The organism is Saccharopolyspora sp. NPDC050389, from assembly GCF_040655595.1.
GTDB lineage: Bacteria > Actinomycetota > Actinomycetes > Mycobacteriales > Pseudonocardiaceae > Saccharopolyspora.
The window spans coordinates 1-57,671 of the sequence record NZ_JBFAKG010000010.1; the positions used below are offsets into that span (position 1 = coordinate 1).

35 protein-coding genes (1 of these 35 running past the window's edge) are annotated in these 57,671 nt (G+C 69.1%); 14 read left to right on the forward strand and 21 right to left on the reverse strand.

What is annotated here, in order from left to right; translation table 11 throughout:
- Window positions 1–407: 407 nt before the first annotated feature.
- The 3 genes from AB0I53_RS08755 to AB0I53_RS08765 are packed head-to-tail and all read right to left on the reverse strand — an operon-like array spanning window position 408 to window position 3,128.
- The gene (locus AB0I53_RS08755) at window positions 408–995 is read right to left on the reverse strand and encodes an isochorismatase family protein (RefSeq protein ID WP_358598968.1); all 588 of its coding nucleotides are present in this window, start codon (window positions 993–995) and stop codon (window positions 408–410) included.
- 2 nt (window positions 996–997) lie between these two features.
- Window positions 998–1,792, reverse strand: coding sequence for an MBL fold metallo-hydrolase (locus AB0I53_RS08760; protein WP_358598683.1), 795 nt, complete (start codon window positions 1,790–1,792; stop codon window positions 998–1,000).
- A 4-nt stretch (window positions 1,793–1,796) separates the two neighbouring features.
- Entirely contained in the window at window positions 1,797–3,128 is a 1,332-nt protein-coding gene (locus AB0I53_RS08765; protein ID WP_358598971.1) for an MFS transporter, read from the reverse strand.
- 202 nt (window positions 3,129–3,330) lie between these two features.
- On the opposite strand from AB0I53_RS08765, the gene AB0I53_RS08770 reads away from it, so the two are divergent.
- Window positions 3,331–3,948: a TetR family transcriptional regulator gene (locus AB0I53_RS08770; protein WP_358598686.1), complete on the forward strand. Its 618-nt coding sequence runs from the start codon at window positions 3,331–3,333 to the stop codon at window positions 3,946–3,948.
- Between the two features lie 94 nt (window positions 3,949–4,042).
- Here the strand turns inward: AB0I53_RS08770 and AB0I53_RS08775 are convergent, their stop codons facing one another.
- The gene (locus tag AB0I53_RS08775; protein WP_358598688.1) at window positions 4,043–4,948 is read right to left on the reverse strand and encodes a LysR family transcriptional regulator; all 906 of its coding nucleotides are present in this window, start codon (window positions 4,946–4,948) and stop codon (window positions 4,043–4,045) included.
- Between the two features lie 133 nt (window positions 4,949–5,081).
- Between AB0I53_RS08775 and AB0I53_RS08780 the strand changes: the two genes are divergently transcribed.
- Both AB0I53_RS08780 and AB0I53_RS08785 read left to right on the forward strand, forming a co-directional pair.
- A complete protein-coding gene (locus AB0I53_RS08780; RefSeq protein WP_358598691.1) occupies window positions 5,082–6,038 on the forward strand; it encodes a nitronate monooxygenase in 957 nt (318 codons plus the stop codon).
- A 59-nt stretch (window positions 6,039–6,097) separates the two neighbouring features.
- A complete protein-coding gene (locus AB0I53_RS08785; protein ID WP_358598694.1) occupies window positions 6,098–7,141 on the forward strand; it encodes a nitronate monooxygenase in 1,044 nt (347 codons plus the stop codon).
- 91 nt (window positions 7,142–7,232) lie between these two features.
- Here the strand turns inward: AB0I53_RS08785 and AB0I53_RS08790 are convergent, their stop codons facing one another.
- Window positions 7,233–8,498: an alpha/beta hydrolase gene (locus AB0I53_RS08790; protein WP_358598697.1), complete on the reverse strand. Its 1,266-nt coding sequence runs from the start codon at window positions 8,496–8,498 to the stop codon at window positions 7,233–7,235.
- A gap of 392 nt (window positions 8,499–8,890) precedes the next feature.
- Between AB0I53_RS08790 and AB0I53_RS08795 the strand changes: the two genes are divergently transcribed.
- The 6 genes from AB0I53_RS08795 (at window position 8,891) to AB0I53_RS08820 (ending at window position 15,673) form a co-directional block, all read left to right on the forward strand.
- Entirely contained in the window at window positions 8,891–10,372 is a 1,482-nt protein-coding gene (locus tag AB0I53_RS08795) for an aldehyde dehydrogenase (RefSeq protein WP_358598700.1), read from the forward strand.
- A gap of 27 nt (window positions 10,373–10,399) precedes the next feature.
- On the forward strand, window positions 10,400–11,758 hold the full coding sequence (locus tag AB0I53_RS08800; RefSeq protein ID WP_358598703.1) for an MFS transporter: 1,359 nt from the start codon (window positions 10,400–10,402) through the stop codon (window positions 11,756–11,758).
- The gene (locus AB0I53_RS08805; protein ID WP_358598706.1) at window positions 11,751–12,662 is read left to right on the forward strand and encodes an NAD(P)-dependent oxidoreductase; all 912 of its coding nucleotides are present in this window, start codon (window positions 11,751–11,753) and stop codon (window positions 12,660–12,662) included. The genes AB0I53_RS08800 and AB0I53_RS08805 overlap by 8 nt, the downstream gene beginning before the upstream one ends.
- Window positions 12,659–14,152 (forward strand): FAD-dependent tricarballylate dehydrogenase TcuA, encoded by a 1,494-nt coding sequence (gene tcuA, locus AB0I53_RS08810; protein WP_358598709.1) that lies wholly within the window; start codon window positions 12,659–12,661, stop codon window positions 14,150–14,152. Before AB0I53_RS08805 ends, tcuA begins: the two co-directional genes overlap by 4 nt.
- Entirely contained in the window at window positions 14,145–14,930 is a 786-nt protein-coding gene (locus AB0I53_RS08815) for an N-acyl homoserine lactonase family protein (protein ID WP_358598712.1), read from the forward strand. Before tcuA ends, AB0I53_RS08815 begins: the two co-directional genes overlap by 8 nt.
- Window positions 14,931–15,010: 80 nt before the next feature.
- A complete protein-coding gene (locus AB0I53_RS08820; RefSeq protein ID WP_358598715.1) occupies window positions 15,011–15,673 on the forward strand; it encodes a GntR family transcriptional regulator in 663 nt (220 codons plus the stop codon).
- 139 nt (window positions 15,674–15,812) lie between these two features.
- On the opposite strand, the gene AB0I53_RS08825 is transcribed toward AB0I53_RS08820, so the two are convergent.
- The 3 genes from AB0I53_RS08825 to AB0I53_RS08835 form a co-directional block, all read right to left on the reverse strand.
- Window positions 15,813–16,469: a DUF4190 domain-containing protein gene (locus AB0I53_RS08825; protein WP_358598718.1), complete on the reverse strand. Its 657-nt coding sequence runs from the start codon at window positions 16,467–16,469 to the stop codon at window positions 15,813–15,815.
- A gap of 270 nt (window positions 16,470–16,739) precedes the next feature.
- Entirely contained in the window at window positions 16,740–17,885 is a 1,146-nt protein-coding gene (locus AB0I53_RS08830; protein ID WP_358598721.1) for a DUF6596 domain-containing protein, read from the reverse strand.
- 8 nt (window positions 17,886–17,893) lie between these two features.
- Entirely contained in the window at window positions 17,894–18,301 is a 408-nt protein-coding gene (locus AB0I53_RS08835; RefSeq protein WP_358598724.1) for a YciI family protein, read from the reverse strand.
- Window positions 18,302–18,721: 420 nt separating this feature from the next.
- Here AB0I53_RS08835 and AB0I53_RS08840 point away from each other — a divergent pair, with 420 nt between their 5' ends.
- Both AB0I53_RS08840 and AB0I53_RS08845 read left to right on the forward strand, forming a co-directional pair.
- On the forward strand, window positions 18,722–19,264 hold the full coding sequence (locus tag AB0I53_RS08840; protein WP_358598726.1) for a histidine kinase: 543 nt from the start codon (window positions 18,722–18,724) through the stop codon (window positions 19,262–19,264).
- Window positions 19,265–19,694: 430 nt separating this feature from the next.
- Window positions 19,695–20,102 carry a CAP domain-containing protein gene (locus AB0I53_RS08845; RefSeq protein ID WP_358598729.1) on the forward strand — a complete coding sequence of 136 codons (408 nt, stop codon included), beginning with the start codon at window positions 19,695–19,697 and terminating at the stop codon, window positions 20,100–20,102.
- Window positions 20,103–20,213: 111 nt separating this feature from the next.
- Here AB0I53_RS08845 and AB0I53_RS08850 read toward each other — a convergent pair whose 3' ends face one another.
- The 5 genes from AB0I53_RS08850 to AB0I53_RS08870 form a co-directional block, all read right to left on the reverse strand.
- A complete protein-coding gene (locus AB0I53_RS08850; RefSeq protein WP_358598732.1) occupies window positions 20,214–21,326 on the reverse strand; it encodes a HAMP domain-containing sensor histidine kinase in 1,113 nt (370 codons plus the stop codon).
- Window positions 21,323–22,072, reverse strand: a complete 750-nt coding sequence (locus AB0I53_RS08855; protein WP_358598735.1) for a response regulator transcription factor — start codon at window positions 22,070–22,072, stop codon at window positions 21,323–21,325. Before AB0I53_RS08855 ends, AB0I53_RS08850 begins: the two co-directional genes overlap by 4 nt.
- A 251-nt stretch (window positions 22,073–22,323) precedes the next feature.
- On the reverse strand, window positions 22,324–22,995 hold the full coding sequence (locus tag AB0I53_RS08860) for a response regulator transcription factor (RefSeq protein ID WP_358598738.1): 672 nt from the start codon (window positions 22,993–22,995) through the stop codon (window positions 22,324–22,326).
- A 182-nt stretch (window positions 22,996–23,177) separates the two neighbouring features.
- Window positions 23,178–23,534, reverse strand: coding sequence for a hypothetical protein (locus AB0I53_RS08865; RefSeq protein ID WP_358598740.1), 357 nt, complete (start codon window positions 23,532–23,534; stop codon window positions 23,178–23,180).
- 40 nt (window positions 23,535–23,574) lie between these two features.
- Window positions 23,575–24,999, reverse strand: a complete 1,425-nt coding sequence (locus AB0I53_RS08870; RefSeq protein WP_358598743.1) for a LuxR family transcriptional regulator — start codon at window positions 24,997–24,999, stop codon at window positions 23,575–23,577.
- A gap of 206 nt (window positions 25,000–25,205) precedes the next feature.
- Between AB0I53_RS08870 and AB0I53_RS08875 the strand changes: the two genes are divergently transcribed.
- The gene (locus AB0I53_RS08875; protein WP_358598746.1) at window positions 25,206–27,902 is read left to right on the forward strand and encodes an AAA family ATPase; all 2,697 of its coding nucleotides are present in this window, start codon (window positions 25,206–25,208) and stop codon (window positions 27,900–27,902) included.
- 119 nt (window positions 27,903–28,021) lie between these two features.
- Here AB0I53_RS08875 and AB0I53_RS08880 read toward each other — a convergent pair whose 3' ends face one another.
- Together AB0I53_RS08880 and AB0I53_RS08885 are read right to left on the reverse strand one after the other, a co-directional pair.
- Window positions 28,022–29,131, reverse strand: a complete 1,110-nt coding sequence (locus tag AB0I53_RS08880) for a HAMP domain-containing sensor histidine kinase (protein WP_358598749.1) — start codon at window positions 29,129–29,131, stop codon at window positions 28,022–28,024.
- Window positions 29,132–29,492: 361 nt separating this feature from the next.
- Window positions 29,493–30,812 carry an aspartate aminotransferase family protein gene (locus tag AB0I53_RS08885; protein WP_358598752.1) on the reverse strand — a complete coding sequence of 440 codons (1,320 nt, stop codon included), beginning with the start codon at window positions 30,810–30,812 and terminating at the stop codon, window positions 29,493–29,495.
- A gap of 84 nt (window positions 30,813–30,896) precedes the next feature.
- Between AB0I53_RS08885 and AB0I53_RS08890 the strand changes: the two genes are divergently transcribed.
- A complete protein-coding gene (locus AB0I53_RS08890) occupies window positions 30,897–31,823 on the forward strand; it encodes a LysR substrate-binding domain-containing protein (protein WP_358598974.1) in 927 nt (308 codons plus the stop codon).
- Between the two features lie 203 nt (window positions 31,824–32,026).
- Here the strand turns inward: AB0I53_RS08890 and AB0I53_RS08895 are convergent, their stop codons facing one another.
- Window positions 32,027–32,752, reverse strand: a complete 726-nt coding sequence (locus tag AB0I53_RS08895; RefSeq protein WP_358598755.1) for a MerR family transcriptional regulator — start codon at window positions 32,750–32,752, stop codon at window positions 32,027–32,029.
- 108 nt (window positions 32,753–32,860) lie between these two features.
- Between AB0I53_RS08895 and AB0I53_RS08900 the strand changes: the two genes are divergently transcribed.
- The gene (locus AB0I53_RS08900; RefSeq protein ID WP_358598757.1) at window positions 32,861–33,769 is read left to right on the forward strand and encodes a CPBP family intramembrane glutamic endopeptidase; all 909 of its coding nucleotides are present in this window, start codon (window positions 32,861–32,863) and stop codon (window positions 33,767–33,769) included.
- A gap of 81 nt (window positions 33,770–33,850) precedes the next feature.
- Here the strand turns inward: AB0I53_RS08900 and AB0I53_RS08905 are convergent, their stop codons facing one another.
- The 5 genes from AB0I53_RS08905 to AB0I53_RS08925 form a co-directional block, all read right to left on the reverse strand.
- Entirely contained in the window at window positions 33,851–34,318 is a 468-nt protein-coding gene (locus tag AB0I53_RS08905; RefSeq protein WP_358598760.1) for a DUF6314 family protein, read from the reverse strand.
- A 153-nt stretch (window positions 34,319–34,471) separates the two neighbouring features.
- Window positions 34,472–35,761 carry a YrhB domain-containing protein gene (locus AB0I53_RS08910; RefSeq protein WP_358598763.1) on the reverse strand — a complete coding sequence of 430 codons (1,290 nt, stop codon included), beginning with the start codon at window positions 35,759–35,761 and terminating at the stop codon, window positions 34,472–34,474.
- A 174-nt stretch (window positions 35,762–35,935) separates the two neighbouring features.
- On the reverse strand, window positions 35,936–36,628 hold the full coding sequence (locus tag AB0I53_RS08915; protein WP_358598766.1) for a type VII secretion system-associated protein: 693 nt from the start codon (window positions 36,626–36,628) through the stop codon (window positions 35,936–35,938).
- Window positions 36,629–36,657: 29 nt separating this feature from the next.
- Complete coding sequence (locus AB0I53_RS08920) at window positions 36,658–37,296, reverse strand: type VII secretion system-associated protein (protein ID WP_358598769.1); 639 nt, start codon at window positions 37,294–37,296, stop codon at window positions 36,658–36,660.
- 54 nt (window positions 37,297–37,350) lie between these two features.
- A protein-coding gene (locus AB0I53_RS08925) for a DnaJ domain-containing protein (RefSeq protein WP_358598772.1) crosses the window boundary here: on the reverse strand, window positions 37,351–57,671 show its 3' portion. Its footprint extends 13,138 nt past the window's final position; only the last 20,321 of its 33,459 coding nucleotides appear in the window; its start codon lies beyond the right edge, outside the window; its stop codon occupies window positions 37,351–37,353.

Below are 57,671 nucleotides of genomic sequence, written 5' to 3' on the forward strand. Positions count from 1 at the left end.
CCAACACGGCATCGACCGCGTCCGCGCAACCGAGCACCTGCCCTACTCATTCCTTCAACACACCGGACTGTCACTCTAAAACACGAAGCTCAGTAGGACCGATTAGCTGCTCCCGAAAAACACGAGGCTGGAGGATAGTGTGCAAGCCCCCCTCGCGCGGGCACAGCTGATCATCGCCAACATGCGCTGAGCTAGTCCAAGACCAGCGCCCGGCTGTCGTGCGAGCGCTCTCAGCTTCTTGAAGTAACTCAATCCGCCACCCAGATGCATTCGGCGACTCATCCGGCCGGAACCCGATGAGAACCTCTCGTTGCGGTGCAGACCATCCTCTGCACCGCAACGAGAGGGCTTCCTGATGTTCAGGCCGATGCTCGCGTGACCACTGCCGAGTCCACGGCCGGCTGACGCTAGAGGCTGAAGTGGGCCGGGTACGAGAGTTGGGGCTGCTCCTTCCTGAACTCCCGGATCTGCCCGAGCGTGGGTAGCCAGTCGTAGAGGAGCTGCTTGGCCGACATCAATTCCACTCCTGCCGCCTGCATCCGTTGCAGGCCGTTGTCGTGCGCGGCCTTGGGTGAGTACACGCAGTCGTGGACGACGACGACACGTTTACCGGCCTCTTGCAGGCCCAAGGCCGAGTGGCAGACGCAGATGTCGGTCTCCGTCCCGACGAGAACGGTGGTCGACCGGTCGATGGAGTCGAGTGCCTCCATGATCCGCAGGTCACCGGCGACTCCGAATGACGTCTTCGGATAGATTTTTCTTGGTTCGACAAGGGATTCCGCGATAGCGTGGTGGGTTGGCCCGTTCTTTTCCGGGTCTTCTTCGGCCACGACGACGGGGATGCCGAGCCTTCGTGCGACTTCGACGACCCATGCGGCGTTTTCGAACACGACGTTGAGGGCGCTGCGGTCGACATCGCGTCGCCCGGGAGGGTAGAAGCCGGGTTGCATGTCGATGACGAGCAGGACCGTGTCTTGGATATCGAGGAGTTTCATGGTCAAGCGCGCTCCGAGGTTGTGGACTCTTCTTGGTTTCTCGCTAGATAGTTCCGGCAGATCGTGCGGGCTTTGCGAGGCGAGACTGGAGGACCGTGGCCCGGATAGGCGCCAGCGAACTCCGACGAGAGGAGACGCGTCATCGTCACGCGGTAGTCCGTCGCGCTGGAGTGGGCCAAGTCATCCAGGAGCGTGCCGTCGTACAGCGCGTCTCCGGTGAACAGCGCCCCGGATTCGCTGTCGATGAAACCGAGACTTCCGGGAGAATGCCCCGGCAGCTCCAGGACGGTCAGCCGCCGCGAACCGAGGTCGATGATGTCGGTTTCAACGAGCGCCTGCGTTGGGGTTGCCGCACGAACGTGGAAACTGTCGATGTCGAAGTGTTCGTCGGGCACCGCGTCGAGCAGAACCTGCGGCAGCCGACTGCCAAGGACATTGAGAGTCGTCCCGAGATGCTCGCACAGCGCATCGGCGTAGAGGCTCGCCGCGCCCGGCCGGCGCACCTCGTCGGCCTCGGACTCATGAACGCCTATGTCGTCGAACTCGTAGGCTCCTCCTGCGTGGTCGAGGTGCGCGTGCGTGAGCAGCAGGAGCGGCGAGCGCTCGAACAGGTGCGGGAAGTTGTTGCGCAGCGATGCGATACCGAGGCCGGCGTCGATGAAGGCATCGCGGTCAGATCCCTGAACGTGCCAGGTATTGGCCCTCAACAAGGGATGCGCGTACGGCTCTGTGATTCGTGTGATCCCGGCTTGGTGCTTGGTCTCGACGAACCACGTGGGTGCCAAATCCAACGTCATGGGTTCACTCCGTTGCGGTCACGCCTGGCTTCGGTTGGGCGGTTGCCGGGTCGGCGATCGTCTCGTCACTCAGCTGAGGCGCGAACAGCGCGCAGCAGACCGCCAAAGCGCATAGCGCGAGCAGCAACCCAATGACCGGCCAGACGGATCCGGTGGCGCTGTAGAGCAGCGTGGCCGCGAGCGGAGACAGCCCACCGAAGATCGCCGCGGAGCCCTGGTATGCAAGCGACATGCTCGTGTAGCGGGACTCCGTCGGAAACATCTGCGCCAACAGGGTGGCCAGGGCGGCGTAGGCGCCGCTGCTGGCGAACCGCATTGCCGAGAACACGACGAAGATCAGGATGTGGGAAGGACCCGAGAGCACGACGAACTCCGCGAGTCCCAGCAGCCCCATAGCGACGACCCCGGCGATGAAGACGCGCACCCTGCCGAAGCGGTCACCGAGCCAAGCGCTGGGCAGGGTCGCGATCAGTTCAAAAAACGAACCGACCGTGAGAACGTTCAGGATGAACGTCGCCGATAGGCCGACAGAATCGCCGGTGGCGTAGGCGGTGGCATAGGTCGTGACGATGTAGTAGCCACCAGACGGCACGGCGACCATGCCGGTGGCCAGCAGAATGGATTTCCAGTTGTTGACCACCGCGTACTTGAGCGGTAGCTCCGTCTGTGCGCGACTCTTCGTCTTGCCTTCGTCGAAGACGGGAGACTCCTCGACTCTCGCCCGGACGTAGATCCCCACCGCGATCAGCGCGGCGGAGATGAGGAAGGGGCCCCGCCATCCCCACTCCACGAGATCGTCCTGCCCGAGACTGGCGAAGATGCTGAAGACACCGGTGGCGAGCAGTCCCCCGGCGGGATTGCCCAACTGAGGAAAGCCTCCGTAGAAGGTCTTGGACTTCTCGGGGGCGTGTTCAACAGCGAGGAGCACGGCCCCACCCCACTCGCCGCCGACCGCGACGCCCTGCACGATGCGGAGTGCGACCAGCAAGATGGGCGCCCATGACCCGATGGTCGCGTAAGCGGGCAAGAGGCCGGTGAGGAACGTCGCCGCGCCCATCAGGATCAGCGTCGCGACCAGCGCGGGGCGCCGCCCGATCCGGTCGCCGATGTGCCCGAAGATGATCGCACCCAAAGGGCGGGCGACGAACCCCACAGCGTATGTCGCGAACGAGGCCGCAAGTCCGGTGATCGCATTGCTCGAAGGGAAGAACACGGGCCCGAACACGAGGGCGGCCGCGGTCGAGAAGACGTAGAAGTCGTACCACTCGACCGTCGTGCCAACAAAGGCCGCAAGCCCAGCCCTGCGGTGCTGGCGAGACCCATCCGATGTCCTCATCGTGCGCTCCTGGCCGCATGGCACACGGCGGCACGGCCATGTTCCGTTCCTGACGTCCGCGGCGGCGGCGAGGTGCGCTCCCGCCTGGCAGTGACTGCTCCCCGGGTGCCGCGAGGCGGTGTTCTGCCTGGTGAACTCATGCCCGACCACCTATTAGCCAAGTGTCCAATAGAACTATTGGACAGGGAGTTAATATGATGGGGTGCATGACGTCAAGCCCACCGCCAAGAGGACCCGCAAGACGCCGGCCGAACGACGCGCGGAGATCACCGACGCCGCGACGCGACTCGCCCACCGCCACGGGTTGGACCGACTGACCGTCCGCGACGTGGCCTCCGACGTTGGCGTGACTCCCGGACTGCTCCACCACTACTTCCCGCAGATCGATGACCTCATCGCAGAAGTCTTCGCCACTGCGGTCGGCCGCGACCTCGACGAGTTGCACGCAGGACTCGACGACATGGAACCTCTAGACGCCGCAAAGACCTTCCTCGCGCGGTCGATGTCCAACGAACGAACGCCGACACTGACGTTGTGGCTCAGTGCCTGGGTGACCGCCCCGCGTCGCGAGCCGCTCGAGCGGGAGGTCGAACTGCGCATGGCGGAAGGCGTCAGCAAACTCGCGGTCTTGATCGAAAGGGGTTACCGCGCCGGTGTTTTCAACACACCCGAACCGAAGCTCGCAGCGTGGCGAATCCTGGTCGTCATGGACGGAATCCTCATCCAACGCTCCGTGCGCACTGCCGAGTTCCCAGGCCAAAGCATCGAAGGCATTCTCACTGCGGCGATGGAGAACGAACTTGGAGTCTCACTTTCCTGAAGCCCGCCCGCAATGACCAAGTGTTGGCGACTCAGATGGGAGACCAAGCCACCGCGTCACAGCCGGGAGGGCGCGTCGGGCGACCTCGTTGAGGTCATTCTCGTGTAGCGACCAGCGGCGACTCCAGTGCACTGTGGTCGGCCGCGGCGTGAAGGTGCCGGTGGAATTCCTTCAGCGCCATGGTGATGTGCACGTCGCGACGACGCACGAATACGGTCGCAACTGTCGCATCGGCAGGCGCTGTTCGGTGCAGGCGCAGTCGGTCGCGCAGTCCAGAACGCTCCACCAGCGCCTGGGGCAGCATCGTGATCCCGAGGCCCGCGGCGACGCAACCGAGGATGCCTTCGATGGTGCCGTAATCGAGGATCTTCGGTTCCACGCCGCGTGACCGGACGACGGATTCGAGCTTGCGCCGGTAGGAGCACCCCGCCCGGAACACGAGCAGTCGGGGGCCGTTGGGACCGCGTAGTGCGTCATCGAGGTCGCGGTGTCTCAGCGCGGTGATGACTACCAGTTCCTCGGTGAAGACCTCTTCTTCGTGCAGATCCGCGTCGTTGACGGGGCCGGCGACGAGCGCTCCGTCGAGCGCGTGGTCTTTGACCAGCGTCACCAACGACTCGGTGGGGCCGGTGAGCACTGAAAGATCGACGTCTGGCCAGGCCGCGGTGTAAGCCTCGAGGACGGGTGGCAGCCGAATCCCGGCCGTCGTCTCCATCGCTCCGATCCGCAAAGGCCCGCAGGGCCTTTCATCCCGAACGGCGCGGCGGGCCTCGTCCGCGAGCGAGGTGATCCGCTGGGCGTAGCCGAAGAATTGTTCCCCGGCTGCGGTCAAGGCCACTCCGCGAGCATGACGGCGGAGGAGGATCGCTCCGAGTTCTCGTTCCAACCCTGCCACTCGCGCGCTGATGCTGGACTGCACGGTGTGCAGTTCCGCCGCCGCGCGCGTGATGCCACCGGCGCGTGCCACGGCGACGAATATCCGCAGGTCCGACAACTCCATGTGTTCGCTCCCGACCTTGAGGGTTCGTCAATTGCGATGGCAGCGTTCGCCACTCATCGTTAGACACGATGCCATGGAGAGCTTAGCGTCCTCCCTGCACCGAAAACGCAGGTCGACAGCGGGGAGAGCTGCGGTGATCTCGACCAGACTGACGGCGGCGCTCGGCATCGAGCAGCCGGTCGTGCTTGCGCCGATGGACCAGGTCGCCGATGCCCGACTCGCTTCGGCTGTGTCCGCGGCCGGTGGATTGGGCTTGCTCGGTGGCGGTTACGGCGATCGCGAATGGCTGGACGAACAGCTGGCGTCGGTGCGGGCGCGGGTCGGGTGCGGGTTCATCACTTGGAGCCTGGCTCGGCGTCCCGAGCTGCTCGACGTGGCGCTCGAACACGACCTGGCAGCAGTGTTCCTGTCGTTCGGCGATCCCATGCCGTTCGCCAACCGAGTCCACGAGGCGGGAGTGCCGCTGCTGTGCCAGGTCTGCACGGTCGAGGAAGCACGACGCGCGTTGGATGCCGGAGCGCGCGTCCTGGTGGCCCAGGGAGGAGAGGCGGGCGGGCATGGCACCGGAACCCGTTCGACTCTCACCTTCGTTCCTGAACTGGCCGACCTGCTCGCCGCACGTTCTCCTGGCACACTGCTCGTGGCCTCGGGCGGTGTGGCGGACGGCCGCGGACTGGCCGCCGCCTTGTGCTTGGGAGCCGACGGGGTGGTGATGGGGAGCCGGCTGTGGGCGAGCACGGAGGCGGCCGTGTCCGCCGACGCGCAGCGCCACGCACTCGCCGCCAGCGGTGACGACACCGTGCGGCAGAGCGTGTACGACATCGTCCGCGCAGTCGACTGGCCCTCCCGCTACACCGGACGCGTGCTGCGCAACGACTTCGTTCGACGGTGGCACGGGCACGAGCAGAAGATGCGCGAAGACCTGCCCCGTCTGCAAGAAGTCTTCAAGAACGCCAAGGACAACGACGACTACAGCATCGGGAACGTCATCGTCGGCGAAGCGATCGGCCTCATCGACGAACTCGAGCCCGTCAAAGCGATCATCGACCGCGTCGCGCGGGAAGCCTCGTCCATCCTCGTCTCGACCTGAGCTCGTCGACAGCGCGCCGATCGCTCGTCCACCACGCAACACCACGGGAGGAACTGCACATGCAGCAACGAGTTCGGGATTTCTGCGCGCGCTTCGGCCTGCGCGTGCCGATCGTGGAGGCGCCGATGGCCGGTTCCTGCCCGCCCCAGCTGGCGATCGCGGTGGCCGAAGCCGGCGGGATGGGTGCGAACGGGGTGGTGCTCGACCGGCCCGAACTCATCGGCAACTGGATGGAGCGGTTCCGCGCGGGAACGAGTGGCCCATGTCAGCTGAACATCTGGATTCCGGACGCGCCGGTCGATGCCGCCGGGCGGCAGCAGGCGGCGGAGCAGTTCCTGACCCGGTTCGGTGAAGCGGGCGAGCCCGGGCCCCTGGGCCCGGTCTTCGCCGAACAGTGCGAGGCCATGCTGGAGGCCCGGCCGACGGTCATCTCGTCGATCATGGGGCTCTTCTCCCATGACTACGTCGAGCGGCTGCACCAGGAGGGCATCGCGTGGTTCGCCTGCGCGACCAACCTCGCCGACGCACTGGCCGCCCAGGAAGCCGGCGCCGACGCCGTCGTCGCCCAGGGGATGGAGGCGGGCGGACACCGGGGCAGTTTCGACCCGCAGGCGGCCGAGCACACCGAAGTCGGCTTGTTCGCTCTGCTCCCGCACCTGGTCGACCGGCTGCGGATCCCGGTCATCGCGGCAGGCGGAATCGCCGACGGACGTGGCGTGGCCGCCGCGCTGACCCTCGGCGCGAGCGCGGTCCAGGTGGGGACCGCGTTGCTGCGCTCCCCCGAGGCGGGCATCGACGACGGCTGGTCGGCCGCCCTGGAAGGGCTGTCACCGGAGCGGACGGTCACCACCCGCGCTTACACCGGCCGACTCGGACGGGCGGTGCCAACGCCATTCGTGACGGCATGGGCAAGCGGCGAGGCTCCCCCGCCTGCGCCCTATCCCGTTCAGCGGCGGCTGGTGGGCCAGTGGCGCCGGGGCGGTGCGGCCGGGGTCGACCGGGTCAACCACTGGGCGGGTCAGGGCGCGGCCCTGGCCGCCGCGGCACCGGCGGGCGAAATCGTCGCTCGCATGTGGGAAGACGCGCGCGAACTACTCGCCTGATCGACGAATGGCGCAGATGACCTTCCGGAGCGTGAGCACGGAAATACTTACACCACAAGAACTTCCGCAAACAACATCCCGTCCGGGCCGATCAGCCTTCGGCCGTTGACGAGCGTCGCGGGACTCCCAGGTGATCGAGCGCCTTGGTGAAGTGCTCGGCGAACAGCGGTGGGTTCTCCGCCATCGGGAAGTGCCCGAGGCGGGCCATCGGCCAGAAGACGGCGCCGGGGATCTTCCGCGCCGTCGCCTGCGACATCGCGGGCGTGCACGAGTAGTCGTACTCGCCGGTCATCATGATCACCGGGCACCGGGACGTGTCGATCTCGCCGACCCGGTCGCGGCCGTCCCAGTCGCCGCTGTAGAAGTCGATGTCGCCGGCGAAGGTGCCGAACCCGCCCTGGGAGTAGCCCCACCAAACCTTGCGGCGGTAGTGCTCCGGGCTCTGCGGGGCCATGAGTCCGTAGACCCATTCGGGCACGAAGACGGACTCGTTGACCAAGGGGTGCTTCGCCCACGACACCTTCCGGCCGGGAACCTGGTCGCTGGCCTCGCACGCGATCACACCGCCGAGGATGCCGGGCGCGCGATGGGCAAGTTCCAGGCAGATCTCACCGCCCATCGAGGAACCGCTGACGATGGGCGATGCCAGCCCGAGCGCGTCGACGACGGCGAGGACGCTCGTGGCGTACTGGTCGGTGGTCAAGGCGTAGCCGCCGGGCCGAACTCCGGGCAGCAGGTCGGAGCGCCCGTGACCGGGTAGGTCGAAGGCGATGAGCCGGCAGCGCGACGTCAACGCGGTGTCGGCCATGAGGTCGTGGTACTGACGGCTGTCGGCGCCGGCCGTGTGGAGGAGCAGGACATCCTGCCCCTCCCCTGCCTCCTCGTATAAGACCTCCATCGGCTCGCCGTGAACGTCGATGCGCGCATAGCCCGACTTCAGGTGCACTTTGCTCCGGACCGGATGCGCAGCGTTGGCGGCCGGGCGACCCGAGACCGCCGCCCTGCCGAGCTCCAGTACCCGGCGGACGATGTGAGCGTGCTGGGCCATCGCCAGTTCGCTGCCCTCGACCCGCGCGCTGGGAACGCGCATGCGCATGCCGAAGAAGTTCTGGTACGCCGGCGGCGGCACGGACTGGAAGAACTTGCTCCAGTCCGCCGGTGCCGCGACCAGGACGAAGTCCGGGTCGCCGGTGGGCGCGGCGAGCCGTCCGTCGATGAAGGCGAACAGCGCATGCAGCTCCCCGCACCGGATCCCGAAGGTGACCGTCGCCGCGGCCGCGAGGGAGGACAGCTCCTCGTCGCTCCGGCAGATGTCTGCCCACTGCTCGAGATCGGTGTCGCGCCAGGTGGTGGTCAACTCGATGGTCCCTTTCTGCGCTGGACGTGGTTCCGAGCCGTTTCGGCTGAACGCCTGCGGCGCGGCTGGGCGGAGATGACCGGAGGTCAAGGCGCTCACGCCGATCAGGACGGAAGCGGGGCGGTCGCGGCGCCGGTGGCCGACAGGCAGCACCTCCGCGAGGTGCGGGACGGCTACCGGACGCACGTCGGAAGCCAGCCGGATGCAGTCGTACGGAAATGTATGCAGAAGAATACGCAGGCTCCGCGAGAGGTCAAGACCGATCAGCCGATGATGATTTCCAGGCTTGACATCCCGAACATCCCGAGAAGTATGCTTCTGTATACAACGGCGTACCGAGGTGGGCTCCCGGTCGCACCGCGACGCCGACGACTCACTACGGAGTGCGCCTCATGACCAACCCCAGTTACCGGATGCTCATCGGTGGGCAGCGGGTGCGGGCGTCCACCGGGCAGGAACTGCCCGCGGTCAACCCCTTCACGGCGGCGGAGTTCGCCACCATCCCGGACGCCGGCGCGCAGGACGTCGACGCCGCCGTGGCCGCCGCCCGCGCCGCGTTCGACGGCGGCTGGTCGACCACCCCCGGAATCCGCCGAGCCGAACTGATGAACCGGCTCGCCGGGCTGATGGAGGAGCACGCCGACGAACTGGGGCGCCTGGAGTCCACCGACAACGGCAAGCTGGTCCGCGAGACCACCAGCCAGGCGCGCTTCGCCGCCCGCAACTACCGGTTCTTCGCCGGCTACGCCGACAAGCTCTACGGGCGCACCATCCCGCTGGACAACCCGGACACCCTGGACTACACGGTGGCCGAGCCGGTCGGCGTCGCCGCGCTAATCACCGCGTGGAACTCCCCCATGCAGCTGCTCGCCAACAAGCTCGCCCCGGCGCTCGCGGCCGGGTGCTGCGTGGTCATCAAGCCCTCCGAGCACGCCTCGGCGACCACGCTGCGGATGGCCGACCTGGTCGAGGAGGCCGGCTTCCCGCCGGGCGTCATCAACATCGTGACCGGCGGCCCGCAGGCCGGGATCGCGCTGTCCGAGCACCCCGGCCTGGACCGCATCAGCTTCACCGGCAGCGTGCCGACCGGCAGCGCGATCGCCGCCGCCGCCGCGAAGAACCTGATCCCGGTCACCTTGGAGCTCGGCGGCAAGTCGCCGAACATCGTCTTCGCCGACGCCGACCTGGACCGCGCGGTCACCGGAGCGGTCGCCGGGATCTTCGCCGCCGGAGGCCAGACCTGCATCGCCGGCAGCCGGCTGCTGGTGCAGGAATCGGTCTACGACCAGGTGGTGCGGGCGGTGGCGGCGCGGGCCGCGGAGATCCGCCTCGGCGACCCGACGGACCCGCAGACCCAGATGGGCCCGGTCGCCAACCGGCCGCAGCGCGACCGCATCCAGCGCGCCATCGACGCCGGTGTCGAATCCGGCGCCCGCGCGCTGGTCGGCGCCGAGCCGGTCGACGACCCGGCGCTGGGCGAGGGCCTCTTCGTGCGGCCGACGGTGTTCGCCGACGTCGCCAACACCTCCGCGCTGGCTCGCGAGGAGATCTTCGGCCCGGTGCTCAGCGCGATCCCGTTCGCCACCGACGACGAAGCCGTCGAGATCGCCAACGACAGCGATTTCGGCCTGGCCTCCGGGATCTGGACCAACGACCTGACCCGCGCCCACCGGGTCGCCAAACGGCTGCGGGCGGGCACGGTCTGGGTCAACACCTACCGGGCCAGCGCCGCCCAGGCGCCCTTCGGCGGCACCCGGAAGTCCGGCTACGGCCGCGAACGCGGCGAAGAAGCCCTCCACGAGTACCTCAACACCAAGAACGTGATGGTCGACCTCACCGGCCAAACCCCCGACCCCTTCTCGATCCGCCTCTGAGGACGCGGCAACGAAGCCGGAGATCTCATGAGCACCGCACCGCCGAGCGCGCCCCCGAGCGCGCCGGAGAAGATGACGCCCGAAGGCCGCCGCAGCGCGATGGGCGCATTCCTCGGGTACTTCGTCGACTTCTACGACATCTACCTGCCGACCATCGCGCTGGCCCCGGCGATGGCCTACTTCCAGCCGCCGCACCTGGACACCGTCGTGGCCACCACCGTCTACTACTTGACGTTCGTGGTGACGCTGCTCGGCCGACCCATCGGCGCGGCGATCTTCGGCCACCTCGCCGACACCATCGGCCGCAAGACCGCGACGATGGTCGCGGTGTCCGGCTTCGGCGTCGTCACGCTGCTGATGGCGCTGCTGCCCGGCTACGACAGCTGGGGCTGGTTCGCGATCGCGGCGTTGATCCTGCTGCGCCTGGTGGACGGGATCTTCCTCGGCGGCGAGTACACCGCAGCGGTGCCGCTGGCAATGGAGCGCGCGCCGCGGTCGCGGCGGGCCGTGGTGTCCACCCGGATCATGCTCGGCTACCCGATGGCGTTCATCGCGATCAGCGCGATCACCACGCTGATGCTCTACATCGCCCCGACCGCCTCCGGCGCCTACCTGGAGTGGGGCTGGCGGGTTCCGTTCCTGATCGGCGCGCTGCTCTCGGTGGTCGTCCTGCTGTACTACCGCAAGGTCGAAGAGGACGGTCCCGCTGAGAAGCCCGCGGCGGAGAAGGGCCCGTCGCCGCTGAAGCAGCTGTTCGCCAAGGGCCCGCACCGGCGCAGCCTGGTCCAGGTCTTCGTGCTGATGACCGGCATGTGGCTGTCGCTGCAGACCGCGGTGTCGATGATGCCGGGCCTGCTGACCTCGGTGCTGAAGCTGCCGAGCACCCAGGTCACGATCGCCACGATGCTGATGTTCCTGGTGCTGGGCGGGGTTTACCTCGGCGTCGGCAGGCTGGCCGAGCGCGTCGGCCGCCGCCCGGTGCTGATCGCCTTCGGCGCGCTGACCGCGACCGTGGCCGCCGCGGTCTACTGGCTGATGGTCGCCACCGCCGACGCCGGCGACGGTCTGCTGTGGACACTGCTGCTGGCCGGGGTCGTCGTGGTGATCGCCAACGCCCCGTGGTCGATCCTCAGCGCCTACATCCCGGAGCGGTTCGGGCCCGAGGTGCGCGCCACCGGCTTCGGGGTCGGCTACACCTTCGCCGTGCTCATCCCGTCCTGCTACAGCTTCTTCCTGCTGTGGCTGAGCAGCCTGATGCCCTACGAGTACACCCAGATCCCGCTGGTCGTCGTCGGCGGCGTGCTCGCCGTGATCGGCGCGGTGATGGGCCCGGAGACCAAGAACGCCGATCTGGGCGCAACCGGAAAGGAGACCGTCGGTGAGTGACACCGTTTCGTTGTGCGGCCTGGGGAACATGGGTGGCGCCGTCGCCGGACGCCTCGCCGCGCGCGGCCCGCTGCGCGTGTTCGACCTCGATCCGGGGCGGGTCGCGCAGGCCGCCGAGCACCCGCAGGTCACCGCCGCCGGTGCGGTGGCCGAGCTCGCGGAGTCCGACGTCGTGGTGCTTTCCCTGCCCGCGCCGAAGATTTCGCTGCAGGTTCTCGCCGAGCTGGCGCCGCGGATGCGAGCGGGCGGCGTGGTCGTGGAGACCAGCACGGTCAACCCGGCCGACATGGCCGAGGAGCAGAAGATCTGCGCTGCGCACGGCATCGGCGTCGTGGACGCCGCGATCCTGTCCGGGGTGTCGCAGATGGCCGGCGGCACCGCGACGCTGCTGGTCGGCGGCGAGGAGTCCGATGTGGACAAAGTGGCCGACGTGCTGGCGGCGATCAGCGCGACGATCACCAGGTTCGGGCCGGTGGGCAGCGGCATGGCCGCGAAGGTGATCAACAACGCGGTGGCGCACGCGGTGATGGTGGTGCTCGCCGAGGCCGGCGCGCTGGCCGCGGCCACCGGGGTCTCCGGCTCGGCGCTGGCCGCGCTGCTGTCCGGCCCGGAGGCCGGGCTCACCCGCCCGCTGACGCACCGCTTCGCGGAGCGCATCCTGCGCGGCGACTACGCCGGCGGCATGCCCACCGAGGCCGCCCGCAAGGACTCCACCCTGGCGCTGGCCATGGCCCAGGACACCGGTGTGCCGCTGTTCGGCATCCAGGGCGCGCACACCGTCTACGAGCTCGGCGTCTCCGAAGGACTCGGCCGGCTCGACTACGCCTCGATCGCCACGCTCTGGGAGCGCTGGACCGGTCGCCCCATGAGCGAAACCACTAACGACCAAGGAGAAGCAGAATGACCAAGCCGGAGACCGACCAGTTCGACGTGGTGGTGGTCGGCGGCGGCAACGCCGGGTTCTCCGCCGCGCACTCGGCCGTCGAGCAGGGCGCGAAAGTGCTGCTGCTGGAGAAGGCGCCCGAAGACGCCGCCGGCGGCAACTCGTTCTACACCGCCGGCGCGTTCCGGTTCGCCTTCGACAGCATCGACGACGTCGCGGACCTGCTCGAACCCGACCAGCGGCACTCCGACTCCGTGGTGCCCGCCTACCCGGAGAGCGCCTTCGAGGCCGACATGCGGCGGGTCACCGACGGCAAGTGCGACCCGGTCCTGACCAAGGTCCTCGTCTCCCGGTCCACCGAAGCGGTGCGCTGGTTGGCGGGCAAGGGCATCAAGTGGCGGCTGATGTACGAGCGGCAGGCCTACCTCTCGGACGGCAAGTGGGTGTTCTCCGGCGGCCTGTTCGTCGGCACCGTCGACGGCGGCAAGGGCCTCATCGCCCAGCACACCGAGGCCGCGCGGCGGGAGGGTGCGGAGATCCGCTACGGCGCGGAGGTCACCGCGCTGCACCTCACCGACGCCGGTGAGCGGGGCGTCACCTACCGCGACACCGACGGTGCCGAGCACCGGATCACCGCCGGTGCGGTGGTGCTTTCGGCCGGTGGCTTCGAGTCCGATCCGAAGCGCCGCGCCGAACACCTCGGCGAGGGCTGGGACCGGGCGCTGGTCCGCGGCACGCCGACCAACACCGGCGACGTGCTCGACCTCGCGCTGGCCGCGGGCGCCGCGCCGCACGGCGACTGGGGCTCCTGCCACAGCGTGGCCTGGGACGCCGACGGCAGCCCGACCGGCGGCAACCGGGAGCTGACCAACCAGCTGACCCGGCAGAGCTACCCCATCGGCATCGTGGTCAACGTGGGCGGCGAGCGGTTCGTCGACGAGGGCGCCGACTTCCGCAACTACACGTACGCCAAGTACGGCCGGGAGATCCTGCACCAGCCGCAGGGCCGCGCGTTCCAGCTCTTCGACGCAAAGACCCGCCCGCTGCTGCGCAAGGAGGAGTACGACTCGCGGCCGATCGCGGGCGCGCAGGCCGACTCGCTGCCCGAGCTCGCCGCGAAGCTCGGCATCGACGCGGAGGGCCTGCAGCGCACCGTGTCGGCGTTCAACGAATCTATTGTGGACAAGCTGTTCGACCCGGCGGTCAAGGACGGTCGCGCCGCGCGGGTCGACCCGCCGAAGTCGAACTGGGCGCAGGCCCTGGACACCGCGCCGTTCTACGGTTACGCCGTGGGTTGCGGCGTCACCTTCACCTTCGGCGGCGTGCACGTCGACGAGTCCGCCCAGGTGCTGGACGCCGCCGGCGAGCCGATCGACGGACTCTACGCCGCCGGCGAGATGGTCGGCGGGCTGTTCTCCGGCAACTACCCGGGAGGCAGCGGACTGACCTCGGGCGCGGTGTTCGGCCGGTTGGCCGGGGCGAGCGCCGGGAAGTCGGCCCGCCGTGACTGAGGACTTCCAGGTCTACGCGATCAGGTTCGCGCACCGGGACGCATCGGTGCGCGGCGAGCACTTCTACGGCCACGACCCGTGCGCGCTGGACGCCTGGCCGATCTCGTACTACGTGTGGCTGGCGGTTTCGGACGCCCACGCCGTGCTCGTCGACGCCGGGTTCACCCCGGAAACGACGGCGCGACGGGGGAACCGCGACTACCTGCAGTCCCCGATGGACACCGTCCGCGCGCTGGGCGTGGACCCGGACCGCATCGGACACCTGGTGCTCAGCCACCTGCACTACGACCACTCCGGCCACGCGGCGGACTTCCCGCGGGCCGAGATCGTGCTGCAGGAATCGGAGTTGGCGTTCTGGACGTCCCGGCACGCCGGGCGGGGGCAGATGGCGCACTTCGTGGAGCCGTCGGACGTCGCTTACCTGGTGGAGCAGAACTTCGCCGGCCGGGTGCGCCTGGTCGACGGGGTCCACGAGGTGGTGCCGGGCGTGACCGCGCACCGGGTCGGCGGGCACACGCCGGGCCTGCAGGTCGTGCAGGTGCGCACCGCGGCGGGCGACGTGGTGCTGGCCGCCGACGCGTCGCACTTCTACGAGAACGTGGAGCAAAAGAAGCCCTACGGCGTGGTCACCTACCTGCCGGCGATGTACGACGCGTTCGACGCCCTGCACGCGCTGTCGGACCGCCCGGAACTGATCGTGCCGGGCCACGATCCGCAGGTGTTGCAACGGTTCCCGGCGGTGCCCGGGCTGGAGGGCCTGGCCGTCCGCATCGCCTGAGAACGCAATGCATACCGAGGTATACTCCGTGTTCGGCCGGGTGACGGGTACCCCTCACCCGACCGGCTTTCACGAGCACGGTGCTGGATCTGCGGCAGAAGGAGGGGGCGGCGCTGTCCGAGGTGTACGACCAGCTGCGCGGCGATATCGTCGACGGCACGTTCGAGACCGGGGCCCAACTGGTCGAGCTGGCGCTGGCCGAGAAGTACGGCACCAGCCGCACGCCGGTGCGGGAGGCGCTGCGCCGCCTGGAGCAGGACGGGCTGGTGGAGCGCGGCGACCGCGGCATGCGGGTGCGCACGCGCAGCCCGGAGGAGATCCTGGAGATCTACGAGGTCCGGATCTCCCTGGAGGCCACCGCCGCCGCCGCTGCCGCCCAGCGGCACAGCGACTTCGACCTGATCCGCATCCGCCGCGCCCAGACGGCGATGGACAACACCCCGACCGACGACCCGCCTGCGATGGCGGCGGCCAACCGCGCCGTGCACGAGGCGATCTGGGCGGCCAGCCACAACGGCACCATCGTCGACCTGCTGACGCGCCTGAACAACCACCTCACCCGCTATCCGGCGACCACCCTCAAGGTCTCCGGCCGCTGGTCGGAAGCGCTGGCCGAACACCACGCCCTCATCGACGCGATCGACCAGCGCGACGCGACCCGGGCCCACGACCTCGCCCGGGACCACATGACCAAAGCCCGCGACCTCCGCCTCCAGATCTACCGAGACGAACCCGCCGACTGACGACCAACGGCTCCGCACGGCACGCTGACGCGACGGCCCGCAGCCAATCCGCCGCCGGCGCCACCGGCTCCGCCGTGCAACGCGCCCCCTTGACGGGCTCAAAGGGACACCGAAGAACGCCTTCGGCAGTGTGCGTGATCTAGAACGGCAGTCGGTTCGCCGACACCACCAAGCACGTCACGTCGCCGGACGGCTTGCCGTCGACCATGACCACAGTTTCCTGGGTGGTCTTCTGACCGGGCTGGAGCTTCGACGAGAACACCGCCCCTTCGCCGAGCCGGGAGCCATCGGCAGCGTCCGCGGTGACCGTGGCGGTGTAGGACGCCAGGTCGCTGCTGCTGTTGACGATCTCCACCTGGGCCTTGACGCTCGGGAAATAGGGGTTGTTGTCGACCTTGCACGACGTGACCTTCACGTCGGCGAGCGCGTCGCCGTCTGCCAGCGATCCCGGAACCGCCGGGGTGTTCTGCCCGCCGACCTGCTCACCGGAAACCGCCGGGGTGGTCGTGGGGAGTTCCGACACGGACGACACGAACGAACCGAGCCACGCGATGCAGATGACCAGTGCGACGGCGCTGGTGGCGATACCGGTGATCGCCATGCCCTTTCGGGCGCGCAGGCCGATGATCCCGAAGATCAGGCCGAGCGGGGCGAGTACCCACGCGATGACGCCGATGAAGGGGATCAGGCTGAACAGCAGGGCGCAGAGGCCGAGCACGAGCCCAGTGATGGCCAGTCCGGCGCCGCGCTGGGGCTGCGGGCGTGCCGGCGAGTAGTTGGGCTGTTGCGTCGTCATGGGCTACTCCGTTTTCGGTTTTGGTTGGTTGAACCACCGATGCATGTATCGCCGGACGGGTGGGTTCGTTGCCGCCGATCGGGGTGATCTAGGGCACGACATTCCGGACGAATTGAGGTGCACGAAAACATGCCCCGGTTTGCGGGCTCTTCGTGGATCAGCCTGGGGTGAGCCGCTTTTCGGGCAGCCGAACCCGCCTGCTCGCTGTGGGGCGACCGCGCTGGCCGCTGGGCCGCGCCGTGTGCTGCGGGAAAATCCGGGCGCGACCCGTCAGCGATTCCGGCGGGCATTGAGCCGGGCGGCCTGGCGTGTCAGGTAATCGCGCTCGGCGAGGTTGGGTGCCTTTTGGGCCGCCTCGGCGTATAGCCGTGCCGCCGTCGCCAGGTCGCCGTCGCGCTCGTGGAGGTACGCCGCCACCGCGGCGTGGCGGGGCAGCGAGTCGCTCAGCGCCGCGAGCGCCGCCAGCCCGGCGCGCGGTCCGTCGGCCTCGCCGACGGCCACTGCGCGGTTGAGCCGGACGACCGGGCTGTCGGTCAGGCGCGCGAGCTCGTCGTACCACTCGACGATCTGCACCCAGTCGGTCTCCTCGGCGGCGGGCGCGTCGGCGTGGAGCGCCGCGATGGCGGCTTGGGCCTGGAACTCGCCCAGCCGGTCGCGGGCGAGGGCCGCCTGCAGGATCTCGACGCCCTCGGCGATCGCCTCGGTGTCCCACCGTCCGCGGTCCTGCTCGGCGAGCGGCACCAGGCTGCCGTCGGGCGCGGTCCGGCTGGCGCGCCGGGCGTGGTGGAGCAGCATGAGGGCGAGCAGTCCCGCCACTTCGGGGTGGTCGATCGCGGCCGCGAGCTGCCGGGTGAGCCGGATGGACTCGGCGGCGAGGTCGACGTCGCCGGAATAGCCCTCGTTGAAGACCAAGTAGAGGACGCGCAGCACGGTGGCGACGTCGCCGGGCTGGTCGAACCGCACGCCGGAGACGGTGCGCTTGGCACGGCTGATGCGCTGCGCCATGGTCGCCTCGGGCACCAGGTAGGCCTGGGCGATCTGGCGGGTGGTCAGCCCGCCGACGGCGCGCAGCGTGAGCGCGACCGCGGACGACGGCGTCAGCGACGGGTGGGCGCACAGGAAGTAGAGCTGGAGCGTGTCGTCCACCGCGGACGCGGGCCCGGGCGCCGGCTCGTCGTCGGCGAGGTCCTCACGCCGGCGGCGGGCGGCGTCCGCCCGGGTCACGTCTAGGAACCGGCGCCAGGCCACGGTGACCAGCCAGCCCTTCGGGTCCCGCGGCGGGTCGGCCGGCCAGACGCGGACCGCCTCGACCAGTGCGTCCTGCACGGCGTCCTCGGCCGCCGCGAAGTCGGCTCCGCGGCGGACGAGGATCCCGAGCACGCTCGGCGTGAGGCTCCGAAGCATGGCCTCGTTCATCTAAGTGGTCATTCCGTGATGGTGGGCCGCGAGGCCAGGAACGGGCGCAGCTCTAGCCACTCGTGGATCGGCTTCCCGCCCGCCCCGGGGGCGGCCGAAAGTTCCCCGGCCAGCTCGATGGCGCGCTCGTAGCTGTCGACGTCGATCACCATCCAGCCGGCGATGAGGTCCTTGGTCTCGGCGAACGGACCGTCGGTGACCGGCGGGCGGCCCTCACCGTCGTACCGGACGAACGTCCCCTCGGGGGCAAGCGCCTGACTGTCCACGAACTCGCCGGTGCCCTCTAGGCGGGCCGCGAAGTCGTTCATGTACTGCACGTGCGCCGAGATCTCCTCCGGCGTCCACTGGCCCATGGGCACGTCGTTGACCGAAGCCGGAGCGCCGCGGTAGTGCTTGAGCAGCAAGTACTTGGCCATCGTGTTTCTCCTCGATGCTGGTGCGACCCATTCTGGTCACATTCACCGCTGGGACGGAGCCGGTCGCGGGTTCTCGACATCGCCGTCTGAAATTTTTCGGCTTTCGTAGCTGAGTCTGGGTGCGCCGCCTCGTGGTGTCCGGGTCCACGGCGTGGCGCGAGGGCGAGGCGGAACGAGACCTTCCAAGATCAGCAGCGACTGAATCGGGAGAAGGCTTCGCGCGCGTCACTGTACGTGTGCGCGTCGTGGTGTGCTCGGACCGATGAGCTGTTCGGCGTGGAGGGCATGCACGTCCTCAGCGAAAGCGAAGACGACCACAACCCGAGTGCGGATCAATCCTGTGGCGCGCGGGAGGTGGGGGGTTTCCCTAGCCCTACGGGGGTTTGCACCTCTCCCGGTTGTCGCGGGGATGATGCTCTGATGATCACTGAAATCGCGCGCAAGATCACCGGACTGGGCAGGCGGCTGCCCGGCTGGTTGCGCGCGCCCGGCCGGGCAGCCGTCGAGTACCGGCGCGAGCTCGAACGGGAACTGCACGACGGCCCGGCAGCGAGCCTGTCGGCGCTGGCCATCGAGCTGGGCCTGATCTCCGCCACGGCCGGTCATCCGCAGCTCGCGGCCCGGATCGACGCGCTTCGAGACACCGTCTGCCTGCTCGTCGACCGCATGCGCCTGCTCGGCGCGACCATCCACCCGCCGGCGCTCGCCGCCGGCCTCGAACCCGCGTGGTTGTCCGTCGCCGAGCACTGCGACCTGCGGCTGCGCCTGGACCTGCCGGGTCACGACCTCGGCACGCAGGCATCCGCCCGGACGGGTCTCCTCGTCGCCGATCACCTGCGCACGTTGGAATCCGGCACCACCGCGCAGGTGCGAGTGCGGGGCAGGAAGTTCGTGCGCGTGCACATCACCGAGCAGCGGCCGGGTTCGGCGCAGCGGCGGCATTTCCGGGCGATGCTGGGATGAAGGTGGCCATCGCAGACGACGGCGCGCTGTTCCGGGAAGGCCTGGTCATGCTGCTGGAAGCGGCGAGGCACGAAGGGGTCGGCTGCGGCGGCGACGCGCTGCTGCGGCGCTGAACCTGTTGGCGGGCAAGCGAATCAGCCCCGACCCCGATACCAGGCAACCGCAGGGTGTCCAGGTCGTAGACGAGATTGAACAGATCACCGGACTGTTCGCCGCGATCGGCGGCTGCCCACATGCGTTGCCCGATCAACTCGCGGCGAGCGGCAGCGGCCCCGCCCGATCGGCCCCAGCTGCAACGGTGCGGCCGGGAAGTTGCCCGAAAGTCGCGGCCTCCTGCCCGTTCGCCGACTTCGCGCCCCGGCAGGTTCGTCCCCACCCGCTGCACGGGCGAAGCTGGTGCCGGTCGGTGAAATTCGGGAGGCTCGAGAAAATGGCTTTCGGTTCCAGCCGCGATCTGGTGCGGACCCAGGCCGAGGACAAGGTCGTCCGGCTGGTGAACGTGGAGCGGGCGAAGCGGCGGCTCGGCCCGTTGCGCGTCGACGAGCGGTTGCGCCGCGCCGCGCGCGGACACAGCGCCGACATGGCGCGGCGCGGCTTCTTCGCGCACCAGGCGACGCGCGGCCCGTCGCCGTTCGAACGGATGCTGGCCGCGGGTTTCGAAGATCCCGGCGGCGAGAACATCGCGGCCGGCCAGGAAACACCCGCCGCGGTGGTGCATGCCTGGATGTACAGCATCCCGCACCGCGCCAACATCCTGAACGCGGACTTCCTGTTCATCGGCGTGGGACTGCACGTGGACGCCACCGGCCCGTGGTGGACGCAGAACTTCGGCTACTGACCGATTTTCGCCGCTGCGCCGCCCAAGACGCTGATCGGGAATCTCACCGCTACCCGACTTCGAGCCGGAGTGAACGGGTTCCGCCACCTGACGGGGCCCGCAGCGACGACCTCAGGCCGCGGGGAGCGGGAGACGCACCTCGAAGCAGCAGCCACCCGGTACGTTCCGCACCGACACATTCCCGTTGTGCGCCTGCACGAGGCCCTGCACGATGGCGAGACCGAGGCCGCCGCTGCGGCCGTCTCCCGTGCTCTGGTCGTCCCCTCGCCATCCCATGTCGAACACCGACCCCAGGTCGCGCTCCGGGATTCCCCCGCACTGGTCGCTCACCGCCACGATCGCCCAGCCGGCGATCGCGCGGACGTCCACCGTCACCGTCGAATCCTCCGGGCCGTACCGGATCGCGTTCACCAGCAGGTTGTTGAAAACCCGGGTGACGGCGCGGTCGTCGACGTTGACCGCGACGGGCTCGACGGTGCTCGCCCGCAGCCGAATCCCGCGGTTGCCGGCCACCACGTCGAGCGAGGCCACCTCGTCGCTGATGAGGTCGTCCAGCGCCACCATCCGCGGGGCCAGGCGCAGCGTCCCGGCCTCGATCCGGGAGAGCTCGAACAGGTCGTCCACCATCTCCGACAGGACCGCGGTGTCGCCGCGGATCTTCCTGCAGTAGTCCGGCAGGTCGTCCACCACATCGTCCTCAATGGACTCCGTCACGGCGCGCAGCCGCACCAGCGGGCTGCGCAGGTCGTGCGAGATCCAGGCGACCAGCCGCCGCCGGGACTCGTCGATCGCCTGCTCGCGCCGCCGCGACTCGGCGAGCTTGTCGCTGGTGATCCAGAGCTCCCGGGCGAGCTCGGCGAACTCGGCGCTCGGCAGGTTCTCCGGCTGCTGGAACCGGTGTTTCAGACCGAGTGAACGCGTGGCTTCGGCCAGCTGCCTGCTGCCGTTCATCACCGACCGGCCGAGCAGCAGACCGATGCTGATGGCCACCGCCCCGGCGATGAGGACGACCGCGAGGACCAGGTCGGCCGGCAGCTGCGCCGAACGCGCCACGAGCACCACGGTGAGGGCGCTCGTGTTGATCGCGTACACGGTGATGATTACCACCGCCACCAGTGAATAGCCCACCGGGTACTTGCGGAGCAGCCGCAGGACCACCATGCCGACGAGACCCACGCCGACCGATTCGCACACCGCGATCAACGCGACCAGCAGCGGGGTCATGGGGATCCGGCGCCGGTCTCGGGGAGGTCGAACCGGTAGCCGACGCCCCAGACGGTCTTCATCAGCACGGGGCGGGACGGGTCGTCCTCGATCTTCTCCCGCAGTCGCCGGACGTGCACGGTGACCGTGGAGGCGTCGCCGAAGTTGTGCGCCCAGACCTCCCGCATCAGCTCGTCCCGCCGCACCACCCGGCCCGCGTTGCGGATCATGAAGACCAGCAGCTCGAATTCCTTGATCGGCAGGTTCAGCTCGCGCCCGGCCTTGCTGACCACCCGCGACGACCGGTCCACCAGGAGGTCGCCGGCGCGCAGCACGCCGTCGGCCTGGGCCGGTGGCATGGCGGCCGTCCGGCGCAGCACGGACTGGACCCGCAACACGAGCTCGCGCGGGCTGAACGGTTTGGTGAGGTAGTCGTCGGCGCCGACTTCCAGGCCGCGCAGCCGGTGCTCCTCCTCCCCCAGCGAGGTCAGCATGATGACCGGCACCTGGCTCGACGCGCGCAGCTCCCGCAGGACCTGGATGCCGTCGAGCCCCGGCAGCATCACGTCGAGCACGACGAGGTCCGGCGACATCTGCCGCGCCAGCTCCAACCCCATCACGCCGTCCGACGCGTGCACCGGGGTAAAGCCGGACCGGCGCAGGTAGCCGGTGACCACCTGGGCAACTGTCGGATCGTCGTCCACGACCAGGATCCGCGGCTCTCGTCCCCGGAAGCGGTGATCCGCGCCTAGATCAGCCTGCGTCATCCTCGAAACCTGCTTCTTGCCGTTTTCGTGCCACCCTAGTCCGGACCACCGGGCCGCATGCAGGCGGTCGAAGTGCGTCATGCCAAGTCGAACCGCGAGATACGTGCGCTCCCGCACCTGGAAACCGCGGGAAGGCACGGGCGCGCTCATACGAGCGCACACGGAAGTCGCTGTGGCAAATCGTTCTCGCTCCGGAACATCCACAACCCGGCAATCGTCGGTGCGCATAGCGGCGCTGGCGCCTGGACCGCTCAGATCACGCCGGTCCGCAGGCCGTAGGCCACCAGTTGCGGCCGGTTGCGCAGGCTGAGCCGGCTCGTCATGGCGTAGATGACGTTGTTCACCGTGCGTTCCGAATAGCAGAGCTTCTTGCCGATCTCTTCGGTGTCCAGGCCTTCCGCCAGCAGCCGCAGGACGTCGATCTCCCGCGCGGTGAAACCGGCGGCGTTCGGGCCGGGCGGTTCCAGGACCTCGCGGTTCAGGTTCTCCGTCTGCTGCAGCGATTCGCCCAACAGGTTGGTCGGCACCTCCCCGCCTCCCTCGGCCGCGACGCGGATCGCGTCGAGCAGCCGCTCGGCCGTGGCCGCACTGAGGTGCAGCACCGCGACCACGCGGCACTCGACCACGCGCAGCAGCACGGCGCGTTCCAGCTGCCTGGCCACGAGCACCGCGGGCGCGGCCGATTCGGCGGCTACCCTGCTGATGCTGGCCAGGACATCCGGGGTCACGCGGTCCGCGGCGAAGACGAGCACGTCGACGTCAGCGGGGAACGGGTCCGCCGCGATGAACACGTCGGCGGCGCCTACGAGCATCTCGGTCAAGCCGGTCGAGGTGATGGGATCGGACGCCCACACCGCGACGCGAACCTGCTCGCCGGGCTCCTGCGCAGCCGAGTGCGTTGCCGATTCGACCTTGGTCATCATCACGCTCTTCCTCCGAGCTGCATTTCGAGCGTGCTGGTCGGCGCGACGCCCGATCATCCGTTCCGTCCCGGTGCTCTCGCCGGGGCAACGCGCGAACCACATCGTTCGAGTGTCCAGTGCCGGGAAGGTCAACTGGGGCCTCGGCGCGGGCTCGCGGGAATCCCCTCACCGGGATCAGCCGGTCACCGCGCCGCAGCGCGGCTCGATCTCCACCGCCGGTCCCGTTCAAGGCGACGGCCCACCACATCCGCGCCTCCGACGGCGCCACGATTGAAGTCCTCAAAGGACACACTACGGAGGAGCAGTAGGGCGATCGGCGTCAAACTCATCGCAGGGCGCGGGACTCGCCCCGCCCAGCCCATCGGCACGCTCTCGCCCCGCATGTCCACTTCGGACATCCGAGCTGCCGCACGCTGCGGTTCACCACCGGATTTGCCGCAGAATGACCCGATGATCAGCAGCACCGCGACGCCGACGAGGGCCACGCCTGCGAACTCGCGGATCGCGAGCAGCACGGTCGGCAGGCCCGGCCAGGTCATGATTCCGCCGTGCCGCGCACCCGCGGTCGCTTCGCCGCCCTCATGCCGCGGACCGCCCGCGCAGCACGCCGCGGCCCCGCAGCGCGCCGGCTGAGTTCGCGGCCGCCACCAGCTCCACGCGGGAGCGGCAACCGGTCTTGGCGAACAACCGGGTGAGCTGGCTCTCCACAGTCTTCTCGCTCAACCCGAGCTCCGAGCCGATCAGCCGGTTGGTGAGCCCCATGCCGATCAGCTCGACGATGCGGGACTCGGTGGCCGACCAGGGTTGCGCGGCGGACGAGGGCTGCGCCGGGGCCACTGCCACCAGTGGCGAACCACCGGTTTCGCGGAGCAGCGCCGGTTTCGGGAATTCGGCCGCCGGGCCCGCCAGGCACCGCACCGCGGCGCGCTCCTCAGCCACTGCGGAGGCCGCGAGCGCCGGGCACAGGCAGCACAGCAGTCCCTGAACATCACCCACCAGCAAGCCGTTCTCGACGAGCCGGTCCACGGTCCGGCCGCACTCGACGATGTCCTCGCCCAGCGCGTCCGCGATCGCGGGCAGGTCATCGATGCCGAAGGCATCGAGCCAGGCCGTCGTGGCGAGCAGCCGCGGGCCGAGGCTGCCGAGCCGCCGGGCGCGCAGCAGCAGGTCGTGGTCGTAGGGCAGGCAGATGGGCGCCTGATCGTCGAGGCGGAGGCGGTCGCCGGCGGCGACGAGCCGGCCCCTGTCCCGCAGCGCCTCAACCGTCGCCAGCACCGTGCCGGGGTTGCCGTACAGCGGCCCGAGCGCCGCGCGCAGAGCCGTGTGAACGCTCTCGTCCAGATCATCGCCTGCAAGGCCCGCGATGATCTCGTCGGCGAGCGGATCCAGGTCGATCACGTCGTCCGCCAGGTCGAGCGGTTCGGCGGACGCCGGCACCACCGCGTCGTCCGACCGGACCGACGCGACGACCAGGCAACCGGGGCGGCGGGCCGCCAGCAGCAGCGGGACGGGGTCGGCGATGTCCAGCACGTCGTCGATGAGCACCACGACGGGACCGGGCCTGCTGATCCGGTCGAACACCCAGTTCAGCTCGGCCGCCACGGCGGGGAACCGCGCGGCCGGGTCCTCGGCCTGGCGCTGGTGGAACCGCGCCAGCTCGCTGATCCCGTCGACCAGCCCGCAGTCTCCGAACCGGTCGAAGTCCTGCCGGAGCGCGTCGACGACCGCGCCGATCCCGTACCGGTCGGTGCCGGTTCCCGGTGCCGATTCGCGGGATCGGCGGCCGCGCACCTGCGCCACCCGCGTTCCCCTGGCCCGCCAGCGGCTGCCCGCCGCGTCCAGCAGTCGCGTCTTCCCGATCCCGGCATCGCCACGGACGATCAGCAGGCGACCGCCGGGCGCGCAGCTCCGCAACGCGGACCGCAGCCCCGCCAGCTCGCCATCCCGGCCCTCGATCGACATCTGTTCCCGCCCCATGGCCGTCCGTCCCGTTCCCGGCGCCATCGCGCCAGACTCGTTGCACTTGCCTCGTCGAGGCGGACGTTAACGGCGGATGCCCCGGAACCCGGGCCGCGGAAAGACTCCTGAACGACAGAATTTAGAAGTGCGCAAGGATTTCGAACCGGCCGGCGATCCGGCAAGAAAAGCTTAAGAATCTCCTCACAACTTGAATATCGATGTGCCGGGATCAGCTGGCAATACTGGGATTCGTGCTGATTTCCCGATCGACGATCCCAACGCCCGACCGGACGATCCCGACCCTTCCCGAGATCGCGGTCCGGCGCACACCGCACGCCACCAACGCTGCCCGAGAAGCCGGGCCGGATGCCCGTTCGTCCGGCCGCGAGGAACTCATCGCCCGCGTGCTCGACGTCTGCACGAGCCGCCCGGGCCGGCCGCTGGTCGCGATCACCGGCCCGGCCGGGATCGGCCGCAGCTGGGTTCTCGCGCAGCTGCGCGCGCGGCTGTCCGAGTCGGACGTTTCCACTGCGGACATCAGGGTTTCCGTTGGGGATCGCGATTTCCCGAGCCTCGTGAGCAGGATCGCCGGCGAGCTGGGCGCGCCGCCGGTCCGCGGCGAGTCCGGCGCGGCCGCGTTGCGGCGGTTGTCGGCCGCCCCGATCCGAGGAGGTCGGCTCGTCGTCTTCATCGACGACGCGCACCGGCTCGCTCCCGAATGCCTCGCCGCCGCGACCGCCGCGCTCGGCGCGCTGACCGACGACCGGATTGCGTTCGTCTGCAGCATTGCCACGCCCAACGACGGCAGCGGCGCCGACCTGGCGTCGCTGCGCGCCCGCGGCCTGGTGCACGAGGAACGGCTCCGGCCGCTGCCGGTGTCCGCAGTGGACCACATCCTCACGTCGCTCCTCGGGGCCAAGCCCGCGCCGGGGCTGGCCGCCGAACTCCGCGACGCGTGCCGGGGCGTGCCCGCCCTGGTGCACGCCGCCATCGAGGGCTACCTGGCGTCCGGTCGGCTGCGGGTCGTTGACCGCCGGGCGCACCTGGTCGACACCGGTGCGCCGCGGCTGCCGGTCGCGCATCCGCTGTTCGCGGCCCTGCGCGAACCGGCGACCTGGTCTGTGGCCAAAGCGCTGTCGGTGCTGCACCCGCTGGGCGAGGCGGCCCCACCGCTGATCGCCGCGACGGCCGGGATCGGCGAAGACGAGGTCCTCGACGTCCTTCGCGAGCTGCGCGCTTCGGGAGTGGTCGCGTTCCGGAACGGCTGGCGGTTCCGCGTGCCGATGCTCGCCACGCTGCTGACCGCGTGCCTCGGCCCCTACGAGCGGAGCAGGAGCGCGCAGCTGGCCGTGAACGCGATCTGGGAACGTGCCGCGACCTGCCCCGATGACGGCTATCTGCCGGATCGGATCGTGGACGCGGGCAGGCTGGTGGACATCGAGCGGGCGGCGGCGGAGCTGCTGTCCCGCGGCGAGGCGGCACCGGAGGATGCTCGCGCCGTTCGGTGGCGGTGGGCGGCGTGCGGGCTGATCACCGATCCCGCCCGGCGTGCCGCGGCGCTGCACCGGCATTCGGTCCTCTGCGCCAGCCACCAGCGGTTGGCCCCCGCCGCCGAGGCGGCCGAGGCGGCGCTGCGCGACCACCAGGACTGGCTTGCGGCGGATGCCGTGCAGGAGCTGCAGATCATCGCCGCCGCCGGGCTGGCGGGCAGCGGGAACGCGGCCGCGCTGCGCGACGTCGCCGCCCTTGGATGGCACCCGGCGCCGGGTGGCGACGCGACCCGGCTCGTGACCCGCGCCGCCGCGCTCTGCCTGCTCAACCGCTGGTCCGACGCGCGCGACGAACTCCTTTCCGGACACGGCACGTGGCACGCGGACGGCACCGGCCCGGCCGCCTTCGCGCAGGCCATCGCCGAGGCCGCGGTGGCGGTCGCGGGCGGGACGGCACCGACGGCCGCCCCGCCGCTCGGCCCCGCCGTCGAAGCGGCCCGAACGCTGCTCCAGGCGCTCGGCCTGGGCGACCCCGGCACGCCCGCGGGCGGCGGGTCGGCGACCGGCCGAGCGGTCCGCGCCGCCCAGACCGGGCAGTGGGACCGCTCGCTGGACCTCGCCCGGTCGGCCATCGCCACCGCGTCCCTCCACGGCGATCCGCCCGGGCAGACCGCGATGTTCCGGGAGATGGCGACCATCCTCACCGCGCGCGGCCAGCTGAACCGGGCCCGGGCCGCCATCGAGGACGCCCGCTCCCGGCACCTCCTGCTGCCGCACTGGTTGGCCGTCCCGGAAGCGCTGCTGGAACTGACGATCGGCGCGCACCAGCAGTCGCGCAACGTCCTCGACCAAGCGCTCACCACGGCCGCCGAAACCGGTGTCATCGCAGGCACCGACGAGTTGTGGCTGCGCATGGCCGAGTCGGAATCGCGGCGTGGGAACCAGGACGCGGCGAGGCAGTGCGTGGAACAGATCGAACGGATCGCGGACGAGCTCGGCACCGCCGAGGCCCACCAGAACCGGCTGCTGGCGCGGGTGCTCGTCGAGGGCGCCTCCGACGCCGCGGCGGAAGTCCTGGAACTCGCGGCGGAGCGGGACCGGCCCTTCGAGTTCGCGGCCACCGTCGCCGCCGTGGCGGAACACGGTTTCGCCGACCGGAAACTCCTGCGTGCGGCGTACGAGGCGTTCGGCGAACTCGGCGCCCTGATCCCCCGCGCGCGGCTGCGGTTGCTGATGCGGGCGCGTGACGTGGCCGTCCCCGGCCGCAACGCGACGGTCGCGGAGAACGAACGCCTGCTGGCCACCCTGATCACCGAGGGCCTGACCAATTCGCAGGTCGCCACCGTGCTGGGGACCAGCGAGAAGAGCGTGGAGGGGCGGTTGACCAGGTTCTTCCAGCGCACCGGTTACCGGTCGCGCGCCGAACTCGCGACCGCGACGCTCCGCGGCTGCGCCTGACACCACCAGGGAAATCCGGTGGTCGATCCGGCGGGAATCCCCGGATCAACCACCGGCCGGGGATGAACACGCCGAACAGGAGAGCAGCCACCAACGGCCCGCGGGCGGGCGCGTGGCGGCTAGCGGAGCAGAGGCAGTCGGACCTCGAAACAACAACCGCCTGGCACGTTGTGCACCGCCACGTGCCCCCTGTGGGCTTGCACCAGCCCGTGCACGATGGTCAGCCCGAAACCGCCGCCCTGATCCACCCCGGTGTGCTGCTTGCGGCCGCGCCATCCCATGTCGAAGACCGAACCGAGCTCCTGCGGCGGGATCCCGCCGCACTCGTCCGTCACCGACACCACCGCCCAGCCGTTCACCGCACGGACGTCGACCGCCACCGTCGTCCGCTCCGGGCTGTACCGGATCGCGTTCGCCAGCAGGTTGTTGAACACCCGGGTCATGGACCGGTCGTCCACCGCGACGGTGACCGGCTCGATCTTCCTGGCACGCAGCTGGATCCCGCGGTCGGCGGCCAGCACGTCGAGTCCGGCGACCTCGTCGCTGACGAGGTCGTCGAGGGCCACCTCCCGCGGCTTCAGGCGCAGCGTCCCAGTCTGGATCTGGGAGAGCTGGAAGAGGTCGTCCACCATTTCGGTCAGGCGCTCGGTGTTCCCGCGTATCTTCGCGATGGAGTCGTCCAGGTCGACCACCACACCGTCCTCGATGGACTCCGTCAGGACCCGCAACCTCGCCAGCGGGCTGCGCAGGTCGTGCGAGATCCACGCGACCAGCTTGCGCCGCGACTGCTCGACCGACCGTTCCCGCCGCCTGGACTCCTCCAGCTTGTCGCTGGTGATCCGCAACTCCCGCGCCAGCTCGGCGAACTCCGCGCTCGGCGGGTCCTCCGGCAACCGGAACCGCTGGGCCACGCCGAAGGTGCGGGTGGCGTCGGCCAGCCGCCGGCTGCCCTTCATCACGGATCGGCCGAGCAGCAGTCCGATCCCGAGCGAAACCGCACCGGCGACGAAGTTGACCAGCAGCGTCACCACCACCGGCACCTCGGCGGACTGCGTCACGAGGACGACTGTGATGGTGCTCGCGTTGGTCCCGCAGACGGTGATCACGATGACCGCGATCAGCGAGTTCCCGACCGGGGACCGCCGGAGCAAGCGCAGCACCACGGCGCCGACGAGTCCCACGCCCACCGACTCGCACACCGCGATCAGCAGGATCAGCGACGGATTCACCGCGGACCGCCCGGGTGGCCGGGCGGGCCGAACCGGTGGCCGACAGCCCACGCGGTCGGGGTGATCACCCTCGGCACGAGCTCGCGAGAGCCTAAGCGTGACCGATCATCCTCGGCCGGCTCCTGAGCGACCACGCGGTCGTCCAGGATCCTCTGCTTTTCCTGGTGGGAGTGGGGATCCGCGGCGTGATCCGTCTGCGTCATGTTCCGAACCTGCTTCAGAGCGTTGATCGGTCCACAATAGTCACCGATCAACACGACCCGGAAACGCTCTTGCCGTTGTGGCAAGTTCGACCCGCAGCGGGACGGTTCACGCCGTCACGATCGAATCGGGCGAGGACGCCGGATCATCCGGCGTCCCGTCAGCGGCCGGTCGTCTCGGCCAGCGCGGTGTCGAGGATCGCCAGGCCGCGATCGATCTCGGCGTCGGTGGCGGTCAGCGGCGGCGCGATGCGGAACGTCCCGCCCATGCCGGGCAGCTGCACGATGTTCATGTGCAGCCCGAGCTCGGTGCAACGCCGGGTGACGGCGGCGCCGAGCTTGTCGGCGTCCTCGCCGCCCGGGCCGTCGACCAGCTCCAGTCCGACCAGCAGGCCGCGCCCGCGCACGTCGCCGATCACCGGATGCCGCGCGGCGAGCTCCTCCAGTCCGCCGCTCAGCCGCACGCCGAGCTCGCGGGCGCGCACGTCGAGGCGGTCGCGGCTGAGCACGTCCAGGACGGTGTTGCCGACGGCCGCCGGAAGCGGGTCGTTGACGTGCGTGGTGAAGAACAGGAATCCGCGGTCGTGGGCTTGCTGCTCGATCTCGGCGCTGGTCAGCACGGCCGCGAGGGGCAGCCCGGCGCCGAGTGTCTTGGACAGGACCAGGATGTCCGGGACGACACCGTCGCGCTCGAACGCGTACCAGTCACCGGTGCGGCACAGCCCGGTCTGGGCCTCGTCCAGGATCAGCAGCATGCCCCGCTCGCGGCACTTGTCCCGCAGCGCCGCCAGGTAGCCCGGCGGGAGGTCGATGACACCGCCCGAGCTCAGCACGGGCTCGACCAGGCAGGCCGCGAGGCTGCCGACCGACTGGGCGTCGATCAGGTCGAAGCCGAGGTCGAGCTGCCGGCGCCAGTCCAGGTTCCCGTCGGCGTCGACGATTCCCGGCCGGAACCGGTCGGGGACCGGCAGGGCGAAGTTCCCCGGGGCGGCGGGCCCGTACCCGACCCGCCCCGCGCTGTAGGTGGCGTTCGCCGCGGCCTGGGTCATGCCGTGCCAGGAACGGGCGAACGAAACGACCTCGTGCCCACCGGTGACGAGCTTGGCCATCCGCAGCGCGGCCTCGTTCGCCTCGGCACCGGTGGTCAGGAACATCGCCTTGTCCAGCGGCTCCGGCAACGTCCCCGCGAGCCGCTCGGCCAGGTCGAGCACCGGGCGGCTCAGCATCCCGCTGTAGAGGTGGTCGAGCCGGGCGACCTGCTCGCGAACGGTCGCGACGATCTCCGGGTGGGCGTGGCCGAGGATCGCGCTCATCTGCCCCGACGTGAAGTCGAGCAGTTCGCGCCCGTCCTCGGTGAACACCGAACTCCCCTCGGCACGGGCGATGATCCCGGGACTGAAGGCCCCGCGACCCGAGTAGCGGACCAGGTGGCGTTCCGGCGCGGTGTTCGCAGTGTTGTCCAACGCGGTGTCGTCCAGCATGGCCCCGACGCTACGAAGGGACGTAGCTGCGCGTCCATCACACGATTTCGACGATGCTGTTCGATGGAACTGCACAATGGTGGCATGCTCAACCCCTGGCGCCTGCGCCTGCTCGGGCTGCTCGACAGCCTCGGCACCGTCCGCGCGGTGGCCGAAACGCTGCACATGAGCCCGTCGACGGTGTCCCAGCAGCTCGCCGTGCTCGAAACCGAAACGCGCAGCCGGCTCATCGAGCGGTCCGGGCGCCGGGTGCGGCTGACCCGGACCGGGCTCGCCCTCGCCCGCCGGGGCCGCGAGATCCTGGCCCAGATGGCCGAGGCGGAGGCCGAACTTCGCGCCCTCAACGACGAGCCGATCGGCACCGTCCGGCTCGGGGTGTTCCAGAGCGCGATCTACACGCTCGCCGTGCCGGCGGCGGCCCGCCTGTCGGACTCGCACCCGCACCTGCACGTGGAGCTGATCGAGTCCGAACCGCACGAGAGCGGGGCCGCGCTGCGCACCGGCGAGGTGGACGTGATCGTGACGACCACGGACTACGTCAAGTTCCCGTGGGACCGGGACCTCGAAGTCGTCCCGCTGGGGACGGACCCGGTGGTGCTGGTCCTGCCGCCGGACCATCCGCTCGCGCGGCGCCGGGTGATCGACCTTGCCGCATGCGCGGAGGAGACCTGGGCGTGCGACCGGCCGGGCTCGTACATGGCGGAGCTGACCCAGCGGCTGTGCCACGAGTCCGGCTTCGAACCCCGGGTGGCCTGCCGGTTCAGCAATTACCTGCTGCTGCTCCAGCACGTCGAGTCCGACCGGTCGGTGGCGCTGCTGCCCGCGCTGGCGGTCCCGCCCGGCACCCCGGTCGTCACCCGCGAGCTCAGCACGCCGGTGCACCGAAACGTCGCGATCGTGCGGCGCCGGGAAGCGGGGCTACGCGCAGCCGTGGACGCCGTCGTCGAGACGCTGCTCGACCACCCGGACATCCCGGCCCTGTCCGCGCCCGGCTCCGCCGGACACCGGTGACACCCCGCTTCGGCCCAGGTGGCCGGCAACGGATGCCCCTCGGGGTGCTCGTCGCGGCGCCGGAGGACTCCTCCGCGAACTCCTGATCCATTGTGGACGCTTGGCTCGAACCCGACGAGGTCTTCGCCGATCTCTCGGCAAGGGTGGCATCGGCCCTCTCGCTACCGCCGGTCGGGGCGATATGAGCGGCCCGACGACGGCGACTACTGCGCGATGCGGACGAAGGTGTCGAGCTGGGCAGCGTTCAAGTACTGCTCCAGCAGCTGGCCGATGAGCGGGGCAGCTCTCGCAGGCAGCGAACAGCTCGTGCCGGACCGGATGGCCTGCGCGTGGGTCCGCAACTCGTCCGCGACGCGCTGCCTGCGCTCGTCGGTGGCGTCCGGAGGCATTTCGGCCAGGCACCTGAGCGCATCCAGGAACTCCGTGCTCTGCGCGTGGTCGCCCACGGCCACAAGCTCCTCGCGACGCGCACGGACGTCGGAGCCGGGCAGGTGCCCCATCAGTGTGGCGACGTCGAGGTCCAGTCTCGTCGCATCGGGCGGGAGACGGGCGACGTCGTGCAGCCGGGTGAGGTCGCCGTGGACGTCGGCCGGGATGTCGGGGCTGCGCCCTTCCACGCGCAGGGCGCGCACGAGATCGCGTTGCGCCTTCAACCGCTCGATCTGCGAGTCGATACCGGCTTCGACTCGCTCGAGAATCGTCGCGCTCGCGTCCGTCGACTCATCGTCCAGCATGGCCGGCACATCGACGAGGCTCACCCCGAGCTCGGCGAGATGCCGGATGCGCAGAAGCCGTACCAGGTGGACCGCGGTGTATCGCCGGTAGCCGTTCGAGGACCTGGACGGCTCGGGGAGCAGACCGATCTGGTGGTAATGCCGCAGTGTCCGCACGGTCACACCGGCAAGATCCGCGAGTTCCTGCGACCTCATGGGCCGCCCTCCGCTCCAGTCAGCAATCTTGACTCCGACGCTACGTCGTAGTTTTTCCTCGGTCCAGACATCACGCGCGATGACGTGAGCACAGACCGAGGAGACGACATGAACCACGCACCGCCAGCCCGCGACGGCAACATCGACGAACGCGGCAAGATCCCGCAGGCGTTGTCGTACGTCCAGGCGTATCGGGACCGGCGGCAGGTGTGGCGCACGATCCTGGCGATGGTGGCCGGCCTTGGCGCGCTGCTCGCCGTGCTCTTCGTCGCGGCCGTGCCGGTCGGAACCGCGCTCGACCGCCTCCTCGGCGTGACACCGTTCGATCCGGCTGCGCCGTCGTTCACCGTCGGGTTCTGGATCGCCGGAAACCTCCTGCTCGCCGCACTGATCCCAACGGCGGGGTTGCTGCAGTGGTCGATCTACCGGCAGAAGCCTCGATGGCTGTCGTCGTTGGCAGGTGGCTTCCGGTGGCGGGTTCTCGGGCGTGCCGCTGTCGTCATCGTCCCGTTGTGGGCCGCGTACATGGTCGTTCTGCAGTTCGTCATGCCGACCGGACCGATCCGGCTGACCGCGACGACCATCGCGCTCTCCGCCGTCGCGGTGATCACCGTGCCCCTTCAGTCCGCAGGTGAGGAGTACCTCTTCCGCGGCCTGCTCTCCCGCGCGATCGGTGCGCGTTTCCGCCGCCCGGCCGCCGCGTTCACCGTCGCCACTGCCGTCACCGCCTTGCTGTTCGGTGCGATCCACGGCGCCGCGAACGGCTGGACCCTGGCCTACTACATCATCTGCGGGGTGGCCCTCTCGGTGGTGGTGCGGCGCACCGGTGGCCTCGAAGTCGCCGTTCTCGTCCATGCGGTGAACAACACGATGCTGCTCGTCCCGACGATCCTGGCCGATCGCCTGGGCACTCTGTCGGCCCCCACCGGTCCGGTGCTGATCATCCCCATGGCCGTCATCGCCCTGGCCGCCGCCGTCGTGTGGCGGTTGGCACCGCGGATCACCTCGCCCAACTGATGGCACCACCCGGCGGTCGATCCGGTGCCGGCCCGCCCTGAACGCGTCGATGGCCGGAACACTGAGGCCTGCGACCAGCGGTCAGGTTTCGTCCTCGACCGACATGCGGCGGAACGCAGTGGTGGACGTATAGCTCTTGGCCGGGCCGGTGACTGTCCACACCTGACACCAGTCATCCGGGCCGTGGATGACGACCTCGCCACGGTAAAGATCATCGCGGCAGGGATGGCGTACCGACCACCGGCCGTCGCGCAGATCGAGATCGTGGAAGAAACCGCCGTGGTCGAAATGCACGTCGGCCAGCCCCGGGCCACGCACCCGGAAACGCAGGACCCGGGTCGCCGGTCCCTGGTACTCCCCCATGACCAGCGTTCCACGTTCCCGGTAGACGAGCGCGTCGTCGTCAGGGGTGAAGCTCGCGACGCCGGTGAGCGTAGCCATACCCGCACCGGTGGAATCGACGATCTTCCGGTCCAGCCCCCACCGCCCGGCGAAGTAAGCGACGAGGTCGGTAACCCGGAAACCGGTAGCGGTGTGCACGGAGTCCACACGTGCATTCTGCCGCACAGGGGCGCACCCACTTGCAGAGCCGAGTGGCCTCGCTTGAACCGGTCGTGAGTGCGTACCGGGGCTCTAGCCCGGGTACGCACTCACGACTACATTGTGGACGGTGGTCGGCGCGGCGCGAACCGCGCCGACCTGTCACGAGCCGTAGCGGATGACGTGCAGGGCCAAGGGATCCTGGTCGAAGGACGGTTGCCCGTTCTCCGCCAGCGAGTCGATGAGCCGCACCTCGCCGCCCTCGTTGACCGCCACCAGCAGGTTGCCCACCGATTCCCGGCCGCGGAAGTCCGTGCGGCGGATCCACACCAATGCCTTCGCGCCCGTCGGGGCGCTCGCGATCTCGGTCAGGACGTCGCCCCAGCCCTGGTGGATGGTGGCGCTCAGCGGCGGACCGAGCTCGCGCATCGTGGGCTCGAACCACGCCGCGGCGGCGGGGCCCGGGGGTGCGGAAAGCCCGTCCTGCCGCGCGTTCCACCCCATCAGGTAGCTCCACGGGTCGTTGTTCGGCAGCCCGAACGGGGCCTCGCCCGCTTCCTTCGGCACCACCAGGGCGGCATCCAGCATCTGATCCCGCCAGTCGCCGGACTCCTGGAAACGCCGTGTGGTGCAGGCGAACAGCCAGCCGCGTTCGGTCTCGTCCGCTTCGTCCGGTTGCACCACGACGACCGGTTCCTGGTAGGTGTGGTCGAGCCAGCTGTTCGCCTTGTCCAGCGCGGCTCGCAGGTCCGGCGCGGCGTTCTCCCAGGGCGCCCGGAGCACCTCGACGCCGTCCACGGCGGGCCGGTGGAAGCGGGCCACCACGAGCTGCCCGATCTCGTCGTCGTCCAGTCGCGCCAGCGAACCCCGTTGCCCGTCCAGGAAAATGGCCTTGCCGTCGTCGTTGAACGCGTAGAGCAGGTGACCGGTGATCTCCACCCCGGAGTGCTGCCTGCGCAGCCACACCGCGCTGCGCGTGCCGGGCCCGCCCTCGAAGAGCATCGACGTCACGTCCGCCCAGGTGGAGCAGGTGGACACCTCCGCGGTCGGGAAATGCGCGGTCAGCATCCGGTCCCACCAGCCGGGCGCCTCGTCCAGCGGCTCCCACGGCAGAGCCGAAGCCGGGCGGCGGTCCACCGCGGCGTCCGTCGCGACCAGGCAGCTGCGCGCGTTGACCCGCCAGCGCCACGGCTGCTGGTCGGCGAACCCCGCCGCCGCGTTGAGCTCCTCGTCCAGCGGGTCGGCGTTGGCGACCGGGAACGGCTCGCCGCCGTCCTTGGGCACCGCGATGGTGGCAGCCAGCAGCGGCTCGGCGGAGCCGCCCGCGTAGTCGCAGCCGAACAGCTGGGTCCGGTCACCGTCGACCAGGGGCCGGTCATCGGTCAGGGTGACCAGGTCCCCGTACGTGCGGTCCAGCCAGTCGGCGGCCCTGCGGGAGAGATCGTCGCTCATCGTCACCTCGGTCAATGCTCGTCCGACAGCTCGGACCTCTTGGATCTGTTCAGTACGCGGCGGAAGCCACTTGCAGCGTGCGCCACCACCGCCGCCGAGGGCGCGATCGGCCGCCGCGCCCGGGAAATCCCCCACCACCGCGCAGGCGCCTCGGGAGCTCGCCACGTCGTCGGGTCATCCCAGCAACGTGACGTCCGCCGGCGCCAAGTCCGTGATGCGGGAGGATTCCGCCGGCCCGGCGGCCCCTACCTGTTCGGCCGCGGGTCCGGGTTCGCCTTCCCCAGGCGCACCGGCCGTGTCCGGGTGGTCGCCGCCCGGACCGCGCACCGCATCCCGGAACTCCTGCGCCCCGATGCGCGTCGATGCGGGCGCGCCCGGGTTGAGCAGCACGTCGACGCCTTCTTCGGGCAGGGCGTCGGCGACCTCCTCGGCGGTGATCTCCGCCCACGCCGGGACGGTCAACCGCTCCGCGTGCGCGAAGGCGGTCAGCACCAGCACCGACGGCTTGCCGTCCGGTGCGCGGGTGACGATCGGGGTGTGCTCCTCGTCCAGGCCGATGAGCAGGTGCGACCCGGGCAGTGATGCCAGCAGTTCGGGAGCGGGCAGCTCGCCCCGCATCACCAGCCGCAGCGTGGCGTCCACCGGGTCGGTCGGCGAGTCCGGGCTGGACGGCTCGTAGGCGCGGTTCGGGCGGAAGTCCCGTAGCGAGCCGTCGCTGTCGATGTACCAGGAACCGACGATCGCGGTTTCCGGCGGCTGTTGCTGCTCGGGCTCGGGCTTCCAGTCGGGGTCGATGAGCACCACCCACTGGTCGACGGGCTCGCCCTCGGCAACCGGGGCCGTTTCGGGCGTTTCGTCCTCGGACATCGAAGGCTCCTCGCTGCTTCCTGTTGGCTTCAACGTTGTTCCGCCGGTGGCTCGGGCGGAGTTCCGCCCGCGTCCGGATCGCCGGGTCCGGCGTCGGCCATCGCGTGCTTGAGCGAGCTCGCCAGCACCCGCATGGACGTCGGCGCGCCCGGGTTGAGCAGCACGTCGACCCCCTCGTCGGGCAGTGAGTCGGCCAGCGCCTTCGCCGTGATCTCCTGCCAGGTCGGCACGTCGACCCGTCGGGCGTGCACCGGCGAAGTGGCGACCAGCACTGACGGCACCTTGTCCGGGGAGAGTGTGACGACGGCATTGCCGTCGTCGTCCAGCGCGATCAGCAGCAGCGCATCACGCATGGCCTCCAGCAGCGCCTCGCCGCTGTAGTCGCCGCGTGCCACCAGTTGCAGCACCGCGTCCACCGGGTCGGTGGCGGAATCCTCGCGGGAGGGAACGTAGTCCGGGTTGGCCTGGAACGCGCTGACGGTGCCATCGGCTCCGATGTGCCAGGAACCGAGGACGGCCTCGTTCGGCGGCTCTTCCTCATCGGACTCGGGCTGCCAGGCCGGGTCGATCACGAGGGCCCACGCCTCATGGTCGGGACCAGCGGGTGTTTCCTCGCTGGGGCCGGCGGGAGCTTCGCCCTCCTCCGGAGTGGGGTGGTCACTGGTCACTGGTGATTCCTTTCTGCATGCGCTGTGCCTGGTAACGCCGTTGAGGCGGGAAGGCTAGCGCGGTTTGAGCTTGGGGAGTTTCTTGAGTTCTTTCGCGCTGTACTGGGTTTCCCCGTGCACCTTGATGCGTTCACGGCCGTCCTCGTCGAGGTAGCTGCTGACCCAGCCCGCGTTGTTCGAAGCGGTGACCGGAATGGTCGTGAACACGTCATCCCGGCCGGCGTCGTAGATGTTCTTGAAGCCAAGCTCGCGGGCCGTTGCCACCGAGTCCCGCAGCAGCGTCGCGGCTTGCTTGGGTTGGCGGTTCGCGAAACCGGTCTCCGTGCCCTCGGCGGCCCGGCAGAACATGAACAGCATGCGGCCGTTCGGGTTCGCCGCGTGCATGCGGTGGAACTCTTCCCGCTGGAACTGCACCTTGGTCAGCGTGGACCCGGACACCGACAGCTTGATGCCGCGTTTCAGGCGGAGCGCGGCGGTCTTCTTGTTCCCGTGGCCGGTGAAGAGGTTCGGGCCCGCCTTCACCCGGACCTGAGCGCCCGTGTCGGGGTGGGTGAGAGTGGTGGTGACCGGTGCGAACGGACTGGGCACCAGCCGTTTCAACGGATCCCGGCGGTGCACGTCTTCGTGGCGGAAGGCCGTCGGGCCGTCTTCCATGGGCCTGGTTCGCCCCACGGAGCCCATGCTGTCGAGTTCCTTGGCGAGCAACTTGTCGGGCGGCTGCTGGCCGAGATCCAGCGCCAGGCCGTTGACCCGTGCCCATCCGGTGCTGGTGCTGGTGAGCTCGAAAGCCTCCACTTCGCGTGCGTAGAACTCGACCTCCTTGCCATTGGCCTGGTCGATTCCGGTCAGTGGCTGGTCGGCGTCCAGGATGTGCGAGGCGTTCGGGAGGAAGCGCTCGAAGAACTCGATGTTGGCGATGTTGCCAGGCGAGAACTTGTTGTTGACCTGGCTAGTCCAGCGATTGGTGTATTCGGTCCAGCCCTGGTTGTCGGACGCGCCGAAGCGGCCGTCCGGCAGCTGGGACACCTCGCCCTCGGTTCCTTCGACCGAGCCGATGAAGCGCGAGTCCGCCAGCTGCTTGGCAGTGGCGTTCAGCTCCGCGTTGTGCGAGGTCAGCAACCGGACCTTGACGCCAGGGGCGACGACGGCGAGTCGGAACTTTCCGAAGTTCATCAGGATGGCGGCGAGGCCATCGCTGCCGATGCGCACGTCACGACCGTCCCGCAACGGCATCTTGTACTTCAGCCTTGGCCCGGCGCTGTCGATGTCGACGTGGAAGACATCCTTGGTCTGCTCGGTCGCCGGATCGGGGCGCTTGGGGTGTCGTGCCGCTTCGGCGGGCGTTTCGCCGGGCATCGTCGCGATGGTCTGGCGGTAACCGCCGGTCAAGTCGAACTTGTTGGCACGGGTGAACGACACGCCATGTCCGTTCCCCCGCATCATCGCGTACGCGAGGTCGGTCATCCGGATGGTGGTCTCCCGGTCTCCGTCCCACGCCCGCACCGTGACATCGAGGTCCAGGAAATCGTCCAGGAAATCGGAGCGCACCGGCACGATCCGGCCGGGATTCGTCGAGCCGCGGCGGGTGGAGCCGACGAGGCGGGAAAGCAAGCTCGGTTTGAGCTTGGGGAGCTTCTTGAGTTCTTTCGGGCTGTACTGGGTTTCCCCGTGCACCTCGATGTACTCGCGGCCGCCCTTGAGGTAGCTGCTGACCCAGCCCGCGTTGTTCGAGGCGATGACCGGGACCTTCGCTGCCACGACATCCCGGCCGGCGTGGACGACGTTGTCGAAGCCGAGTTCACGGGCCGTTGCCACGAAGTCCCGCAGCAGCGTCGCGGCTTGCTTGGGTTGGCTGTCCGCGAAGCCGGTTATCGTGCCTTCGGCGGCGTGGCAGACCAGGAACAGCATGCCGCCGTTCGGGTTCGCCGCGTGCATGCGGTGGAACTCTTCCCGCTGGAACAGCCACTTGGCCAGAGTCTCCCCGGACACCGCCAGCTCGAGGCCGCCGATGTAGAGCTCGGCGCTGTGCTTCTTGCCGTGTCCGGTGAAGTAGTTCGGGCCTACCTTCACCTGGACCTGAGCACCGGTATCGGGATGGGTGAGAGTGGTGATGACCGGCGCGAACGGACTGGGCGCCAGCCGGTTCAGCGGATCGCTGTCGTGCAGATCCACGGAGCCGATTCCGTTTTCGTTGCGGAGAGCGTCCACGCCGTCTTCCATTGGCCTGGTTCGCGCCACGGAATCCATGCTGTCGAGATTCTCGGCGACCAACTCGTCGGCCGGCCCCTGGTTGCGAACCAGCGTCAGGCCGTTGACCCGTGCCCATCCGGTGCTCGTGCTGGTGGTGGGCTTGAGATCCACCTCGTCTGCGTAGAACTTGACCTCGCGAAAGTACCCGACCTCGTCGCGAAAGCGCGTGGTCAATGGCTGGTCGGCGTCCAGGATGTGCGAGGCCTTCGGGAGGAAGCGCTCGAAGAACTTGATGTTGGCGATGTTGCCAGGTGAGAACTTGTTGTTGACCTGCCTCTTTCCGCGGCGGTCGTACTCGGTCCAGCCCTGGTTGTCGGACACGCCGAAACGGCCGTCCGGCAACTGGGACACCTCACCCTCGGTTCCTTCGACCGAGCCCTTGAAGCCCGAGTCCGCCAGCTGCTTGGCAGTGGCGTTCAGCTCCGCGTTGTGCGAAGTCAGCAACCGGACCTTGACGCCAGGGACACGGACGAGAACTCGGAACTCGCCGAAGTTCATCAGGATGGCGGCGAGGCCATCGCTGCCGATGCGCACGTCACGACCATCCCGCAACGGCATCGCGTACTTCCGGCCCGGCCCGGCGCTGTCGATGTCGACGTGGAAAAGGTCCTTGGTCTGCTCGGTCGTCGGAGCGGGGCGCTTGGGGTGTCGTGCCGCTTCGGCGAGCGTTTCGCCGGGCATCGTCTTGATGGTCCGACGGTAGTCGCCGGTCAAGTCGAACTTGTTGGCGCGGGTGAACGACACCCCGCGTTTCTGCTGCATCATCGCGTACGCGAGTTCGGTCATCCGGATGGTGGTTTCCCGGTCCCCGTCCCACGCCCGCACCTTGAGACCAGGGTCCAGGAAATCGGAGCGCACCGGGACGATCCGGCCGGAATCGGTCGAACGCCCGGAAGACGACGGCTTCATGGTGCGATCGGAGCCGCGGCGGGTGAAGTCGATTAGACGGGAAAGCAAGGTTGGTTTGTACTTGGGGATCTTCTCGAGTTCTTTCGCGCTGTACCTGGTTTCCTCGTGCACCTCGATGTACTCGCGGCCGTCCTTGACGTAACTGCTGACCCAGCCCGCGTTGTTCGAAGCGGTGACCGGATTGGTCGCGTATACGACATCCCGGCCGGCGATGTAGGGGTTGTCGAAGCCGAGTTCACGGGCCGTTGCCACCGAGTCCCGCAGCAGCGACGCGGCTTGCTTGGGTTGGCGGTCCGCGAAACCGGTCTCCGTGCCCTCGGCAGCGCTGCAGAACAGGAACAGCATGCGGCCGTTCGGGTTCGCCGCATGCATGCGGTGGAACTCTTCCCGCTGGAACTGCATCTTGGTCAGCGTGGCCCCGGACACAGCCAGCTCGATGTCTTCGCCGTCGCGGCTGATGAGGAGCTCGGCGTACCCTGCGTGGCCGTGTCCGGTGAAGAGGTTCGGGCCTGCCTTCACCTGAACCTGAGCACCGGTGTCGGGGTGGGTGAGAGTGGTGGTGACCGGCGCGAACGGACTGGGCGCCAGCCGTTTCAACGGATCACTGCCGTGCAGGTCCAAGCTGATTCCGTATTTGTTGCGGAAAGCTTTCGGGCCGGCTTCCGCTGGCCTGGTTCGCGCCACGGAATCCATGCTGTCGAGCGCCTCGGCGAACGTCTGGTCGTTCAGCCGCAGGTCGGGAATCAGCGTCAGGCCGTTGACCCGTGCCGATCCGGCGCTGGTGCTGGCGCTGGTGAGCTTGTAAGCCCGCGCCTCGTGCGCGTAGAACTCGACCTCCGTGCCATCTTTCCCGCGAATTCCGGTCAACGGCTGGTCGGCGTCCGGGATGTACGAGGCCTTCGGGAGGAAGCGCTCGAAGAACTCGATGTTGGCGATGTTGCCCGGCGAATACCTGTTGTGGACCTGGCTGTTTCCGACGTGGTCGTACTCGGTCCAGCCCTGGTTGTCGGACACGCCGAAGTGGCCGTTCGGCAACTGGGACACCTCGCCCAGGGTTCCTTCGAGCGCGTTCTTGAAGCCCAGTCCCGCCAACTTCCCGATGGTGCGCTCCAGCAGCACGTTGCGCGAGGTCCACATCCGGACCTTGAGATGCTCACCGAGCTTGGAGAAAGACCGGAACTCCTCGGAGTTCATCAGGATGGTCGCGAGGCCTTCGTCGTCGACGCTAACGTCACTGCCGTCCCGCAACGGCGTGCCGTACTTCCCTCCGACCATTTTGATATCGATGTTGAAGACGTTCTTGGTTCGTCCGGGCGCTATTTTGGGTCGGTTGGGGTGCTTTGCGGCCTCGGCAGCCGTTTCGCCGGGCATCGTCGGAACGGTTTGGTCATCACTATCGCCCACATCGAGCTTGTTGTCGCGCGTGAACGACACACCGAGTCCATACCCCCGCATCTCGTGGATCTCGAATTCGGCCAACCGGACTCTGATCTTCCGGTCCTTGCCATCCCACGCCTGCACCGTGACATCGGGGTCCACGAAATCCCATGACACCGGTACGGATCCGCCCCGGGATGTGTTGCTGGGGCCGGAATTCGGCTTCGGTACGAACTTGGGGATCCTCGCTAGTTCTTCTGCGCTGTAACGGGTTTCCTCGTGGACCTCGATGTGTTCACGGCCGCCTCGGAAGTAGCTGGTGACCCAGCCCGCGTTGTTCGAGGCGAGCGGAATCTGGTTCACCATCACCACGTCCCGGCCGGCGATGTAGGGGTTGTAGAAGCCGAGTTCGCGGGCGGTCGCCACCGAGTCCCGCATCAGCGCCGCGGCTTGGTCGGGTTGGCCGTCGGCGAAGCCGGACTGCGTGTCCTTGGCGGCGTCGCAGAACATGAACAGCATGCGGCCGTTCGGGTTCGCCGCGTGCATGCGGTGGAATTCTTCGCGCTGGAACTGCATCTTGGTCAAGGTCGCCCCGGACACCGACAGCTTGTAGCTCCTGCCACCGCGGTTGATCTGGATCTCGGCGCTCTTCTTGGTGCCGTGTGCGGTGAAGAGGTTCGGACCTGCCGTCACCTGGACCTGAGTACCGGTATCAGGATGGGTGAGAGTGGCGACGGCAGGTACGAACGGACTGATCGCCAGCCGCTTCAACGGATCGTGCGCGTACAGCTGGCTGAACTTACTCTCGGTGCCTCCGAAAGCATCCAGGTTGTTTTCGTTCGGCCGGGTTCGCAACACGTGGTACGCGTAGTCGAGCCTGGCGGCGAAACGCTGGTCGACCTGCAGCATTTCGGGGACCAGCGTCACGCCGTTGACCCGCTTCCACCCGGTGCTGCTGCTGGTGAGCTCGTAGGCCTCCACTTCGTGGGCGTTGAACTCGACCTCCGCCCCATTCAAGGTTCCGACCAATGGCTCGTCGGCGTCCAGGATGTACGAGGCGTTCGGGAGGAAGCGTTCGAAGAAGTTGATGTTGGCGATGTTGCCCGGCGAGTACGTGCCGGTGACCTGGTGCGAGAACTTGGAGGGGTATTCGATCCAGCCCTTGTTGCCGGAAACGCCGAAGCGGCCGTCCGGAAGCTGGGACACTTCTCCCCCGGGTCCTTCGACCACGTCCATGAAGCCCGACTTCGCCATCTGCTCGACAACGCGCTGCAGATGCCTGCTGTGCGGAGTCAGCAACCGGACCTTGAGGTCGGGATCGTTGACGCCGAGATCTCCGATCCCTCTGATGTTCATCAGGATCTTGCCGAGGCCCGCGCCGTCGATGTTCACCGAACGACCGTCTCGCAACGGGATGTCGAGGAACCGATCAGCGCTGTCGACGTCGAAGTCGACGTGGAGGACGTTTCTGGATTCCCCGACATCGGCTCCGGGGCGGTTGGGGTGGTGTGCGGCACTGGCGGGTGTTTCGCCGGGCATCGTCTTGATGGTGTGGAGGTAGCCGCCGCTCAGGACGTACCTGCTGGCGCGGGTGAACGCTATGCCGACCCCGTCTCCGCGCATCCAGTGGTACGCGAGGTCGGCCATCCCGATCCGGACCTTCTGGTTTCCGTGGTATGCCGCCACCGTGAGATTGGGGTTCAGGAAATCGGCCTGCACCGACACGGTCCGGTGAGGATTCGCCGGGCCGCGCCGGTAGAGGCTCGGGTCGAAACCTTCCGGCGTGGCGCCGCCGTGCCGCCGCGCGGAGCTGGATCCGGTGTTCGAGATCGGCGTGTACTCGGGAAGGCTGCTGAGTTCTGCTGCGCTGTACTGGGTTCTCGTGTGCACCTTGATGTAGTCGCGGCCGTCCTTGACGAGGTAGCTGCTGGCCCAGCCCGCGTTGTTCGATGCGGTGACCGGGTTGTTCGCGAATACGACATCCCGGCCGGCGTCGTAGATGTTCTTGAAGCCGAGCTCGCGCGCTGTTGCCGCCGAATCCCGCAACAGCGTCGCGGCTTGCTCGGGTTGGCGGTTCGCGAAACCGGTCTCCGTGCCCTCGGCGGCGTGGCAGAACATGAACAGCATGCGGCCGTTCGGGTTCGCCGCGTGCATGCGGTGGAACTCTTCCCGCTGGAACTGCACCTTGGTCAGCGTGGACCCGGACACCTGCAGCTCGATTTCCTCACCGTCGCGGCTGATGAGGAGCTCGGCGTAATCCGCGCGGCCGTGTCCGGCGAAGAGGTTCGGGCCTACCTTCACCTGAACCTGAGCACCGGTGTCGGGGTGGGTGAGCGTGGTAGTGGCCGGCGCGAACGGACTGGGCGCCAGCCGTTTCAACGGATCGCTGCTGTACAGATCGTTGAGGCTTCCATCATTGCGGACGAAAACTCCCACATTGTCTTCGTTCGACCTGGTTCGCGCCACGGAGGACATGCCGTCGAGCTCGCCGGCGAGCTCCTCGTCGATGTGCCGCTCTTCCGGAGGGGACAGCGTCAGGCCGTTGACCCGTTCCCACCCGGTGCTGTCGCTGGTGAGCTTGCGGGCCACCACCTCGTGCGCGTAGAACGTGAACTCCTTGCCATCCGAAGACCTTCTTCCGACGAGTGGCTCGTCGGCGTCCAGGATGTACGAGGCATCCGGGAGGAAGCGCTCGAAGAACCTGATGTTGGCGATGTTTTCCGGCGAGTACTTGCCGACTCGGCGCTTCTCGCCGTTGCGGTACTCGATCCAGCCCTTGTTGTCGGAGACGCCGAAGCGGCCGTCCGCGAGCTGGGACACCTTGCCGTGGGTTCCTTCGACCGAGCCGGTGAACCCCGATTTCGCCAGCCTCTTGGCAGTGCTCCCCAGGTCCAAGTTGTCCGAGGTCAGCAACCGGATCTTGAGATCGGGATCGCTGGCGGCGAGGTCTTGGACATCCCTGAGGTTCATCAGGATGGCACCGAGGGCCTTGTCCTCGACGTCCACCGAACGACCGTTCTGCAACCTCATGACGTAGCTCTTCACGTCGTGCTCGATGTCGACGTGGAAGGTGTTCTGCTCAGTCGTGGTTCCGGGACGGTCGGGGTGTTGTGCCGCTTCGGCGGGTGCTTCCCCGGGCATCGTCTTGATGGTCCGGAGGTGGTCGCCGCTCAAGTCGTACTTGTTCTCGCGCGTGAACGACACACCGTGGCCGGTACCCCGCATCCGCTGGTACGGGAGGTCGCCCATCCGGACCTTGATCTCCTGGCCCGTCCTCCTGTCCCGCACCCGCACCTTGGCATCGGGATCCACGAAACCGGTCCACACCGGGACGGTCCGGTGGGGATTCACCGAGCGCCCGGAAGACGACGGTTGGCCGGATCGGCTCGACGTGGGCGCGCCGGCCGGTGCTCCGACCAGGAGATTTCCGTCCAGCCGCACCCGGTCTTCCATCGGCGCCGCGCCGGTCTCGGCGAGCGGGATGTACCCGATGACGTTGCCCGGGTTGAAGTTCGCCATCGTTTCGCCGTGCTGGTCCGCGAAGAGGATCTGGTCGTCCGCGTCTCTCTTCACCAGCACGGCGTGCACCAGATCGCTGTCCGCACGCTCCTGCAGGATCACGGCTCCGTAGGAGCCGGGCGGCTGCATGGCCGTGTGGCTCAGGACCTCGTCGTACGTCGCTTCCACCGCTTGGACATCGGCCCCGAGGCGGGCCTCCAACGCCCTGATGTTCATCGGGCCGCCTTCTTCGGCGATGACCTTGACACCACCGGCGAGCCTCCGCGCGGCCGCGATCAACGCCAGACCGCAGTTCTGGCTCCGCCCGGGCGCGCCCGGAGCGGGGCCGCCCCTGTTCACTCCCCGGAGTCGCCGGAAGCGTTTCTTGAAGAACGCGGCAGCGCTCTCCTCGTCGGGGAACCTGTTGGCCGCGACCACGAATTCCGAGGTGTACGACCAGTCCCAGCCGTCATCGGACTCCGAATCGGACTGCGCGTCGTCATCCGCGTCGTTCTCGGGCTCCGAATCGGACCGCATGCCGGTGTCCGCGTCGTCCTCGGCTGGTTCCGGGTCGGGCTGCACGTCGCTGTCCGCGTCGTCATCGGAGTCCGAAACCTGCAGCAGAGGAACATCCGGATCGTCATCCATGTCCCAATCGGAATCCGAATCTGAATCGGACTGCACGCCGGCATCGAACTCCGAATCGAACTCCGAATCGGTATCCACCGGCACGTGATGGGCGTAGTTGACGTGGGCTTCAGCCTGCCGGCGGGTGATGCCGAACAGCGCGACGAGTTCATCCGCGGTGCACGGTTCCCCCGCGTTCCGGGACTCGCGCACATAGGCGAGCGCAGCCTCGGACATCTCGTACTCGGCCTCCCGACGGCCGATGCCGTACCGCTCGGCGAGTTGCGTCGGGGTGTACGGCTCGCCGCGATCCGCCGCGGCGCGCACATCGGCTCGTGCCGCTGCAGCGATCACGCCACGCGCCCACCGGTAGTTGGAGAGGGGGGACCTGAAGGGGTGGAACCTCCCGGCCATTTCCTCAATGGAGTACGGGGCGTCGTTCTTCGCCGCCTCGCGTGCATCGGGCTGCGCGACCTCCCCGATCAGGTCCAGGATCTCGTCCGTGTTGATCCGGTACTTGTCTTCGATGTCGTCGATTCCGTACGGACGGCGGCGTTCCGCGGCCGCCCGAATGCCGGCCAGCGCGGCATCGCGCCTGATGCGCTTGGCCCATTCACGGTTCTGCCCGAACCTCTCGCGCAACTGCGCTATTTCCGGACCCATCCCGGTCGCCGCAAGGTCTGCCACGTGTTCGAGCGCGACGGCCTCGATCTGCGCGATGACCCGCTGATGACTCACACCGTACTTCGCCGCCAATGCCGCATTGGTGTAAGGCGTACGGCGTTCCGCAGCCGCGCGCACATCGGCCCGCATGATGCCATCGATGTGGCGTTCCACCGTCTCGGGGCTGATGCCGTACACCCCGGCGAACTCCTCGATGCCACGCTGCTCACCGCGGTTGCGGGCCGCGTGCGCATCGGCGAAGGCTGCCGCCGCCACAGCCTCCTCTGCTTCCTCCTGACTGATGCCGTACTTCCGGGCGAGCTCATCAATGGTGCGCTGCTCGCCACGATCCGCCGCCGCACGCACATCGTCCTGCACGACGTCCGAGATCCGATCGGCTGCCCACCGGGTGACCAGGCCGTACCTCATGCTCAGTTCCGCAGACGAGTACGGCTCCCCGCGATCCGCCGCCGCGCGCACATCCGCCCGTGCGGCGGCATTGACCAGGTCCAGCGCCCGCTGGTTGTCCACCACCCCGGACCTCGCGGCCACTCTGCTCAGGTACGCGGCCGGTTCCGGGACCTGGGCCGGGACCTGAGCACCCTTGTGGCGCAGCTCGTTGACCACCGCGGTTTCGATCCGCTCGGTGGCCCACTCCGGAGTCCAGCCGTAACTCTCGGCGAGAACGTCCGGGGCAACCGGACGACGGGACAGCCACGCATTCGCGATCTCGCGCTCCGCGGCGGTGTTGATCAGCACCTCTGCCTCCGCCTCGCTGATCTCGTACTCCGCGGCGAAGTCCGCAGCGGAACTCTCGCGGTTGAAGTTCCCATTGGCCAAATTGGACACCAGGTTGGCCGCTACCGGGAAAATCGCCTGCTCGCGAGTGAGACCGTGCCTCTCCATCACGGAACTGAGCCGCAACGGAGTACCAGGCGCAACGCTGACAGACGCGACCGCGCCACCAGTTCCCGTTGCCAAGCCGTCCTCGAAGAGGATCCAGTCCCGCGCGGAGCGCACGTCGGCCACGCCGGCCGCGCCGCTCTGGGTCTCGGCTTCCTCGACGCTGATGCCGTGCCTGTCCGCCAGGTCCGCGGCACTGGCGGTAGCGCCGCTGTTGTGCGCCTCGCGCGCATCCGCGAAAGCCACCGCCGGGCCAAGCTGGTGCTTCTCGGCCAATCCCGAAACCTGCTGCGGCCGAGCAGAATTCTCGACATCGAGCAGGTCGGCAAGCGCGGCGGAGTCGATCTGGTCGAACTCCCGCCCGCGGCTCGTCTCGTGCTTCCCGGTCGGCAAATCGACGGTGTGGGGCCCTCCCGCATCCGCTGCGCCGCGGACGTCGGCCTGCACGTCGGCGCTGACCGGTTCGGCATGAGCCCGCCGACCGCCGGTGTCAGCGGTGCTGTCCTGGCTCACCCGCTGGGTCAGCTCGCCGAACACGCTGCGCGGATCGGTGCCGCCCCTCCCGGTCCCGGCCGGCGCCCCGATCAAGAGCCTCGGGTTCAGCGGAACCCCGTCCACCGACGCCGTGCCGGTGTCGACGAGCGGGATGTACCCGATGACCTTGCTCGGGTCGATGTCCGCGAACGTCTCGCGATGCGGGTCCCCGAACACCACGATTTCGTTTCCGCGGCTCTCGACCAGCACGCCGTGCGCCACGAACCGGTTCCCCTGCAGAACCACGACCCCGAAGGAACCCTTCGGCTGGTCGCGCGTATGCGTCAAGACCTGCTCGTACGTCGCTTCCACTGCAGTGGCACCGAGAGCTTCCTCCAACGAGCTGACCTTCATCGGACCACCCGGGTCGGTAACGACCGTCTCGCCCCCGGTGAGGGTCAGCTTGGCCGCGATCAACGCCAGCGCGCAGTTCTGGGTTCGTCCGTCCGCACCCCGCGCGTAGCCGTTCTCGTTCACCCCTCGCAATGCCGGATAGCGATCCCGGAAGTACGCAGCGGCACTCGCCACGTCGGGGAAGGAAGCGGCGGTGATCACCGACCCCGGGGGCAGCGACGGCCACGCCCCGGCACCCTCAGCGTAGGCGGGTGGGTCCACCGGGCGGGGGCCGATGTCGGCGTACGCGGGTGGGTTCGCCGGGCGGTCCACGTAAGGCGGAGGCGGCTCCACGTCGTTCAAGGCCAACGTGCTGAGCTGCTGGATCTCCTCCTGCGTGAACCGGGTGTAGGCGCGGTCGACGAGGGTGCCGTCCGGGCGGTAGCTGAACCAGCCGCCGTTGCGGCTGACCGTGATCGCGGACCGGCCGGGGTTCGGCGAGCGGTCCGGCGGAACGGCCAGCGTCGTGTCGCCTCCGACGTGGATGGTGACGGGATCGTTGTTCTGCTGAGCCGCTTCGGCGAGTTGATCGGTGGCGGCCTGCTCGACGTCGTCGGTGAGCAGGGCGATGTCGGAATTGGAGTTGTAGGCGCGCAGCGACCGGTATTCGGGCATCTCGCGGAGGATCCGGTAGTAGATGTCGCCGGAGACGGCGACGTCGACGAGATCTGGGCCTCGCTCCACCTGGAGGTGGAAGCGATCGCCATCGATGCCGACGGCGAGCCAGACCGGATCAACGGTCCAGGGCGCCGGCACGTTCCCGTTCGTCCGCCCCGGGTGGAGGGCCGCATGCGGGATGGTCTCGTGGGGCATCGTGCGCATCACGTGCTCCACCCGCTCCATGCCAACCGCCCACCTGCCCAGCTCCTCGTGCGACGTGGGCTGGGTGCCGAAGCTGAGGACCCGTGCCTGCCGCTGCGCGTTCACCACGAGCAGGCGGTGGACATCGCGGCTGCGGAACTCGAACGGCTGGCCGTCGTCCAGCCGGAACCCGCTGTGCAGCTCGCCGTCCGCGCTCCGCGTCTCGGGGAACAGGTGCGCGAGCGGTGATCCCGCGGGCCCCGCCTGCTCCGCGCTGGTCAGTGCTCGTTCGATCGCAGAGATCTGAGCGATTTCCCCCGCTGAGAAACGGGTTTCCTCGTGGTGGATCTGCCTTCCCCCGATGCGATGGCATTCCCAGCCCTGGTTGTCGCCGACGCAGATCGCGGACGGGTCCTCCCCGTTCGCGGGAAGGAGCCCGTACGGACCCCGTGGGCCGAAAACGATGGCGTCGCCGCCGTCCTCATGACCGGTGCGGGCGAAGAGCCCGAGCCCCGTGGAGTTCTCGTCGCGGTCGTGGAGCAGGACGATTCCGGGGTCACCGTGGCTCTCGAACCAGCCCCGGTTCTCGGTGACGTGCCAGAGTTCGTCCCCCGCGACGACGACGGTTTCGGACTGATCGCCTCGGCGCAGCGGCACGGAGAAGGTATCGCCGTCCGATTCGACGAAGAACCAGCCGGGATTGCGCCAGGGTGCCTGGACGTAGCTTCCGGGGCGGAACAGCACCGAGGACGCGCGCAACGTGGTCTCGCCCGGGAGGGAGCGCAGGACGTCGTGCATGCGCCCGAACCCGGCCGCCCATTGGCGCACGGCATCGGACTCCTGCGGCCTGAGGTTGACGACGGGCGCCCCGTCCTCGTCGGTGCGCGTCACCTCGGCGTCGACGTCGCGGGCGTCGAAGACGACGGGTGCGCCCTGTTGGTCGAAACCGAACCGGATCGCCGGAGCGGGATCGCCCGACCCGGGCCGGGTGATGTCGGTGCGGATGGTGCCGTGGACGGTGCCGACCGCCAGGCCTTCGAAGCGGCCGATCATGGTGCCGCGGATGATGGCGTCGTCGACCGAGATACTTCCCTCTACGGACCTGGTGCCCTCCGCACGGGTCGTGACCACGCCGTAGATCTTGCCGGTGAAGGTGCCGATGAAGGTGCCGTCGACGACACCTTCACGGACGCCCGCGAAGGGTTCGGCGAAGGTCCGGTCCGCGACCCGCTCGACCGGCGCCGAGTCGTGCCCCGGCAAGCCCTCGTCCCAGCGCCGCACCAACGGACCACCACGGCCGGAATCCCTCGCCGTGGACTCGCCCGGACGATCGGACGGCAGACCATCGTCCTCGCGCTGCAACGACGGCCTCGGAGCACCACCACCGGTCCGACGCCGATTGCGCCCACCAACACCGGAATCCCGGTTCGGCATCCCGACCAGGAGGTTCGGGTCCAGCTCCGCGCCGCGCAACGGCGTCGCGCCGGTCTCGGTCAGCGGCAGGAAGCCCACCACGTCGTCCGGTCCGGGTTCGGCCATCTCGCCTTGGTGCACGTCCGGGTACCTGACACGGCCGTCCTCACCGGTCTCCACGAGCACGCCGTGCACCATGCCGCGCGGGCCGCGGAGGAACACCGCGCCCCAGGCACCCGGCTGCGCGCCCATGTGCGCCTCGACCTGGTCGCGGGTCGCCACGACGGCCTGCCCGCCGAACTCCTCCTGCAAGGACGCCACAGTGACCGGACCGCCGGCGTCGGCCGCGACCGTGACCCCGCCGGAGCGGGTCTTCGCGGCCGCGATCAACGCCAGTCCGCAGTTCTCCGTGTGCCCCGGCCGGTTTTGCCGGTAGTTCTCCGCGTTCACACCCCACAGCTGCGGGTAGCGATCCCGGAACTCCCTGGCGGAGGCGCGGTCCGGCGTTTCGAGCCACACCTCCACCTCCGTCGGCCCCGCGGAGCGTACGAAGTGCGGCGCCACGTCGAAGCCGAGGTCGCTGCGGCCGAGCCGCTCGGCGCTCGGCGTCGCCGACTGCGCCAGCTTGAGCAGGCGGTCCAATTCCTTTGCCGTGGCGGAGAAATCGTCGGCCGCACGCGACGATTCGACGTCACCGTGCACCCGGTACCGCACAGTCGGTCGCGCACCGGATTCGTGTGCGGCCAACACCTGCCGCACCAGCGGGTACAGCTTGCTTCGCTCTGCCAACGGGAGCCGGTCCGCGCCGGCGGGGAACACCACGCGCGCGTCTGGTTCCACGCCGCCGAGGCCCGGGTCCTGCCGGGCGTGCGCCAGTTCCTGCTCGTAGACCTGCTTCGCCCGCCAGAACGCCGCCGCGGCGGCCTGCTCGGCTTCGGCGGCATCCCGGAAGGCGGACTCGGCGTCCACCTGGGTGCCCAGGTCACCGTCCGGATCGTCCAGCCCGAACGGGTTGGCAGCGCGCCACCGGCCGTGGGCCGCTGCCCACTCCGCGTCCCGCGCGGCGAGCTCCTTGGCCGCCATGATCAGCGGCTCGGACAGCAGATCGTTGCGGTCCGTACGACGGACCTCGTAACCCTGCGCGAAGTCGACGTCCACGACGGCGGTGCGCCGCAAGCCGACCCTGGACGTCGGCTCGACGACGAACCGGAAACCGGCGCCGTGCAACCAGGCGCTGGTGATCCCGTCCGTGGCGGGCTTCTCACCGGCCTTGGGCAGCTCGCTGCCACCGGTCTCGTCGACGTCTCGGTGCTCGTGCCCGGTTTGCCTGGCGCCAAGCGGCTCCATCATCAACGCCCAGCCGCTCATCGAGCCGAACGGTTTCCGGTCGGGGTAGTTGGCCGAGTCCGGGTGCTGGGGCACGCCCGCCGCGACCAACGGGACCGCCGCCAGCATGTTCGAGTTGCTCGAGCCGGCCTCCGTCTCCGACGTGCCGTGCGACGTCTTGGCGCCGGCGATGCGGATGCGGTCGCTGACGCCCCTGAGCTCGCCATGACCGGGCAGCTTCGGGCACACGCCCAGTTTCAGCCCAAGACCCGGCGGCAGCTCCAGCTGCGCCGCCTCGGTGCCGTACATGCCCTGGATCGCGCTCACGCGGCTCGGGGTGAGTTCGGCACGCAGCATCCTGCGGGTGTGCGAGTCCACCTTGCCGCCCGCCGCTTCGATGGCCTGCTCCGCCGCGCGGACCAGGTCCGCGACGTCGCCCTTGAAGTCCATCACCCGGAACTGGTTCGGGTCGTCCGGCAGGGCCGCCGGGGTGTCGGCGGCGCGCCACTCCGCGAGGCGCTGCTCGTCGGCGTCCTCGGCGGAGCGCCGGACGACGTTGCCCCCGCGGGACTTCTCCCCGGCATCGGAAACCGCGGTGTCCTCGATCGGGGTGTGCGCGGTGACGGTGCGCCAGGCAGGTGCCGCCGCGATGCGCTCGCCGTGGCGCTCGATGCGCACGTCGAACAACACGTCCGCGCGGTGCTCGGCCAGCGCGGCGTCCTTCACCGTCTCGGTGTGCACGAGCTCGGTGGTGCGAACGTTCCTGGTCCCCCGGACCTGCTTGAGCCATTCGAACACGTGCCCGAGCCCGAAGCCGAGGTTCGCGTACGCCGCGCCGTGGTCGCCGGGCTTCGCCGCGGCATCCGCCGCGGCGGACTCGTTCTGGAACGTCCCGGCGGGCAGCAAGACGGTGAAGAACTCGGCCAGCGCCCTGGTGAACTTGCGGCTGGAGGTCTCCTGGAAGGTCGCCCTGGTGGCCCTGGTCAGCCCGCCGTGCTTGATCCCGGCCGGCGTCGGCGTGCTCAGCAGCTCGGCGTCCACCCGCAGCTCGTAGGTCTCACCGGTGATCCGGTCCTGCAACCGCAGCGGAGTGCCAGTGCCGCCGTTGGCGAGATCGCCCAGGGATGCCTGGACATGCGACAGGTACCGCTTGACCTCGCTGGAGTTGTCGTGCTCGGTCGCCAACGAGAAGGAAGGCAACAACATGTCGGCCCGCTCCTGGCCGAGACGCTGCACCAGGCCCTCGCGCAGCCTGTCGATGGTTTCGGAGAGGTCGATCGGCTCGGTGACGCCGTCGGCCCACTTCGGGGCGCCGATGTCGTGCCCCTCCGGCACGGGGCTGAGCCCGTCGGCATCGGTCGGCGCGTCCGGTTCCGATGGCGCCGGCGGTTCCTGCCCGGCGCGCCGCGCGTCCTCCTCGGCCTGCTTGATCCGGATCTCGTGCAGTTGCTCGTCGTCGACCCAGACCTCCACGGCGCGCGGCAGTTCGAAGCGCTCGGCGGCGCGGCCCGTCTTCGGCTTGAACAGCGACATGATGGGCGCCAGCGCAACGGACATGGCCGAGCGCGCGGTGACCTCGCCGGCCTTCGGCTTGAACAGCTTCCAGCGGTCCAGGTTGCTCCAGTCCACCGTCTCGACCGCCATCGTGGCCTCCGCGGTGGCGATGATCCGGTGCATGCGGCGGGGCTCCCCGGACACCGAGCGCCCGTGGGAAACGGTGGTGCGGTGGCCTTTCTCGCGGCCGAAGCTGACCACCCACGGGCTCACCTCGTGCAGGATCAGTCCCATGCCCTGGGTGATCGTGCCGGGGATGTCGTTCGAGGTCTCGCTGGTCGGGCCGATGAAGGGTTCGATCTGGGTTTTCGCGGTCCAGGTGCCGCCTTGTTCGCTGCTGGTGGTGCTGCCGCCGGCCGCCGACCGGTTCGACGGCTGCCAGACGGTCTCGAGCACCTCCGGGTCGCGCAGCATGAAGGACACCGCGGCCTTGGCCTCCGCGTCCGTCCGCCTGCGGCTCCAGTGCAGCAGGAACTCGTTGCCGCTCAACGAGAACTTCTGTCCGCGCAGGCCGGAGTTGTCGCCGTCCTCGAACTGGTAGATCGGGTCGTTCGAGGCATGCACCAGCAGCGAACGCAGCTTGTTGCGCACGTGCTCCAGCCCGTGGAACGACACGATCTGCACGCCGTCGAGCTTTCGGGACGCGCCGCGACCGAGTTCCTTGCTCCAGTTGATCGAAATGTCGTTGAGCTGCGTGTGGTTGACCGGTACCACGTCGGCGCGCGGAACACGATACGAGGCGGGTAGTTCGAGTACTACGTCGACGATGACCGTGCCCGGTTCGCGGCCCTGCTCGGCGGCCGAGGGGTCCACGATCGTCAGCGGGTTCAGCTGCGGGGCTTTCTTCCCGGGGAGGCCGAACGTGATGCCTCGGATCAGCGCGGTGTGCCGGGACCAGTGGTTTCCGGAAACGCTGAGCTTGACTCGCGCTCGGTACCGCCGCAACGGTTCGGGCCGCACGTTGCCGGACTCGTCGAGTTCCGAGCCGCGCACGCCGCCGCCGCTGGAAATCTTGGTTTCCTGCGACAGTCCGGACGTCCTCGACTGAAGGTAGGAGATCTTCGGGAGGTTGATGGTCAGCATCCCCCCCAACATCGACATGTACACGCGGGCGATGATGCCGCCGGAGAGCATCCAGTTCCGGCCCTTGGTGTAGCTGCCGGTCGTCACCTCCGAGAGCTCCTCGGCCGTGTTGGGGCCGTCGGCAGGGTCGTCCAGGGGTTCCAGGTCGCCTTCCAGGCTTGCCTGCAACTTGAGCGAGGCGTGGTAGTCGTGGGCCAACCCGGGTTCCGGTTCGAGGTCCAGCACCAGCGGGCGGCGGTCGGCCAGGATGTCCGATGCGTGGCGGGCCAGGTGCTCGGCGGTGATCTCGCCGCGGATCTTCTCGACCCTGCCCAGTTTCCGCTCGTCCTTCGGGGAGATGCCGTCGGCCAGGTCGGGGTCATCGAGCTCGGTGCCGAACTTGGTGGTCCGCACCCGCTCCGACCGGTAGAACTTGAGCATTTCGGCCGTGGAGTCCCGCATGATCTTGCTCAGCAGTCCAGCGGCCTCGTCGAGCTGCAACGCCGCGTGGGCCGCAGTGTCGGCCAGTTCCTGGCGTCCGGGTGCCTTCCCCGCCGCGACGGCGCTGATGCCGGCACGTTCCGCGTCCGCCTGCTCCGCCAAGTGGACGCCGTTCACGGCTCCGGCGAACTTGAGCGGAGAATGCCCGGGCTTGCGGACCTGCAAGTCGTAGCGGGTGTAGTAGCGGGTCACCGAACCGGTGTAGGAGCTGGTGGTCTCGGCACCCTCCGCGCGGTCCAGGTCCTGCGCATGGCTGCTGCCGTACGCCCCGCCCGTGGAGATGCCGGCACCGACCGATATCTCGCCGACGTCGTAGACGGGACCTCCCGCGATCGTGAAGCTCGCGTCGTGGTGCGCCTGGTGGGAGCCCTTGGTGGCGGCGGTCTTCGAGGTGGTTTTCTCGATGTGCGAGCCGTCGATGACCTGGTCGAAGTAGACGCGCCGGGCGACGAGGCGCATCTGCACCCGCTGGCTCTTGGGGCGGAACAGCCTCTTGAGCGGATTGCGCTTCCGCGGCAATTCGGGCGAGGACACCCAGCCGTCGCCCCGCGCGGCCTGTTCCGGGGTCACCGCCATCTCCGGCAGGCGCTTCTTGATGTTGCGGGAGCCGACGAACTCCCGGAGAGTGCTCAGGCCCTCCTTCGTCAACGAACCGACGTACTTGTGAACCTCGTCGAACGGGTCTTCGTGGAGGTCGGCGTGCTCGACCCCCGAGGTGGGCAGCTCCGAAGGCAGCGACGGAACCTCGGTCCCGCCGCCGTTCAGCCCGAGGGGCACGCTCAGCTCGACCGACACCAGGGTGTCGTCGCGGCCCACGGCCCGGCCGACCCGCATCGTGGGCAGGGTCGGTTTCCCGTCGGCGCCGAGCCGGCTGAGGAAGAACGTCGCCGGGGCGCGCACCGGGAGCATTCCCTGGAAGCCGGTTTCGCTCGTCGGGTTCTCCGGGAACGAGACGCTGGTCCGCACGAGATGCGAGTTCCGCTGCGAGAGGCCGCGGGAGGTCGACGCGCCCGTCGGCGCGTTGGCGGTGCCGGTGAGGAACAGGCCCGGAGCCATCGGGACGAAGTAGAACCACCGCGACATCGCGGTGCGGCCGGCCGAGGTTCCGGCGGTGGAGGCGCGCGCCTGTTCGGCGCTCACCGAACTCGTCCCCGCGTTCGCGTCGATCGGCTCGGCGCGCGACAAGTCCACTTCGGCGCGGACCAGGACGCGTTCCCCGCCCAAGGTCACTACTCGGCCGTTGTCCATGAACGACTCGGAATCGTTCTCCACGGCCGCCCGCAGGTCCTCGAGTTCCTGAGCGGTCGGCGCACCGTTCGCCAAGCTCTTGGCGGCGGCGACCACCCGGTCGGCGCCTTCGGTGCGGGTGAGCTGCTTGCCCACACCGAGACCCCGGTTGCGGCGCAGGTAGCGCGGCAGGAGCCGCCGCCAGCCGCGCGGAGCGGACGACTCGTTCCGGGCGGGCTCGGTGGTGGAGGTGTGCCCCGCCGCGTCGGTGGCGTCGCGGTGCTCCTCAGTCGTGCCGTCACGGTCCTCGGCGACCTCGGTCTCGGCGCGCCGCTCCGCTGACACGCCATCGCGGTTCTCGATGGTCGTGCTCTCGTCGCGCTGTTGCGCGGCGGTGGCGTCATCGCGGCTTCCCGCGGTGTCCTCAGGCGCCTCCGGCCGTGAACCGCTCACCTCGTGCCGGCTCTCCGTCGACCGGGCCTGCTCGTCGGTGTCCGGCTGGGCCGTGCGATCGGCTTCGGTCGTGGTGCTGCCGTCGAATTCCGCAGTGTGCTCCGCCGATTCCAGGACTGCTGCGGAGTCCGGGCGCTGGCGGATCTCGGCGTTGCCGAGCAGCCGGGCCACGTCCTGGACAGCCCGCGGTGCCTCCGCGTCCCCGATCTCCAGCACGACCCTGCGATCCTGGTCGAAACCGGGATGCAGGCGCACGTAGTTCACGAAGGACCGAGGAGTGTAGTTCTTCCCGTCCCACAGGGTGATCTGCTCGCCGTCCGGGCTGGGCGTGAACCTGATGACCTGCTCATCGGGATTCGGCCGGGCGTCCCGAGCCTGCTGGACAAGCCTGCCCACGTCCTCGTGAGGGCTCGGGTAGTGCAACCCGTCCCGGGTGCGCACGGCCAGCGTCTGGAAGTCATACGTCGCGCCGCTTCGGCGCCACGGCTGGGTGGCGGCGAACAACTGCACGATCTGCTTCTCCGCCGCCTTGCTCAGCGGCAGCACCTCCAGCAGGTCCAGCAGGTCGTTCAGCTGTTCCTCTTCGGTGCGGGCACGGGTCTCGTCACCGAGCAACCGCGGGTCGGCGAGGAGTTCCTCGATGCGGGCATGCTTCGCCGGGTCGCTTGCTGCGGCGGGCATCGCGGCGCCCAATTCCACGCAGGTTTGCAACTCGCCCAAGTGCACGCGGCCGACGGGCAGCCGGTGTTCCCAGCGGTCGTTCGGCCCGCCCTTGATGTGTTCGAAGTTGATGTCCTCGTTGCGGCTGGCGTTGAGCGAGCGAACGTCCTCCGGGGTTCGCACGTCGGTGGCTCGCGGTGGAACCGGCAGCGTGCCTGCCATGC

Coding starts and splice junctions, on each gene's coding strand:
- AB0I53_RS08845 (WP_358598729.1), top strand. CDS start 19,695: ATGGCTTTCGGTTCCAGCCGCGATCTGGTGCGGACCCAGGCCGAGGAC.
- AB0I53_RS08825 (WP_358598718.1), bottom strand. CDS start 16,469: ATGACGACGCAACAGCCCAACTACTCGCCGGCACGCCCGCAGCCCCAG.
- AB0I53_RS08785 (WP_358598694.1), top strand. CDS start 6,098: ATGCAGCAACGAGTTCGGGATTTCTGCGCGCGCTTCGGCCTGCGCGTG.
- tcuA (WP_358598709.1), top strand. CDS start 12,659: ATGACCAAGCCGGAGACCGACCAGTTCGACGTGGTGGTGGTCGGCGGC.
- AB0I53_RS08765 (WP_358598971.1), bottom strand. CDS start 3,128: ATGAGGACATCGGATGGGTCTCGCCAGCACCGCAGGGCTGGGCTTGCG.
- AB0I53_RS08895 (WP_358598755.1), bottom strand. CDS start 32,752: ATGAGGTCGCAGGAACTCGCGGATCTTGCCGGTGTGACCGTGCGGACA.
- AB0I53_RS08885 (WP_358598752.1), bottom strand. CDS start 30,812: ATGCTGGACGACACCGCGTTGGACAACACTGCGAACACCGCGCCGGAA.
- AB0I53_RS08850 (WP_358598732.1), bottom strand. CDS start 21,326: ATGACCCCGCTGCTGGTCGCGTTGATCGCGGTGTGCGAATCGGTCGGC.
- AB0I53_RS08890 (WP_358598974.1), top strand. CDS start 30,897: ATGCTCAACCCCTGGCGCCTGCGCCTGCTCGGGCTGCTCGACAGCCTC.
- AB0I53_RS08915 (WP_358598766.1), bottom strand. CDS start 36,628: ATGTCCGAGGACGAAACGCCCGAAACGGCCCCGGTTGCCGAGGGCGAG.
- AB0I53_RS08830 (WP_358598721.1), bottom strand. CDS start 17,885: ATGAACGAGGCCATGCTTCGGAGCCTCACGCCGAGCGTGCTCGGGATC.
- AB0I53_RS08910 (WP_358598763.1), bottom strand. CDS start 35,761: ATGAGCGACGATCTCTCCCGCAGGGCCGCCGACTGGCTGGACCGCACG.
- AB0I53_RS08775 (WP_358598688.1), bottom strand. CDS start 4,948: ATGGAGTTGTCGGACCTGCGGATATTCGTCGCCGTGGCACGCGCCGGT.
- AB0I53_RS08795 (WP_358598700.1), top strand. CDS start 8,891: ATGACCAACCCCAGTTACCGGATGCTCATCGGTGGGCAGCGGGTGCGG.
- AB0I53_RS08800 (WP_358598703.1), top strand. CDS start 10,400: ATGAGCACCGCACCGCCGAGCGCGCCCCCGAGCGCGCCGGAGAAGATG.
- AB0I53_RS08755 (WP_358598968.1), bottom strand. CDS start 995: ATGAAACTCCTCGATATCCAAGACACGGTCCTGCTCGTCATCGACATG.
- AB0I53_RS08870 (WP_358598743.1), bottom strand. CDS start 24,999: ATGGCGCCGGGAACGGGACGGACGGCCATGGGGCGGGAACAGATGTCG.
- AB0I53_RS08900 (WP_358598757.1), top strand. CDS start 32,861: ATGAACCACGCACCGCCAGCCCGCGACGGCAACATCGACGAACGCGGC.
- AB0I53_RS08855 (WP_358598735.1), bottom strand. CDS start 22,072: ATGACGCAGGCTGATCTAGGCGCGGATCACCGCTTCCGGGGACGAGAG.
- AB0I53_RS08760 (WP_358598683.1), bottom strand. CDS start 1,792: ATGACGTTGGATTTGGCACCCACGTGGTTCGTCGAGACCAAGCACCAA.
- AB0I53_RS08865 (WP_358598740.1), bottom strand. CDS start 23,534: ATGACCTGGCCGGGCCTGCCGACCGTGCTGCTCGCGATCCGCGAGTTC.
- AB0I53_RS08860 (WP_358598738.1), bottom strand. CDS start 22,995: ATGATGACCAAGGTCGAATCGGCAACGCACTCGGCTGCGCAGGAGCCC.
- AB0I53_RS08840 (WP_358598726.1), top strand. CDS start 18,722: ATGATCACTGAAATCGCGCGCAAGATCACCGGACTGGGCAGGCGGCTG.
- AB0I53_RS08835 (WP_358598724.1), bottom strand. CDS start 18,301: ATGGCCAAGTACTTGCTGCTCAAGCACTACCGCGGCGCTCCGGCTTCG.